At 70.0% G+C, this 55,368-nt stretch carries 60 protein-coding genes and 1 pseudogene (2 of these 61 only partly in view); 31 read left to right on the top strand and 30 right to left on the bottom strand.

All coding sequences use genetic code 11. The features are described from left to right. Positions 1-32, bottom strand: the 5' end (the start) of a protein-coding gene (locus ACFVT5_RS02170; RefSeq protein ID WP_389880450.1) for a DUF6716 putative glycosyltransferase. It extends 1,324 nt beyond the left edge of the window; only the first 32 of its 1,356 coding nucleotides appear in the window; it begins with the start codon at positions 30-32; its stop codon lies beyond the left edge, outside the window. A gap of 198 nt (positions 33-230) precedes the next feature. On the opposite strand from ACFVT5_RS02170, the gene ACFVT5_RS02165 reads away from it, so the two are divergent. From ACFVT5_RS02165 to ACFVT5_RS02150, 4 genes are all read left to right on the top strand, one after another. After that, on the top strand, positions 231-1,208 hold the full coding sequence (locus ACFVT5_RS02165; protein ID WP_389880448.1) for a glycosyltransferase family 2 protein: 978 nt from the start codon (positions 231-233) through the stop codon (positions 1,206-1,208). Beyond that, a complete protein-coding gene (locus tag ACFVT5_RS02160; protein WP_389880446.1) occupies positions 1,205-2,557 on the top strand; it encodes a polysialyltransferase family glycosyltransferase in 1,353 nt (450 codons plus the stop codon). The genes ACFVT5_RS02165 and ACFVT5_RS02160 overlap by 4 nt, the downstream gene beginning before the upstream one ends. A gap of 354 nt (positions 2,558-2,911) precedes the next feature. Beyond that, the gene (locus tag ACFVT5_RS02155; RefSeq protein ID WP_389880981.1) at positions 2,912-4,075 is read left to right on the top strand and encodes an acyltransferase family protein; all 1,164 of its coding nucleotides are present in this window, start codon (positions 2,912-2,914) and stop codon (positions 4,073-4,075) included. Positions 4,076-4,144: 69 nt separating this feature from the next. After that, a complete protein-coding gene (locus tag ACFVT5_RS02150; RefSeq protein ID WP_389880444.1) occupies positions 4,145-5,170 on the top strand; it encodes a hypothetical protein in 1,026 nt (341 codons plus the stop codon). A 75-nt stretch (positions 5,171-5,245) separates the two neighbouring features. Here ACFVT5_RS02150 and ACFVT5_RS02145 read toward each other — a convergent pair whose 3' ends face one another. After that, on the bottom strand, positions 5,246-5,470 hold the full coding sequence (locus ACFVT5_RS02145; protein ID WP_389880442.1) for a hypothetical protein: 225 nt from the start codon (positions 5,468-5,470) through the stop codon (positions 5,246-5,248). Between the two features lie 150 nt (positions 5,471-5,620). On the opposite strand from ACFVT5_RS02145, the gene ACFVT5_RS02140 reads away from it, so the two are divergent. Beyond that, entirely contained in the window at positions 5,621-6,076 is a 456-nt protein-coding gene (locus ACFVT5_RS02140) for a MarR family winged helix-turn-helix transcriptional regulator (protein WP_389880440.1), read from the top strand. Between the two features lie 18 nt (positions 6,077-6,094). On the opposite strand, the gene leuE is transcribed toward ACFVT5_RS02140, so the two are convergent. Together leuE and ACFVT5_RS02130 are read right to left on the bottom strand one after the other, a co-directional pair. Further along, positions 6,095-6,748: a leucine efflux protein LeuE gene (gene leuE / locus ACFVT5_RS02135; protein ID WP_389880438.1), complete on the bottom strand. Its 654-nt coding sequence runs from the start codon at positions 6,746-6,748 to the stop codon at positions 6,095-6,097. A 79-nt stretch (positions 6,749-6,827) separates the two neighbouring features. After that, positions 6,828-8,408, bottom strand: a complete 1,581-nt coding sequence (locus ACFVT5_RS02130) for a methylmalonyl-CoA mutase (RefSeq protein WP_389880436.1) — start codon at positions 8,406-8,408, stop codon at positions 6,828-6,830. A 155-nt stretch (positions 8,409-8,563) separates the two neighbouring features. Here ACFVT5_RS02130 and ACFVT5_RS02125 point away from each other — a divergent pair, with 155 nt between their 5' ends. Further along, a complete protein-coding gene (locus ACFVT5_RS02125; RefSeq protein WP_389880434.1) occupies positions 8,564-9,490 on the top strand; it encodes a L,D-transpeptidase family protein in 927 nt (308 codons plus the stop codon). Positions 9,491-9,806: 316 nt separating this feature from the next. Here ACFVT5_RS02125 and ACFVT5_RS02120 read toward each other — a convergent pair whose 3' ends face one another. The 7 genes from ACFVT5_RS02120 to ACFVT5_RS02090 form a co-directional block, all read right to left on the bottom strand. Next, entirely contained in the window at positions 9,807-10,907 is a 1,101-nt protein-coding gene (locus tag ACFVT5_RS02120) for a hypothetical protein (protein ID WP_389880432.1), read from the bottom strand. Then, entirely contained in the window at positions 10,907-11,584 is a 678-nt protein-coding gene (locus tag ACFVT5_RS02115) for an RNA polymerase sigma factor (protein WP_389880430.1), read from the bottom strand. Before ACFVT5_RS02115 ends, ACFVT5_RS02120 begins: the two co-directional genes overlap by 1 nt. A 360-nt stretch (positions 11,585-11,944) precedes the next feature. Beyond that, complete coding sequence (locus ACFVT5_RS02110) at positions 11,945-12,571, bottom strand: hypothetical protein (RefSeq protein ID WP_389880428.1); 627 nt, start codon at positions 12,569-12,571, stop codon at positions 11,945-11,947. A gap of 84 nt (positions 12,572-12,655) precedes the next feature. Continuing rightward, a complete protein-coding gene (locus ACFVT5_RS02105) occupies positions 12,656-13,372 on the bottom strand; it encodes a hypothetical protein (protein ID WP_389880426.1) in 717 nt (238 codons plus the stop codon). Between the two features lie 81 nt (positions 13,373-13,453). Then, positions 13,454-13,963: a hypothetical protein gene (locus tag ACFVT5_RS02100; protein ID WP_389880424.1), complete on the bottom strand. Its 510-nt coding sequence runs from the start codon at positions 13,961-13,963 to the stop codon at positions 13,454-13,456. A 97-nt stretch (positions 13,964-14,060) separates the two neighbouring features. Further along, on the bottom strand, positions 14,061-14,822 hold the full coding sequence (locus tag ACFVT5_RS02095) for a DUF4328 domain-containing protein (RefSeq protein ID WP_389880422.1): 762 nt from the start codon (positions 14,820-14,822) through the stop codon (positions 14,061-14,063). Between the two features lie 87 nt (positions 14,823-14,909). Then, positions 14,910-16,478: a glycoside hydrolase family 20 protein gene (locus ACFVT5_RS02090; protein ID WP_389880419.1), complete on the bottom strand. Its 1,569-nt coding sequence runs from the start codon at positions 16,476-16,478 to the stop codon at positions 14,910-14,912. Positions 16,479-16,816: 338 nt separating this feature from the next. Here ACFVT5_RS02090 and ACFVT5_RS02085 point away from each other — a divergent pair, with 338 nt between their 5' ends. The 6 genes from ACFVT5_RS02085 (at position 16,817) to ACFVT5_RS02060 (ending at position 21,730) form a co-directional block, all read left to right on the top strand. Beyond that, positions 16,817-17,488 (top strand): 2-oxo-4-hydroxy-4-carboxy-5-ureidoimidazoline decarboxylase, encoded by a 672-nt coding sequence (locus tag ACFVT5_RS02085; protein WP_389880417.1) that lies wholly within the window; start codon positions 16,817-16,819, stop codon positions 17,486-17,488. Positions 17,489-17,657: 169 nt separating this feature from the next. Beyond that, positions 17,658-18,038 carry a succinate dehydrogenase, cytochrome b556 subunit gene (gene sdhC, locus ACFVT5_RS02080; RefSeq protein ID WP_389880415.1) on the top strand — a complete coding sequence of 127 codons (381 nt, stop codon included), beginning with the start codon at positions 17,658-17,660 and terminating at the stop codon, positions 18,036-18,038. A gap of 5 nt (positions 18,039-18,043) precedes the next feature. After that, positions 18,044-18,532, top strand: a complete 489-nt coding sequence (locus ACFVT5_RS02075; protein ID WP_389880413.1) for a succinate dehydrogenase hydrophobic membrane anchor subunit — start codon at positions 18,044-18,046, stop codon at positions 18,530-18,532. 23 nt (positions 18,533-18,555) lie between these two features. Then, the gene (gene sdhA / locus ACFVT5_RS02070; protein WP_389880411.1) at positions 18,556-20,310 is read left to right on the top strand and encodes a succinate dehydrogenase flavoprotein subunit; all 1,755 of its coding nucleotides are present in this window, start codon (positions 18,556-18,558) and stop codon (positions 20,308-20,310) included. After that, the gene (locus ACFVT5_RS02065; protein ID WP_389880408.1) at positions 20,310-21,068 is read left to right on the top strand and encodes a succinate dehydrogenase iron-sulfur subunit; all 759 of its coding nucleotides are present in this window, start codon (positions 20,310-20,312) and stop codon (positions 21,066-21,068) included. Before sdhA ends, ACFVT5_RS02065 begins: the two co-directional genes overlap by 1 nt. Before the next feature lie 110 nt (positions 21,069-21,178). Further along, positions 21,179-21,730 carry a hypothetical protein gene (locus tag ACFVT5_RS02060; protein ID WP_389880406.1) on the top strand — a complete coding sequence of 184 codons (552 nt, stop codon included), beginning with the start codon at positions 21,179-21,181 and terminating at the stop codon, positions 21,728-21,730. Positions 21,731-21,768: 38 nt separating this feature from the next. Here the strand turns inward: ACFVT5_RS02060 and ACFVT5_RS02055 are convergent, their stop codons facing one another. Continuing rightward, positions 21,769-22,383, bottom strand: coding sequence for a hypothetical protein (locus tag ACFVT5_RS02055; RefSeq protein ID WP_389880404.1), 615 nt, complete (start codon positions 22,381-22,383; stop codon positions 21,769-21,771). A gap of 153 nt (positions 22,384-22,536) precedes the next feature. Then, positions 22,537-23,310 carry a DUF4253 domain-containing protein gene (locus tag ACFVT5_RS02050; RefSeq protein ID WP_389880402.1) on the bottom strand — a complete coding sequence of 258 codons (774 nt, stop codon included), beginning with the start codon at positions 23,308-23,310 and terminating at the stop codon, positions 22,537-22,539. A 277-nt stretch (positions 23,311-23,587) separates the two neighbouring features. Between ACFVT5_RS02050 and ACFVT5_RS02045 the strand changes: the two genes are divergently transcribed. Continuing rightward, on the top strand, positions 23,588-24,487 hold the full coding sequence (locus ACFVT5_RS02045; RefSeq protein ID WP_389880400.1) for an SDR family NAD(P)-dependent oxidoreductase: 900 nt from the start codon (positions 23,588-23,590) through the stop codon (positions 24,485-24,487). A gap of 469 nt (positions 24,488-24,956) precedes the next feature. Here ACFVT5_RS02045 and ACFVT5_RS02040 read toward each other — a convergent pair whose 3' ends face one another. After that, positions 24,957-25,511 carry a GNAT family N-acetyltransferase gene (locus ACFVT5_RS02040; RefSeq protein ID WP_389880398.1) on the bottom strand — a complete coding sequence of 185 codons (555 nt, stop codon included), beginning with the start codon at positions 25,509-25,511 and terminating at the stop codon, positions 24,957-24,959. 68 nt (positions 25,512-25,579) lie between these two features. Next, positions 25,580-26,053 (bottom strand): hypothetical protein, encoded by a 474-nt coding sequence (locus tag ACFVT5_RS02035; RefSeq protein WP_389880396.1) that lies wholly within the window; start codon positions 26,051-26,053, stop codon positions 25,580-25,582. A gap of 70 nt (positions 26,054-26,123) precedes the next feature. On the opposite strand from ACFVT5_RS02035, the gene ACFVT5_RS02030 reads away from it, so the two are divergent. The 3 genes from ACFVT5_RS02030 to ACFVT5_RS02020 all read left to right on the top strand — a co-directional run bounded on the left by ACFVT5_RS02030 (position 26,124) and on the right by ACFVT5_RS02020 (position 29,028). Beyond that, entirely contained in the window at positions 26,124-27,347 is a 1,224-nt protein-coding gene (locus tag ACFVT5_RS02030) for a helix-turn-helix domain-containing protein (RefSeq protein WP_389880394.1), read from the top strand. A gap of 649 nt (positions 27,348-27,996) precedes the next feature. Further along, on the top strand, positions 27,997-28,401 hold the full coding sequence (locus ACFVT5_RS02025) for an ATP-binding protein (protein WP_389880392.1): 405 nt from the start codon (positions 27,997-27,999) through the stop codon (positions 28,399-28,401). A gap of 291 nt (positions 28,402-28,692) precedes the next feature. Beyond that, entirely contained in the window at positions 28,693-29,028 is a 336-nt protein-coding gene (locus ACFVT5_RS02020; RefSeq protein WP_389880390.1) for a hypothetical protein, read from the top strand. Positions 29,029-29,053: 25 nt separating this feature from the next. On the opposite strand, the gene ACFVT5_RS02015 is transcribed toward ACFVT5_RS02020, so the two are convergent. Then, a complete protein-coding gene (locus tag ACFVT5_RS02015) occupies positions 29,054-29,488 on the bottom strand; it encodes a hypothetical protein (protein WP_389880388.1) in 435 nt (144 codons plus the stop codon). 247 nt (positions 29,489-29,735) lie between these two features. On the opposite strand from ACFVT5_RS02015, the gene ACFVT5_RS02010 reads away from it, so the two are divergent. Further along, on the top strand, positions 29,736-30,071 hold the full coding sequence (locus ACFVT5_RS02010; RefSeq protein WP_389880386.1) for a hypothetical protein: 336 nt from the start codon (positions 29,736-29,738) through the stop codon (positions 30,069-30,071). Positions 30,072-30,140: 69 nt separating this feature from the next. Here the strand turns inward: ACFVT5_RS02010 and ACFVT5_RS02005 are convergent, their stop codons facing one another. Then, complete coding sequence (locus ACFVT5_RS02005) at positions 30,141-30,689, bottom strand: HEAT repeat domain-containing protein (RefSeq protein ID WP_389880384.1); 549 nt, start codon at positions 30,687-30,689, stop codon at positions 30,141-30,143. Positions 30,690-30,883: 194 nt separating this feature from the next. Further along, positions 30,884-31,345 (bottom strand): putative toxin, encoded by a 462-nt coding sequence (locus ACFVT5_RS02000; protein WP_389880979.1) that lies wholly within the window; start codon positions 31,343-31,345, stop codon positions 30,884-30,886. Between the two features lie 95 nt (positions 31,346-31,440). Here ACFVT5_RS02000 and ACFVT5_RS01995 point away from each other — a divergent pair. The 5 genes and pseudogenes from ACFVT5_RS01995 to ACFVT5_RS01975 form a co-directional block, all read left to right on the top strand. Then, positions 31,441-31,626 (top strand): annotated as a pseudogene (locus ACFVT5_RS01995) (hypothetical protein); the annotation flags it as partial. Positions 31,627-31,731: 105 nt separating this feature from the next. Beyond that, a complete protein-coding gene (locus tag ACFVT5_RS01990; protein ID WP_389880382.1) occupies positions 31,732-32,175 on the top strand; it encodes a VOC family protein in 444 nt (147 codons plus the stop codon). Between the two features lie 81 nt (positions 32,176-32,256). Beyond that, the gene (locus ACFVT5_RS01985; RefSeq protein ID WP_389880380.1) at positions 32,257-32,697 is read left to right on the top strand and encodes a hypothetical protein; all 441 of its coding nucleotides are present in this window, start codon (positions 32,257-32,259) and stop codon (positions 32,695-32,697) included. Positions 32,698-32,701: 4 nt separating this feature from the next. Beyond that, the gene (locus ACFVT5_RS01980) at positions 32,702-33,244 is read left to right on the top strand and encodes a thiol-disulfide oxidoreductase DCC family protein (protein ID WP_389880379.1); all 543 of its coding nucleotides are present in this window, start codon (positions 32,702-32,704) and stop codon (positions 33,242-33,244) included. A gap of 11 nt (positions 33,245-33,255) precedes the next feature. Further along, complete coding sequence (locus ACFVT5_RS01975) at positions 33,256-34,065, top strand: TetR family transcriptional regulator (protein ID WP_389880377.1); 810 nt, start codon at positions 33,256-33,258, stop codon at positions 34,063-34,065. Here the strand turns inward: ACFVT5_RS01975 and ACFVT5_RS01970 are convergent. Next, positions 34,022-34,612: a MarR family winged helix-turn-helix transcriptional regulator gene (locus ACFVT5_RS01970; protein ID WP_389880374.1), complete on the bottom strand. Its 591-nt coding sequence runs from the start codon at positions 34,610-34,612 to the stop codon at positions 34,022-34,024. The genes ACFVT5_RS01975 and ACFVT5_RS01970 overlap by 44 nt on opposite strands. An 89-nt stretch (positions 34,613-34,701) precedes the next feature. On the opposite strand from ACFVT5_RS01970, the gene ACFVT5_RS01965 reads away from it, so the two are divergent. Continuing rightward, positions 34,702-36,006, top strand: a complete 1,305-nt coding sequence (locus ACFVT5_RS01965) for an MFS transporter (RefSeq protein ID WP_389880373.1) — start codon at positions 34,702-34,704, stop codon at positions 36,004-36,006. On the opposite strand, the gene ACFVT5_RS01960 is transcribed toward ACFVT5_RS01965, so the two are convergent. Then, positions 35,942-38,407: an MMPL family transporter gene (locus ACFVT5_RS01960; protein ID WP_389880977.1), complete on the bottom strand. Its 2,466-nt coding sequence runs from the start codon at positions 38,405-38,407 to the stop codon at positions 35,942-35,944. The genes ACFVT5_RS01965 and ACFVT5_RS01960 overlap by 65 nt on opposite strands. 337 nt (positions 38,408-38,744) lie before the next feature. On the opposite strand from ACFVT5_RS01960, the gene ACFVT5_RS01955 reads away from it, so the two are divergent. Further along, positions 38,745-39,410 (top strand): response regulator transcription factor, encoded by a 666-nt coding sequence (locus ACFVT5_RS01955; RefSeq protein WP_389880975.1) that lies wholly within the window; start codon positions 38,745-38,747, stop codon positions 39,408-39,410. Further along, entirely contained in the window at positions 39,407-40,849 is a 1,443-nt protein-coding gene (locus ACFVT5_RS01950) for an ATP-binding protein (RefSeq protein WP_389880372.1), read from the top strand. The genes ACFVT5_RS01955 and ACFVT5_RS01950 overlap by 4 nt, the downstream gene beginning before the upstream one ends. Before the next feature lie 47 nt (positions 40,850-40,896). On the opposite strand, the gene ACFVT5_RS01945 is transcribed toward ACFVT5_RS01950, so the two are convergent. From ACFVT5_RS01945 to ACFVT5_RS01935, 3 genes are all read right to left on the bottom strand, one after another. Then, a complete protein-coding gene (locus tag ACFVT5_RS01945) occupies positions 40,897-41,307 on the bottom strand; it encodes an ATP-binding protein (protein ID WP_389880370.1) in 411 nt (136 codons plus the stop codon). A gap of 118 nt (positions 41,308-41,425) precedes the next feature. After that, positions 41,426-42,781: a metallophosphoesterase gene (locus ACFVT5_RS01940; protein ID WP_389880368.1), complete on the bottom strand. Its 1,356-nt coding sequence runs from the start codon at positions 42,779-42,781 to the stop codon at positions 41,426-41,428. A gap of 12 nt (positions 42,782-42,793) precedes the next feature. Then, complete coding sequence (locus tag ACFVT5_RS01935; RefSeq protein ID WP_389880367.1) at positions 42,794-43,087, bottom strand: SCO4848 family membrane protein; 294 nt, start codon at positions 43,085-43,087, stop codon at positions 42,794-42,796. Between the two features lie 118 nt (positions 43,088-43,205). Here ACFVT5_RS01935 and ACFVT5_RS01930 point away from each other — a divergent pair, with 118 nt between their 5' ends. Further along, a complete protein-coding gene (locus tag ACFVT5_RS01930) occupies positions 43,206-44,564 on the top strand; it encodes a D-alanyl-D-alanine carboxypeptidase family protein (RefSeq protein WP_389880365.1) in 1,359 nt (452 codons plus the stop codon). Here ACFVT5_RS01930 and ACFVT5_RS01925 read toward each other — a convergent pair. Genes ACFVT5_RS01925 through ACFVT5_RS01910 form a run of 4 tightly spaced genes read right to left on the bottom strand, consistent with a single transcriptional unit; the run spans position 44,512 to position 47,453 of the window. Then, complete coding sequence (locus ACFVT5_RS01925; RefSeq protein WP_389880363.1) at positions 44,512-45,408, bottom strand: YihY/virulence factor BrkB family protein; 897 nt, start codon at positions 45,406-45,408, stop codon at positions 44,512-44,514. The genes ACFVT5_RS01930 and ACFVT5_RS01925 overlap by 53 nt on opposite strands. Continuing rightward, a complete protein-coding gene (locus tag ACFVT5_RS01920) occupies positions 45,396-45,926 on the bottom strand; it encodes a GtrA family protein (protein WP_389880361.1) in 531 nt (176 codons plus the stop codon). Before ACFVT5_RS01920 ends, ACFVT5_RS01925 begins: the two co-directional genes overlap by 13 nt. Further along, complete coding sequence (locus ACFVT5_RS01915) at positions 45,923-46,936, bottom strand: decaprenyl-phosphate phosphoribosyltransferase (RefSeq protein ID WP_389880359.1); 1,014 nt, start codon at positions 46,934-46,936, stop codon at positions 45,923-45,925. The genes ACFVT5_RS01920 and ACFVT5_RS01915 overlap by 4 nt, the downstream gene beginning before the upstream one ends. Beyond that, positions 46,929-47,453 (bottom strand): phosphatase PAP2 family protein, encoded by a 525-nt coding sequence (locus tag ACFVT5_RS01910; RefSeq protein WP_389880357.1) that lies wholly within the window; start codon positions 47,451-47,453, stop codon positions 46,929-46,931. The genes ACFVT5_RS01915 and ACFVT5_RS01910 overlap by 8 nt, the downstream gene beginning before the upstream one ends. Before the next feature lie 201 nt (positions 47,454-47,654). On the opposite strand from ACFVT5_RS01910, the gene ACFVT5_RS01905 reads away from it, so the two are divergent. Together ACFVT5_RS01905 and ACFVT5_RS01900 are read left to right on the top strand one after the other, a co-directional pair. Beyond that, positions 47,655-49,133, top strand: a complete 1,479-nt coding sequence (locus ACFVT5_RS01905; RefSeq protein ID WP_389880355.1) for an FAD-binding protein — start codon at positions 47,655-47,657, stop codon at positions 49,131-49,133. Between the two features lie 84 nt (positions 49,134-49,217). Next, positions 49,218-49,973, top strand: coding sequence for a decaprenylphospho-beta-D-erythro-pentofuranosid-2-ulose 2-reductase (locus tag ACFVT5_RS01900; protein WP_389880354.1), 756 nt, complete (start codon positions 49,218-49,220; stop codon positions 49,971-49,973). 116 nt (positions 49,974-50,089) lie between these two features. Here the strand turns inward: ACFVT5_RS01900 and ACFVT5_RS01895 are convergent, their stop codons facing one another. Beyond that, on the bottom strand, positions 50,090-50,671 hold the full coding sequence (locus ACFVT5_RS01895; RefSeq protein ID WP_389880352.1) for a 2'-5' RNA ligase family protein: 582 nt from the start codon (positions 50,669-50,671) through the stop codon (positions 50,090-50,092). 94 nt (positions 50,672-50,765) lie between these two features. Continuing rightward, entirely contained in the window at positions 50,766-51,779 is a 1,014-nt protein-coding gene (gene trpS / locus ACFVT5_RS01890) for a tryptophan--tRNA ligase (RefSeq protein ID WP_389880350.1), read from the bottom strand. A gap of 110 nt (positions 51,780-51,889) precedes the next feature. On the opposite strand from trpS, the gene ACFVT5_RS01885 reads away from it, so the two are divergent. The 3 genes from ACFVT5_RS01885 (at position 51,890) to ACFVT5_RS01875 (ending at position 54,535) form a co-directional block, all read left to right on the top strand. Beyond that, positions 51,890-52,585: an RNA polymerase sigma factor gene (locus ACFVT5_RS01885; protein WP_389880348.1), complete on the top strand. Its 696-nt coding sequence runs from the start codon at positions 51,890-51,892 to the stop codon at positions 52,583-52,585. Then, on the top strand, positions 52,569-53,612 hold the full coding sequence (locus tag ACFVT5_RS01880) for a hypothetical protein (RefSeq protein ID WP_389880346.1): 1,044 nt from the start codon (positions 52,569-52,571) through the stop codon (positions 53,610-53,612). Before ACFVT5_RS01885 ends, ACFVT5_RS01880 begins: the two co-directional genes overlap by 17 nt. A 194-nt stretch (positions 53,613-53,806) precedes the next feature. After that, complete coding sequence (locus ACFVT5_RS01875) at positions 53,807-54,535, top strand: hypothetical protein (RefSeq protein WP_389880344.1); 729 nt, start codon at positions 53,807-53,809, stop codon at positions 54,533-54,535. A gap of 82 nt (positions 54,536-54,617) precedes the next feature. On the opposite strand, the gene glyA is transcribed toward ACFVT5_RS01875, so the two are convergent. After that, positions 54,618-55,368: the 3' portion of a serine hydroxymethyltransferase gene (glyA, locus tag ACFVT5_RS01870; protein WP_389880342.1), read on the bottom strand. It continues 521 nt past the right edge of the window; 751 of the gene's 1,272 nt are visible here — the last part of the coding sequence; its start codon lies off the right edge, out of view; it ends in the stop codon at positions 54,618-54,620.

Below are 55,368 nucleotides of genomic sequence, written 5' to 3'. Positions count from 1 at the left end.
ACGCGGGGGGACTTCCTCGTACTTACTGGCACGCGGAAGACGCTAGGAAGCCATTCCGTTGTCCTGCCCAACCCGAATACAACAAAGGGTTAACAGCGGGTCGACGAATGGGGATTCCGGCTCGGAATCACACAAGAATGCGCCCGGTTCACCATTCCGCCACGCTTCGTTCACCTGGTATCTCACCGCGGGTCAGGACGAATGCCGGAGCCGCATCTAACGTCGGCGAGGTGGTCAAGCTCTCCGTCATCGTGCCGTTCTACAACGTGCAGCAATACGCGCCCGACACCCTCAGGAGTCTGCGTGCCAACGCCCGCGACGACTTCGAATTCATCCTCGTCGACGACTGTTCGAAGGATGAGACCCCGGCCATCCTGGAGCGGGCGTCACGGGACCTCCCGGGCGCCGTCGTCCTGAGACACGAGCAGAACGGTGGCCTGGCGACCGCCCGCAACACGGGAATCGACGCGGCCCGCGGCGATTACCTCACGTTCCTCGACGGCGACGACTGGCTCGCCCCCGGGTACTACCCTCAACTCCTTTCCGCCATAGAGGACCTGGGGTGCGACTTCGTCCGCACCGACCATGTCCAGTGCACCGGACGGGCCCGCGCGGTACACCGCGTACCGCACGGCAGGCGCGGAGAGGTCATGCGGCCCCGCGACGCCATTCTGCCCGCCGACCGGACGACGTCGGTCGACTACGCGTACGCCTGGGCCGGTGTCTACCACCGCCGCCTGGTCGACAAGGGCCTGATCCATTTCACGGACGGGCTGCGCACCGCCGAGGACCGGCCGTGGATCTGGCGGCTGCACCGCGAGGCGGAGTCCTTCGCGGCCGTCGGTCTGCTCGGTGTCTTCTACCGGCGCGGTGTCGCGTCGTCGCTCACCCAGATCGGTGACGTACGGCAGCTCGATTTCATTCGCGCGTTCGACGAGGTCATCCAGGAAACCTCCGAGGACCCCGACGCCGAGAAACTGCTGCCCAAGGCCGTGCGCACGTACTGCGCCATCATTTCCCATCATCTGGGATCCATCGAAAGGTTCGAACCCGCCGTGGCGCGCAGACTGAAGACCCTGAGCGCGGGGGCGCTGAAGCGGATGCCGCAGCCCTTCCTGGACGAGGCGCTGGACTCCATGGACCTCCAGCGCGCCACCCGGCTGCGCCGGCTGCGCCGGCGTCCCGCCCCGGCGGGGGTGGCCGCGTGACCACCCGGATCTTCCTCGCGTCGACGCTGTACGGCGCGGCGACGCTCGCCGCCGCCCTGGACGCCGACCTCTTCGGCCCGGCCGACCGGACCGTGCTGCTCGTCGCGAACAACGCGGCGACCCCGGAGACCTCCCCGGCCCTGGACGAGATGCCGGGCTTCGAGCGGCTGCGGGGCCGCTTCGACGAGGTCCTGTCGTGGAACGAGACCATCGCCCCGTTCCACCCCGGCGGCTGGGGCGCCCGCCAGGAGGACATCCCGCTCTGGGAGCGGTATCTGCGGCTCACCTGGCGGCTCGGTGACGACGACGTCGCGCTGGTGGTCGAGTCGATCCAGGTCAATCCGGCGATGACCGTGGCGCAGATCTTCACCGGCGCCCCGATCGAGGTCTACGCCGACGGCCTGATGAGCTACGGCCCCACCCGCAACAAGCTCGACCCGCTGGTCGGCACCCGGGTGCGGCGGCTGCTGCACCTGGATCTCGTACCGGGCCTGACGCCGCTGCTGCTCACGGAGTTCGGCGTACCGCCGGAGGTGGTCCCGACGGATGCCTTCCTGAAGGTCCTCGGCGAACTCGGCGACGATGTCTCGGCCACCGAACTGCCGGACCTGGACTCCCCCGACCTGGAGGCCCCGGCACTGCTGCTCGGCCAGTACCTCTCGGCGCTGGAGATCCTCACCGCCGAGCAGGAGGAGAACCTGCATCTGCGGATGCTGCGCGGCGCGGTCGAACTCGGCCATCGGCGGATCGTGTTCAAGCCGCACCCGACGGCACCGGTCGGCTGGTCGAAGGGGCTTGAGGCGGAGGCCGCCAAGCTGGGCGTCACCCTGACCGTCCTGGACTCGCCGGTCCTCGCCGAGGTGCTGTACCAGCGGATGCGGCCCGCGCTGGTCGTCGGCTGCTTCTCCACGGCGCTGCTCACCGCGTCCGCGCTGTACGGGCTGCCGGTGGCGCGGGTCGGCACGGACACCCTCCTTGACCGCCTGTCGCCGTACCAGAACAGCAACCGGATCCCGGTGACGCTGGTGGACGTGCTGCTGCCGGAGCTGACGGACCGCGAGGCGGTCGAGGCACAGCGGATCGGGCAGCCCGCCGAAGAGCTGAACGGTCTGGTGACGGCGGTCGGTTTCGCGATGCAGCCGAAGGTCTACCCGAACCGGCGGGCCGATGCCGAGAAGTATCTGACGACCCGTCTGAACGACCGCACCTGGCGGTACTTCAAGCGCCGCAGGCTCACCTCGCTCGGCCTGCCGGGCGCGGTGCCCGCGCAGTTGTCGTTCCTGCCGCGCAACGCGACCGTACGCCGGGTCGCCCGCAAGGCCCGCAGTCTGAAGCGCGCGCTGAGCTGACCGGCCGGCGGGCCGGACTGACCGGGGGGTGGGAGCCGAGCGCGGCTCCCACCCCCCGGTCGTCGTCCATCGTCAGGAATCCAAAGCGTCGTCCAGGTGAACGTGTCACTGCCGTCCGGCAAATGGTGGCGTTCTCGAACTGGAGTTTCCTGTGGGCGGTCATAAGGTGTGCTGAAAATGGCCGCGCGCCCGGCATTCGGAACATCCTCGGAATGGCTTCGACAGGACTTCGATAGGGCTTCGACACGGCCCGTAATAAATCGATCAAGGTCGAAACAGCTACACACAGGGGTTGACACCGTGACCGACACGCTGCGGACCGACACCCGGCGGACACCGGTCACCGCTCTTGACGTGAACGGCGCTTCCGGCCGCTCCCGCCCGAAACGATCCGGCGGCGGCCGGCTGCGGGCCCTGGACGGACTGCGTCTGATCGCCGCGCTGATGGTGGCGCTGTACCACTACGGGGGCCGGGGCGGCGACGTCGCACGGGCGTGGGGGTCGTCGCCGAAGGAGCAGTTCCCGACGCTGCACCCGTGGTTCGCCTACGGCTGCCTCGGCGTACAGATCTTCTTCGTGATCAGCGGCTTCGTGATCTGCATGAGCGGCTGGGGCCGCCCGCTGCGCTCGTTCTTCGCCTCACGGGCCTCGCGTCTGCTGCCGTCGTACTGGGCCGCGATCATCATCGTGACGGCGGTGTTCGCGCTGCCCGTCGTCGCGTACAAGGCGGTGTCACCGAGCGACGCGCTGGTGAATCTGACGATGCTTCAGCAGCCACTGGGCGCGAACCGGGTCCTCGGCGTCTGCTGGACCCTGTGGGTGGAGATCCGCTTCTACGCGCTCTTCGCGCTCTGTGTGGTGCTGCCCGGGGCGACCCGGCGCCGGGTGGTGCTGTTCTGCGCGGTGTGGACGATGGCGGCGGCACTGGCCCAGGCATCGGGCGAACCGTTCCTGAAGCTGGTCCTGATGCCCGAGTACGCGCCCTTCTTCATCGGCGGCATCGGCCTGTACCTGCTGCACCGCAACCGCCGGGACGCTACCGCCTGGGGCATCGTCGGCGTGAGCTGGCTGATCGGGCAGCACTACGCGGTGGCGGGCCTGTGGCACGAGCCGGACACACGCTCCTTCTCGTACCGCTCCTCCGCCGTGATCATCCTGATCGTGACGATGGGCTTCGTCCTGGTCGGAGCCATAGCGCTGGGCAAGTTCCAGTGGGCGAACTGGCGCTGGCTGACGCTGGCGGGCGCCCTGACCTACCCCTTCTACCTGGTCCACGAACACCTCGGCTGGGTGGTGATCGGGGCGCTGCACCGGACCCTGGGCATCCCGGCGTACGCGACGCTGCCGCTGACGATTCTGGCGATGCTGGTGCTGGCGTGGTTGTTGTACCGGTATGTGGAGGGGTGGCTGACGCCGCTGATACGGAGGTTGTTGTCGTCGGGGGTGTCCGGGGCGTCGGGCGTGGGGGCGTCCGGCGGGGCGAAGGTGCCGGGCGGCGGCGGGGACGCCGGGCGCTGAACCGGACAGCGGTGCGGTCCGTCGTGGTGGTGGGAGGAGCTTCCGGGAACCGAGAGGACGGAGAGCGCCATGTCACCGGACCGTACGGGTGAGAAAGAGAAGCGGAAGCTGCGGGAGCCCCGGGAGCGAGAGGGGGAGCGGCGGAACGACGGGCCGTTGCCCCGGCGGAAGGAGCAGGTGAATCCGGCCTGGGAGCGGGAGCGGGAACGGCTGGAGAAGGACCCGGACGCCGCCGCGAAGAAGAGGGCGCAACAGCGGGAGAAGATGCAGGAACTCCGGAGAAACCGCCGCGACGCCGAGGCGGGGCGGAAGGAGCAGCAGCAGCATCAGGAGAGGGAGCCCGCGACCGCTGACACACCGTCTCTGTGGCCGGAGATAGCGGCGTTGGAGGTGTACGAGAACTATCGGCAGCGGATGGCGGGGTGGCCCGAGATGCCGCCGGTGGGGTTGCGGGTGGCGTTGCATCCGGAGACGGTCGGGCACGGGCAACAGGAAGCGACCGTGGTGCGGCTTGAAGCACCGCAGCCGGCGCATGGCCCGTCGGGCAGCTCGGTGCCGCCGTTCCTGGCCGATCCTTCGCTCGACCTGACCGATGGCCACCTACAGCACCGGGCGGTCGCCGCAGGGGTCAGGGCCCAGGACTACGGCGCGGCGATGCGGATGCAGAACGGACTTTTGGAGGCGTTCCGTGCCGAGGAGTTCGGCCAGGACGTAGCTCAGCCGTCGCCGTATGCGGGCCCGAGTGCCGACGCCCATTCCTCGGACGCCGGCTGGGCGTACCGGTCGCCGGAGCCGATGTTCGACGGAGTGGACGTGGACGCGTTGCTGGCGACGACTTCCGTGAACTACGGCGCCTTCGACACGGCGGGCCTCTCGTCCGGTCCCGGTCCCGCTCCCGTGAACCCTGCCGCGCCCTACCTCGCCGGAGGCATGTACGGGGCGGACGCGCTGCCGCAGGGGATGCAGGGACTGACGGTGACAGCACCCTCGTACTCCCGGGACCCCAACGCCACGTTCCGCCGACCCACACCGGCGGCCCAGTTGGCGTGGACGACCTCTCCCCAAGGCAGGTCCCCCCAGCGCCCCGCCCGCTGACCGGACCACAAGGGTCGGGCCGCCGGGGAGAGATGAGACTCCCCCGGCGGCCCGGCTACAACTCCGGCCGCGCGCTCAGTCCTTGGAAACCGTGGCTTCGGAGACCGGGGCTTCGGCGGCGGTGTCCTCGGTCCGGGACGACTGCCGCTGAACGACCTCCAGGACCTCCCCCAGCGCCGCCTCGGCTTCCAGGACCAGGTTGGCCAACTCGTCGATGCGGCGGGTCAGTTCCTCGTTGACGGCTTCGTCGGCGAGGTGATCGGCCAGGTCGTGTGTGCCGTGCTGCGTCTCGTCGGTCACTGTTCCCCCTTGTCGGACGTGGGAGCAGCGTAGTCCCGATCCGACTCGACACCGCTCCCCGACCTCCCGAGACCGGCATCCGCGAAGACCGACCCAAAGACGACCGGCACGGCTTGACCTCAAGTTCGGTTGAGATTCTAGGTTCGCGGTATGGACTACTCACACGATGACGCCGGCCTCGTACAACAGCCCATCGGCTACTGGGCCTGGGCGGCGCACGACGCGGTTGTCACGTACATTCGCGCGCGCCTCTCCGAGGTCGGGCTTTCGCAGCCGCAGTGGTGGGTGCTGAGCCAGTTGGTCACCTCGCCCGGCGGCCGGGACCGCGCCGAACTGGCCGACTTCCTCCAGGGCTACCTCAAGGTCGGCACCCTGACGATGCTGGACGAGATCGACACCCTGATCGCCAGGGACCTGGTTGCGGAGGACAACGGCCTGCTGACCCTCACCCCGGAGGGCACCGCCCTCCAGGCCAAGGCCGCGATACACCAGACCGACGTACGGGAGACCATCCACGCGGACATCCCCGACGAGGAGTACGTACGCACCCTCAAGGTCCTGCAACGGATGATCCACAACGTGAGCGGCACCGCCTGGCACCACTGAGAAGCCACGCGGGAGGCGTCAGACCCCCGCCGTCGACAGCTTGGCCGCGAACCCCAGGAACAGGACCCCCGCCGCCGTGGTGGCCGTCGCCGACAGGGCCTTGCGGCGATGGAAGGCGGCGGCCAGCCGCGTGCCGCCGAATATCAGCGCCGTCAGATACAGCACGCTCGCGAGCTGGGCGAAGACACCGAGCACCACGAACGACAGCGCGGGATACGCGTACCCCGGATCCACGAACTGGACGAAGAAGGCGACGAAGAACAGGATCGCCTTCGGGTTGAGCAGACTGATCACGAAGGCCCGCCGGAACGGCCGCTCCCCGGCGGCATCGGCGGACCGCCCGGCGGCCTCGGCGAGCCGTTCACGCCGGGTGCGCCACATGCCCCACCCGGCGCGCAGCATCCCGAACGCGAGCCAGGTCAGATACCCGGCACCCGCGTACTTCACGATCCCGAACAGCAGGTCGTTGGCCTTGAGAAGCGATGCCACCCCGGCCGCCGACAACGTCATCAGCACGGCGTCGCCGCACCACACCCCGGCAGCGGCCTGATACCCCCGACGCACCCCGAGCCGAGCGGCGACCGAGAGCACGTACAGCGAGTTCGGCCCCGGCAGCAGAACGATCAGCACCAGGCCCACGAGATACGTCGGAAGATCGATGACACCCCACATGAGACGGAGTGTCGCACGAAGCTACGACATCCCGTCCAGCCCCTGTGGAACACACCCTCAACACGTCCTCAACACGCCCTCAGAACACATCGCTCGGTACGTACGCCCCCCACACCTCACGGAGCGCGTCGCACACCTCCCCCACCGTCGCCCGCGCCCGCAAGGCACTTCGCATCGGGTACAGGACATTGTCCGTGCCGGTCGCCGTGCGGCGCAGGGTCGTCAAGGCCGCTTCCACCTCGCCGCGGTCCCGTTCGGCGCGTAGTTTCGCGAGGCGTTCGATCTGCTGGGTCTCGATCGCGGGGTCGACCCGGAGGGGCTCGTACGGCTCCTCGGCGTCGAGGGTGTAGCGGTTGACGCCGACGACGACCCGTTCGCCGGAGTCGGTCTCCTGGGCGATCCGGTACGCGCTCCGCTCGATCTCGCCCTTCTGGAAGCCGTGTTCGATCGCGGCGACCGCGCCGCCCAGGTCCTCGACCCGTGCCATCAGCGCGAGCGCCGCCGCCTCCACGTCGTCCGTCATGCGCTCGACCACATAGGACCCGGCGAACGGGTCGACGGTGGCGGTGACATCCGTCTCGTACGCGAGGACCTGCTGGGTGCGCAGGGCGAGCCGGGCCGCCTTGTCCGTGGGCAGCGCGATCGCCTCGTCGAAGGAGTTGGTGTGCAGGGACTGCGTACCGCCGAGCACCGCCCCGAGGCCCTGGACGGCGACCCGCACCAGGTTCACCTCGGGCTGCTGCGCGGTGAGCTGGACACCCGCGGTCTGGGTGTGGAAGCGCAGCATCTGCGACTTGGGATTCCTCGCGCCGAACTCGTCCCGCATCACCCGCGCCCAGATCCGCCGGGCGGCACGGAACTTGGCGACCTCTTCGAGCAGTGTCGTGCGCGCCACGAAGAAGAACGACAGGCGGGGCGCGAAGTCGTCCACGTCCATCCCGGCCTCGACCGCGGTCCGCACATACGCGATGCCGTCCGCGAGAGTGAACGCGATCTCCTGTACGGGCGTCGCCCCGGCCTCCGCCATGTGGTAGCCGGAGATCGAGATGGTGTTCCAGCGGGGGATCTCGGCCTGGCAGTACCGGAAGATGTCGGCGGTCAGCCGCAGCGACGGCTTGGGCGGGAAAATGTAGGTCCCGCGCGCGATGTACTCCTTCAGGACGTCGTTCTGGACGGTGCCGGTGAGCCGGTCGGCGGGGACACCCTGCTCCTCGGCGACGAGTTGGTACAGGAGCAGCAGCAGCGCGGCGGGCGCGTTGATCGTCATCGAGGTGGACACCTGGTCGAGCGGGATGCCGTCGAACAGCACCCGCATGTCGTCGACCGAGTCGATCGCCACACCGACCTTGCCGACCTCGCCCGACGCGATCGGCGCATCGCTGTCGTGGCCCATCTGGGTGGGCAGGTCGAAGGCGACGGACAGACCCGTGGTGCCGTGCGCGATGAGCTGCCGATAGCGGGCGTTGGACTCGGCGGCGGTACCGAACCCGGCGTACTGCCGCATCGTCCAGGGCCGTCCGGTGTACATCGTGGGGTACACACCGCGCGTGAAGGGGTACGCGCCCGGTTCCCCGAGGCGCTCGGCCGGGTCCCAGCCGGTCAGCGCGTCCGGCCCGTACACCGGCTCGACGGGCAGTCCGGACTCCGACTCGCGCGCCATGGCCCGCCACCTCCGCTCGTGTCGTTCCTGTGAAGATGCTGCCTCTTGCTGACAGCATGCGTCGCGCCGGAACATTCCGCCGTAGTTCGCAACCGTGTGGGCCCGGGAAACATCTCCAGTGGCACACGACGGCGTGCGGACTGACGGGGGCAGCGATGAGGACGGGCGTCATAGACAGATCGGGGACAGCGCGCGCGAGGTACGGCGCGCGCGGAGTGCGCGGGTGGCGCGTGGGTGTCGCGGTGGCGGCGGTCACGGCCGTGGTGAGTGGCTGTACGGCGCAGGCCGTCGGCACGGACAGCAAGGGAGTCCCGACACCGGGGACCCCGGCCGCGAGCGGCACGGGATCCGACCAGAAGTCGGCCGGCCCGAAGCCGGACAAGAAGACGGACAAGAAGCCCGGTGCCAAGCCGGCCGGCACGTCGGCGACCCCGTCGGCCTCGGCCCCGCCCAAGGTGCTGCTGCGCCTGGGCGACAGCGGCGCGCGCGTACGGGACCTCCAGGCACGGCTACGCGCGGTGGCGTGGCTCTTCGACGGCCCCACCGGGCGGTACGACGCCTCCACGGTGAAGGCCGTCAAGGGGTTCCAGGGCAAGCGCGACCTGCCCGAGACCGGGTCGATGGACACGGTCACCTGGGAGCGGCTGCTCGACATGACGGAGAAGCCGACCCGCGACGAGCTGTACGCGAACGGCGGTCAGCCCGCTGCCGCGCCGGACCCGCGCTGCCTCAAGGGCCGGGTCCTGTGCATCAGCAAGAACAGCCGCACCCTGACGTGGATGGTCGACGGCGACGCGGTCTCCACGATGGACGTCCGCTTCGGCTCGCAGTACACACCGACCCGCGAGGGCACGTTCACGGTGTACTGGAAGTCCCGCGACCACGTCTCGACGCTCTACCACACGCCCATGCCGTACGCGATGTTCTTCAGCGGCGGCCAGGCGGTGCACTACTCGTCGGACTTCGCGGCCCGTGGCTACACCGGCGCGTCGCACGGCTGCGTGAACGTGAAGGACAAGGAGAAGCTCGCGTCCCTGTTCGCTCAGGTGGAGACCGGCGACAAGGTCGTCATCTACTGGTGACCCCGGTGGTGATCCGTGGGTGAGGTTAGTGGCGCGGGCGGGACCGGGGGAACGTGTCCCGCCCGCGCCTGTGGCGCGGAGCCGAAGGTACGGGGGGAACCCCGGCTCGCGCACGGCCGATGACCAGTCGGCTCACTTCATACTGCGCCCCGCCGTCGAAAAACGTCACACCTGACCGAAAAGAAGCCCATCCGGGAGAGAAAACCGGAGGTGAGGGCGGGTCACCCGGAAGCGCACTCATCTGGCGGGTGATCGAAGTGGCCGGTAAAAGCCCCTGCCTCGCGGTGCCGGCAACTCAGACACCGGACGAAGCCGTTCAGCGGTCGGACGAAGAAGACGCCTCGACCGAAGAGGACGCCTCCGCCGAAGGAGACACCTCGACCGTAGGACTCGCCTCGGGAGAACTCACCGGCGACGGCGCGAACGAGGGGAGTTCCTCAGGCCCCGGATCCTCCCAGACCCCTTCCCCGTCCCCGGACCCCCGGTCACCGTCCCCGTCGCCCCCCTGATCGTCCCCGCCGTTGTCCTCGCCGCCCTTGTCGCTCCCGCCCTTGTTGCCGTTGCCGCCCTTGGCGCCGTCACCAGCCTTGTGGTCAAGGACCTTGTCGCAGAACCGGTCGACCCGCTCGGCGCCCTTGGCGAACTGCTCCAACCGCCGCTGCCGCGCCGCGTCCAAGGTGCCGGCCCGGTGATCACGGCAGGCGGCGACGGCCTGCGCCCACCACGTCTCACGGGACTCGGAGTCACCGCCGCCGGGCGCGCCGCCCGGCGAGACCGGCTCACGGGCGGGCCCGTCGGCAGGCCCAGAGGATGTCGGCGAAGGGTCGGGGGTCGCGTCGGTGCCGGCGGATGCGGACGGGCTCGGCGCCACGGAACTCAGCGGCCGGTCGGGGCTTGCGGGCGGCCCGGAGACGGACGCGGCGGGCGCGGGATGCTCCTGGCCGCCGAACGGCGAGGGCAGCACACCGGTACCGGCCGCGACGGCGACCCCGCCGAGCATGCACCCGGCAAGCGCGGCGGCGAGACCGAACCGTACGGGACGCGCCCACCGCGCGGGTTCGGGCCGCCCGAGCAGTACGGGCTCGTCCCCGGCGCCGGGGCCCCCGGCGCCGGACGCGCGCGTCGCGTCCGTTATGACACCGTTGTCCTCGATCATGCCGGAGCGGCCGTGCCGGGCCGCGCGGAAGGCGGCCAGGGCGTTCGCCTCACCGGGAAGTTCAGCGGACACCGCGCCGGGCGCGCGCGGCACGGGGTGCCACGACCACCGGGAACTCCCCGCCGCGGCGAGCGCGTCGAGAGTTTGCGCAAGGCGTTCCGCACGGTAGCGAGCGTGATCATCGACGGCTTTCAGGGGCTCACCGCGCAGCAGACGTTCCGCCGCGTCGCGGTCCAGCCACTCGTATCGCTCGTCGGGCATCACATGTCCTTCTGCGTCCGCGTTCGCGAATGCGTCACACCCGCTGACGCTCCCGCACGCCCGCGCGGTTCTCGCTGCGGGGGGACACCGCCGAGGACACCCGCACCGTCGGGATCCTCTTCGTCCGGTTCGTCCCCGAGGAGTTCGGCGAGCCGTTTCAGTCCGCGGTGCGCGGCGGTACGGACCGCTCCGGGGCGTTTGCCGAGGGTCTGGGCGGCGCTCTTGGCGTCGAGCCCGACGACGACGCGCAGGACGACCGCCTCGGCCTGGTCCTGCGGGAGTTGTGCGATGAGGGAGAGGGTGTCGCTGGTCGCGAGGGCCTCGATCGCCTCGCCCGCCGTGTCCGAGGTGGCGGGTTTGCCGGTGAGTTCGGTCTCGTCGGCGCCTATCGCGGGGCGTCGGCCCCGCATCCGTATGTGGTCGAGTGCGCGGTTGCGGGCTATCCGGGCCGCCCAGCCGCGGAAGCGGTCGGCGTCGCCGCTGAACCGGTCCAGGTCACGCGCTATCTGGAGCCATGCCTCGGAGGTCACGTCCTCGGCGTCCGGGTCGCCGACCAGTGTCCGCACGTACCCGAGCAGCCGCGGGTGCACAGCGCGGTACACAGTACGGAACCCGGTGTCGTCCCCGTTCTGTGCCGCAAGCACCGCGGCGGTCAGCTCCGCGTCATCCCCCAGCACTACGCCCCTCTTCGCGCCTCTCACAGCGCCGTGGCTGCACAGTCCCGGCGCGATTGGCACGCTACGGCCTGAATTAGGTCCGCGTCCATGTTTGTACAACGGACAACCAGCACCCGTGTGAGTGGGGTGTGACACAAAACGCGTGCAGGGCGCAGTACTAGGTACGGGCCGCCGCGCGGCCCGTGTCGTGCGGCGGCCGGGGCCTCTCCTGTGGGGGGTGGCGGCCCCGGTCGTTGCCACGGACCTCCGCCGCACACGCTCGCCGGGCCCGTCCCGCCCCGGCCACCCTCGCGATTCGGCCAACTTTCCCGGCCCCGCCGCACACCCACTCCCCGGACACCCATCCCTCGCACCCGCCCGTCACGCGTCGGGCCGGAACGGGTCGTTTCCGGATTCCAGGAAGAAGGGGGTCGTCGTCGGGTCGGGCGGTGTCGGGCCTTCGAGGTGGATTTCGCCTCGGCCGAGCGCCAGGAGGAAGGCGGGCAGCGGGCCTGGCCGGGTGTGCCAGTCCCCGAACGCGTCGTCGCAGAACACGATGTCCCAGGTATCCGGTTCGGTCTCGTCGGTGCGCCAGAAGAAGAGTTCCCCGAAGTAGCCCTCGCCCCAGGGCAGCAGTCCGCCGATGTCCGGATGCAGGGGGTACGGGCAGGTCCCGGCGGTGCGGATGTCCTGGATCCGGTAGGCGTAGTGGCCCAGGTACGCGGACTCGTCGTGGTCCAGGTCACCGGGCCTGATGAGGTGCAGCGCCCCTTGGAAGCTGCCGCGCGGCGTGTGTTCCGCCAGGTATTTGTACGTGGCGGGAAGGCGCAGGCCGACCGACCTCTCGACGGCATGCCAGTCGAACGCGTGGTGGCGCCGGGGAGTAATGCCGAAGAACCGGACGACGTCGTCGGGTCCGGTCGATTCGCCGTTCATGATCGCCTCGCGCGGTAGCCGGGGCTCGGGGTTGTATTCCGCGCGGGCGATCCGGGTCAAACGGCAGGACATTCACGGACAGTCGGCGCACCGGGCAAGAAACCACCCCCACCGAGGAGCCGGTACTCCCGTACCGCCGTACGCCCGCCGGTCCCGTCAGCCGCGGCCCCGGGCCCGGCGTGAGACGACCGCGCGCAGCACCCGGCGCCCCTCCGTCGACATCTCCAGGACCTGACGCAGCCCGCCGGTGCCGCGTTCGGCGAGGAGTTCCAGGATGGCGATCTGGCGGCGCAGTTCGGCGGCGACCAGCGGGGACATGCCCTCGGTGCGACCCTCGCGGCGGGCCGTCACGGACGCCGGTTCCGTGCCCGGGATGTCCAGGATCCGGTGAATCTGAAGGGCGGCCACCGAGCAGGCGTCGGCCCATGCCCGCAGGCTCCCCGCCAGGGGCCCGGTGTCGTCGGCGCCGGGCAGCCGGTCCGGAGCGGCGTCGAGCATCCGCCGTACGAGCGCGGGCGCGTCGCCGTCACCGAACACCGCGTCACCGTCTCCGGCACCGAACATCGCGTCACCGTCACCGTCGCCGTCACCGAACACCGCGTCACCCTCGCCGGAGACCGGACCCGAAACCGAAACCGACACCGGACCCGAAACCGAAACCGGAATCGGAACCCCGGCACCGAGAGCCGCCCGTACCTTCGCCAGGCGCCCGCCCCACTCGTCCCCCTCGGCGACGCTCCCCCACAGGGGCCGCAACACCTCGTCGCCGTCCTCGCCACCGCCGAGCAGCGGGACACACCGGTCGAGGCAGGCCAGGCCGCTCACCGCCAGGGCTCTCGCATCGGCTTGAGCGATCAGTTCCACCAGGCTCATCACGCCTCCCCACCGGGGCGCCTCCGCATGGTGCCCGCACTGTCCTTCTCTGCGTGCGATGCCCCGTCGGCGTCACAGCCGTCAGAGCTTGACGACGCCGAGCCGGTCCAGGAAGCGGAAGAACAGGTGCTCGGCGGAGGGTTCGGCCGGGGCGGTCAGCACGTCGACCAGCGGTCCGGCCGTCACGGTGCCGCCCGCCTCGGCCGCCCAGGCGACGGCCCGCTCGGCGGCGTCCACCGGGTCCAGGAAGTAGTCCTCCAGGGCGCGTTCGTCCCGCCCGAGGTGGACGGCCATCGCGGGCCGCGCCAGGCATGTGGTCCACGCCCCGCTCTCCGGCGCGGCGCCCTCCACGACCACACAGTCGCTGTCCATCACATACCCGAACAGCGCGGGCGCCCCGGTCTCCAGGGCCAGCGTCATCATGCCGCCGATGTCGCGGGCGCCGTCGTCGCCGCCGGTGCACTCCCACACCTGCCAGCCGTCCGCCCGCCGTTCAAGCAGGGTCAGCTCGTCGCGTACGGCCGCCAGCGCGTCCCGCTCGCCGAGCGACCGCTCGCCTCTGCCCACGACGTAGTAACCCCAGTAGCCCATGCCCGTATCCCCCGGTGCGCTCGACGGCTCTTGGCGGAGCCGAATACACCACAGCGGTACGGGAGTCCGCCACCCGAAAGACGAATCCGCACCAACCCTAAACAAGCAGGTAGGGGGCGCCCAGGGCATTCTTCGCGCGCTGCATCCGGGCGATCGTCAGCACCACGACGATGGCGAGGGCGGCGGTCGCGATGTTGAGGACGTCGAGCAGGGCCCATCCCACGGCGGCGTCCCGGATCGCTTCGACGGAGCCGTCGGGATCGGGCTCGGTGACCGCGAACTGCGCCACGGTCCCGGTCAGCCAGCAGGCCCACCAGAGGTTGACCGGTCCCGCCGCCAGGCGGGGCACCCCCTCGCCGGTCGTCCACGGGACGCTCGACCGCCAGATGTCGGCGATGATCCGGCGCGGGTACCAGAAGTTCACGACCGGCACCACCCAGCCCCAGAACACCCAGCCACCGGACAGCCGCTGCCCGTCGGGCGAGTAGATCTCGGCGTTGAACCGGACCCGGCGCATCCAGATGATGAACAGGATGCCGCACAGGATCAGTCCGAGCGCCTGGAGACCGGCCGCCGTCGCCGAGAGATTCGTACCGCGCCGGGCCGCCTCCGCGTCGGCCGCCGCGTACATCAGCCCGCCGGCGACGAGCGAGAACAGGTCCGCCGCGATACACGCGGCGAGCAGCACGACGACGGCGGACGTCAGCCCGTCCACGCTCACAGGGCGGGTGAGGTACGCGTCGGGAAAGGCCGGCGCGGGAGGCCCGGGTGCGGCGGCAGGCGTGGCGGCGTGGGCGCACTCCGGGCAGAGCCCGGTCCCGTCCACCGCGTCGCGTCTACGGCAATGGGTGCACAGCATGTTCGGTGATCCCCCCAGGATCGCCGCCCTCGGGCGGCCCAAATGACGGGCGCCCGTCAAGTGACGGGCGCCGCCGAACCCTACGGTCTAGCCCAGCCGGTCCGCCAGCTTGACGAAGTCACCCCAGGCGAGAGCCGGTCGGGCGGGGTCCCAGAGCTTCTGGGCCGTGGCCCGCAGCGGCATCCGGACACCGGCCGCCACCTGGTCCTGCGTCTGCGCGTTCGGGAAGTCGCCCCAGACCGCGAAGACGCCGCCGAGTATCTGCCCGTCGTACCGCGCGGGCACGGGCTGGGTACCGCGCAGCACGAGCGGGTTCCACTGCTCGTATATGCGCTGTCCGGTCGGATAGACGAAGGCGTTGGGCTGGCCGAGTACGTAGTAGAGGTACTCGTCGTTGTAGTTGATCAGCTTGCGGCCCGCGCTCAGATACTCGGTGGGCGGCCGGGCGCCGATCTCCTTGCCCGTCCAGTACGCGACGTCCAGATCGGCGGCGGCCTGCACGGTGCCGCCCCGGAAGAGGCCGTCGTTCCAGGCCCGCATCTCCCGCTGATGGGCGCGCACGGTGTCCGCCCGGTCGTTCAGCCACCCGGTGGTGAGGTCGGCGACACTCGCGTTCGCGCCGTACTTCTGCCGGGCGGCGGTGGCCAGTTGGGGATACGCGGCGGCCGGGTCCTTGGCCAACAGCGCCTGGTACTCGTCGCCGCCGAGGTTCCAGTACGGGCCGGGGAACAGGTCCGCGTACTCGTTGAGGAGTTCGTCGATGAGGGTCGCGGAGGCGGGCTTGGATATGTCGATCGCGCCCTTCGCCACCGCCCCGCTCGTGTTGCGCAGTTGCAGATCCGGGTGCGGGGCGAGCACCGCGCCGAGGTGTCCCGGGGAATCGATCTCGGGGACGACGTCGATGTGCCGGCTCGCGGCGACGGCGAGGATGCTCCGTACCTGGTCCTTCGTCAGATGGTCCTTGGAGACGACCTCGGGGTGCGAGGACGACTCGATACGGAAGCCCTGGTCGTCGGAGAAGTGCAGCCCGAGCTGGTTCATCTTCAGGTCCCCCAGCTCCCGGACCCGGTCCTCGATCCAGCCGGCCGTATACGGCTTGCGGGCGATGTCGAGCATGAACCCGCGCTGCGGCTTCGCGGGCCGGTCCTTCACCTCGCCCTCGGGCGCCTGCCCCGCCTCGCGCACCGCCTGCTTCAGGGTCCGCGTCCCGTAGAAGACGCCCTTGTCGGTGGGCCCCGCGATCCGCACCCGGCCGTCCTTGACGGTCATCGTGTACGACTCAGGCCCGTCGCCGGCGCCGGAGGTGAGCGCGAGTTCGACGTCCCCGGCACGCGCCGCGGTCTCCCCCGCGTACGCCAGTTTCAGCTCCCCGGCGATCAGTTTCCCCTCGTCGGCGAGCGCCGCGTCCCCGACGACGACCCGGCCCCCGGCTCCGGGCTTCCAGCCTGGCCCGCGCGCGGCCGTGAAGTCGCGGACGGCGGGGATCGTACGGGGCGCCTGCGACAGGGCGTACGAGCCGGAGGGTGACGGCGAGGACTGTGTGGGCGCCCTCGGCCCTGTCGCCGACGGCTGCTCGTGCGACGCGCCGTCGGAGCCGTCCGGCCACAGCGCGAACGCGATCCCGGCCACCGCAGCGGCCAACAGCGCACTTACCATGACGAGCACCGTCCGGCCCCGAGCCTCCCCCTGCTCCGGACCGTGGCCCCTGCCCCGCCTGCGGGCGAACCTGGGTATCACGTCACCACCTCCTGTCTCGCGAACCTATGATCGAACCTGCGGGCCCGCACTCCGGGACACCGTCCACCAGAGGTGATGAAACTCTCCCGTTCGGGTGAAATTCGCGCATCCGTCGGACAGTCCCTACCGGACATCGCTAGCGTGAGCGAGCGCGCTGCGCGTCCCCCGCACATCCGGACCCATTCAGCCCAGCGCCGCCCGCCCGTCACACGTCACTCTCACCGCACAAACACCTCGAACCCTCACCGCACAACACCTTGATCTCACAGCACCTTCACCCCACGTCACCCGCCGAGGAGCACACGCTGCCTTCGCACCGGTCCCCTCGACTTCCCGGCCGTGTCCCCCTGCCGTCCCAGAGCCGGACCCCCGCGCGCCACCCGGGACTCGCGCGGCTCAACGCCACCTCGCCCGAGAACGCGAACACCGCACTCCTCGCCTGCTGCGCCAGCCGCCGCTGGGCCCTCCGCCTCGCCGCCCACCGGCCCTATCCGGACCTGGACGCCCTGCTGGCCGCCGCCGACGAGGCCATGTACGACCTCGCGCCCGCCGATCTGACCGAGGCCCTGTCCCAGGAGTCCCGCGTCCTCCCGCAGGACCTCGCCTACTCGGCGGCGCACACCGCGCTGAGCGCCGCATACGCCGCGTACGAGAGCCGGTTCGGGCACGCGTTCGTGCTCTGTCTCGACGCGTTCGCACCCGGTGAGGCCCTGGACCAGGTCCTCACCGGAATCCGGTCACGGCTGGGCAACGACCCCGAGGAGGAGCGCGTCATCACCGCCGACGAACTGCGGCGGCTCGCCCGGGGCCGGCTCACCCGGCTCGTCCTCGCCGACGCGCCCGGCGCCATAGGCACCTCCGACACTCCCGGTGACCCCCGTAACCCTGCTGAATACCCCTCAATCAGCGGATTCCGGTCGCTCCGATAGCCCGTACGTGCCTGATTGATTGCCTGTTTGATCACACCGCCCGGCCCGGCGTGAACGTTCCGACATCACGTCGCTACGATGGCCGCGGCCGGTGGACCGTACCCGGCCGGGCCAGACCGACCTTCCCGAGCCGGCATGGCCCCAATCCCCGCTCCCGGAGGGTTCTTCCGTGCCGGCTGGAACGCTGTACCGCGGCCGGGAAGGAATGTGGTCCTGGGTGGCTCATCGAGTCACCGGTGTCCTCATCTTCTTCTTCCTGTTCGTCCATGTGCTGGACACCGCACTCGTCCGCGTCTCCCCCGAGGACTACGACAACGTCGTAGCCGTCTACAAGACGCCACTCGTCGCACTGCTTGAGTACGGCCTCGTCGCCGCCGTGCTGTTCCACGCGCTCAACGGCCTGCGGGTCATCGCCGTCGACTTCTGGTCGAAGGGCGCCCGCTACCAGAAGCAGATGCTCTGGACCGTCCTCGGTGTGTGGGTCGTGCTGATGGCCGGTGCGCTGTACCCCGTACTCGGCCACGCCGCTCGTGAACTGTTCGGGAGCTGACGCGGATGTCCACTGACTTTTCGAAGCCGAGTACCCCGGGCGTCGGCCCCGTCGAGAGCGCCCCGGTGTACGACGTCGACCACCCGGCCCCCCTCATCGAGGCCCCGCGTCAGCGCACCACCAGGACCCCCAAGTCGACCCGCGGCAACTTCGAGATGTACGGCTGGCTGTTCATGCGCCTGTCCGGCATCGTCCTCGTCGTGCTGGTCCTCGGCCATCTGCTGATCCAACTCGTCCTGGACGGCGGTGTCTCCAAGATCGGCTTCGCCTTCGTGGCGGGCCGCTGGGCCTCGCCGTGGTGGCAGGTCTGGGACCTCGCGATGCTGTGGCTCGCCATGCTGCACGGCGCCAACGGCCTGCGCACGGTCATCAACGACTACGCGGAGCGCCCGAACACACGCCTGTGGCTGAAGGGCCTGCTGTACACCGCCACGGTGTTCACCATCCTGCTGGGCACGCTGGTGATCTTCACCTTCGACCCGAACATCCGCTAGGCACGGGGCTGAGGCAACCACTCATGAAGATCCACAAGTACGACACCGTCATCGTCGGCGCGGGCGGCGCCGGTATGCGCGCCGCCATCGAGTCGACGAAGCGCAGCCGCACCGCCGTGCTGACCAAGCTCTACCCCACCCGCTCCCACACGGGCGCCGCGCAGGGCGGCATGGCCGCCGCGCTCGCCAACGTGGAGGAGGACAACTGGGAGTGGCACACCTTCGACACGATCAAGGGCGGTGACTACCTGGTCGACCAGGACGCCGCCGAGATCCTCGCGAAGGAGGCCATCGACTCCGTCCTCGACCTGGAGAAGATGGGCCTGCCGTTCAACCGCACCCCGGACGGCACCATCGACCAGCGCCGCTTCGGCGGCCACTCGCGCAACCACGGCGAGGCCCCGGTCCGCCGCTCCTGCTACGCGGCCGACCGCACCGGCCACATGATCCTCCAGACGCTGTACCAGAACTGCGTCAAGGAAGGCGTGGAGTTCTTCAACGAGTTCTACGTCCTGGACCAGCTGATCACCGAGGTCGACGGCGTCAAGAAGTCGGCGGGCGTGGTCGCGTACGAGCTGGCGACCGGTGAGATCCACATCTTCCAGGCGAAGTCCGTGATCTACGCGTCCGGCGGCACCGGCAAGTTCTTCAAGGTGACGTCGAACGCGCACACGCTCACCGGCGACGGCCAGGCGGCCGTGTACCGGCGCGGACTGCCGCTGGAGGACATGGAGTTCTTCCAGTTCCACCCGACCGGCATCTGGCGCATGGGCATCCTGCTGACGGAGGGCGCCCGCGGTGAGGGCGGCATCCTCCGCAACAAGGACGGCGAGCGCTTCATGGAGAAGTACGCGCCGGTCATGAAGGACCTGGCGTCCCGCGACGTCGTGTCGCGCTCCATCTACACGGAGATCCGCGAAGGCCGCGGCTGCGGACCCGAGGGCGACCACGTCTACCTGGACCTGACGCACCTCCCGCCGGAGCAGCTCGACGCCAAGCTGCCCGACATCACCGAGTTCGCGCGTACGTACCTGGGCATCGAGCCGTACACGGACCCGATCCCGATCCAGCCGACCGCGCACTACGCCATGGGCGGCATCCCGACCAACGTCCAGGGCGAGGTGCTCGCCGACAACGCGACGGTCGTGCCGGGCCTGTACGCGGCCGGTGAGGTCGCCTGCGTCTCGGTGCACGGCGCCAACCGCCTCGGCACCAACTCCCTCCTGGACATCAATGTGTTCGGGCGGCGTGCGGGCATCGCGGCGGCCGAGTACTCCGAGAAGGCCGACTGGGTCGAGCTGCCGGAGGACCCGGCGCGCCTCGTCATCGACCAGGTGGAGCACCTGCGGTCCTCGACGGGTACGGAGCGCGTGGCGGTGCTGCGAGGCGAACTCCAGGAGACGATGGACGCGAACGTGATGGTGTTCCGTACGGAGCAGACCATCAAGACGGCCGTCGACAAGATCGCCGAACTGCGCGCCCGCTACAAGAACGTGTCCGTGCAGGACAAGGGCAGGCGGTTCAACACGGACCTCCTGGAGGCCGTCGAGCTGGGCAACCTGCTCGACCTGGCCGAGGTCATGGCGGTCTCGGCGCTGGCCCGCAAGGAGTCGCGCGGCGGTCACTACCGCGAGGACTACCCGAACCGCGACGACGTCAACTTCATGCGCCACACCATGGCGTACCGCGAGGTCGGCGACGACGGCACCGAGTCCATCCGTCTCGACTACAAGCCGGTCGTCCAGACCCGCTACCAGCCGATGGAGCGTAAGTACTGATGGCAACTCCCGTACTGGACAAGGTCGAGGCGGAGGCCGCGGCCTCTCCCTACATCACGGTCACGTTCCGCGTCCGGCGGTTCAACCCGGAGGTCTCGGCGGAGTCGACGTGGGAAGACTTCCAGCTGGAGATCGACCCCAAGGAGCGGGTCCTCGACGGTCTCCACAAGATCAAGTGGGAGCTGGACGGGACGCTGACGTTCCGCCGCTCGTGCGCGCACGGCATCTGCGGTTCGGACGCGATGCGCATCAACGGCCGTAACCGGCTGGCGTGCAAGACGCTGATCAAGGACATCAACCCGGAGAAGCCGATCACGGTCGAGCCCATCAAGGGCCTGACGGTCCTGAAGGACCTGATCGTGGACATGGACCCGTTCTTCCAGGCGTACCGGGATGTCATGCCGTTCCTGGTCACGACGGGCAACGAGCCGACGCGCGAACGCCACCAGACCTCGGCCGAACGCGAACGCTTCGACGACACCACGAAGTGCATCCTCTGCGCGGCCTGCACCTCGTCCTGCCCGGTGTTCTGGAACGACGGCCAGTACTTCGGTCCGGCGGCGATCGTCAACGCGCACCGCTTCATCTTCGACTCACGTGACGAGGCCGGCGAACAGCGCCTGGAAATCCTCAACGACAAGGACGGTGTGTGGCGTTGCCGCACGACGTTCAACTGCACGGACGCGTGTCCGCGGGGTATCGAGGTCACGAAGGCGATCCAGGAAGTGAAGCGAGCACTGATCACGCGCCGCTTCTGAACCCTGCCTGTTTCGAGGGCCGTTCCTCCCGTACGGGGTTGGAGCGGCCCTCGGTCGTAGGGTTTCATGGTGCTGACCAGACCGACTGGACACGAAAAACGGGGGACGGGATGACGGAGCCGAATCCGTACGGGAACACGGGGGCGGGTGGCGCCGAGGGCGGCGGCGCCTACCAGTGGGGTCCGGGGGGAACGCCGGGCTACGGCTACCCGAACCAGACACCACCGCCGGGCTACGGCTACCCCAACGCCGCGCCGGGCTACGGCTTCCCGCCCCCCGTGGGCGCACCCTTGGTCCCGGCGGGCGGGGGCGGCGGGGCCCCGCTGCTCTCCCTCGGCGACATCACGGTGGTGGGCGACCAGATCATGACCCCCGCGGGCTCACTCCCCCTGCGGGGCGCGGTCTGGAACGCGACGGACATGTCCCACACCGAGGAACGCATCCCACCACACGCGATCGTCCTGGCCATCATCTTCTTCATCTTCTGCCTACTGGGCCTGCTGTTCCTCCTGATGAAGGAAAAGAAGACGACGGGCTATATCCAGGTCACGGTGACGAGCGGAGGCCGCCACCATTCGACGATGATTCCGGCGCATGGGCCGGGGGCGTTTCCGCAGGTTATGGGGCAGTTGAATTATGCGAGGTCGTTGAGCGGGATGTAGTAGCCGGTGGGCGGCGGTGTGCGACGCTGTGCGGCGGGTCAGGGGTCGTAGACGGCCAAGGACCGTGCCAGGTTTTCCAGGTCTTCGGCCGCGTGCATGATCCGGGCGACGTCCTCGGTGGCTGTCCAGATCACGACGTCGGCGCCGCACTCCTCGACCTGCCAGGCGTAGCGGACGCAGGCAAGGAGGTGGGGGGAGTCTTCTTGGGGGATGTAGCGGAAGACAGTCAGGCCCTCGCCGAGGTGCTCGGACTTGAACCGCTTGACGACCGGAGGTTCGACCGAGGACGGGTCGTCCGCGAGGGTCAGGGTGCGCAGGGTCTCCTCGCGCGGACCGGATGACGGGCCGATGGCCGCGCACACGGGGAGGGGCAGGTCGGTGGGGTGGTCCTGGTGGAGGAAGAGCCAGTGGTCCGTACCGGGCGGGCAGAATGCCTCGGCGCAGCGCTGGAGGGTACCGGCGACGAAGTCGACGCCGTTCAGGCCCGGGTCCAGTTCGCGGTCGGCCCACAGGTCTTCGGCTTCTCCGCGGCACCAGGCCCCGATGTCGTCCCATTCTTCGAACTGGCCGAGGTCACTGGAGCGAGGGGGAATCACAGCCCAGGGATAGGGATCGACGTACTCGATGTCGATCACAGCGAAGAAGGCACTCATCCACGCCTCCAGCGGAAGGTCGCCATCACGGCATCGAACCATTCAACGAGAGCATCGGCCAGCTCGTCCCTCGGGCCGCCGTGAACTTCAAGTTCACACACTGCTCCCCGGCCTCAGGTCGACTGTCGCCAAGCATCACTGGCCGCCCTGTCCTCAGTCCCACCAGAAGTACCAGAATTCGGCGCCCGCCTGAGCGCGGGCGACACCGGCGACGGTACCCATACCCGTCACCTGCTCCAAGTCGTAGCAGTAGGCGTACTGCTCCCTCGCCGTTCTCATACGAGCCTCGGGCGTGTGTGGTGGGTTCGAGACGCGGAGGCGTAGGGCATTGCTTCCCAGGTAGTAGATGTCCACGCCGTGGCGGTCGTTCCATTCGCGGAGGACGGTGGCGTGGTCCTCGTACGTCAGGCTTCCTCCGGCGTCGTCGATCCAGTTCGGGGTGAAGGGGCTGTCCAGCAGGAGAGGGAGCTGGAACTGGTCTTCCGCCTCGGCCAGACAGACCCATTCCGGCTGAGAGGAGAAGTTGCTCCGCCATGACGGTGGGGGAGGGTGGGGAGGGTTCTCCCCCTTCAACGAATCCTCGGCTTCCTGCGAGAACGTGAGCGCGGAGCCCTGGGAGTTCACCAAATCGGCGATACCGCGGCCGACACCGGCTCCCCTCGTACGCGCCGCTCTCTCCGTCTCCCCCAACTCCTCCCATTCCCATGCCGCCGGGCCCTCATGGCTCACGAAAGGGAACAGGCCGCTCTCCCCGTGCAGGGCGCGAAAGGCGGTCCAGAGGGCGCGCTGCTGTGACGGCTCCGGGCACATCACGCCCCACAGCGCCGCCCCCGACGGGGAGACCCGCGTCTCGACCCACGAGTTCACCACCCCGTACTCAAGGGCCACTCGTCGGATCAGCTCACGAACGGATACGGACACGGACACGGGGTCGAACCTATCCCCCGTCGACACCCGCGCTGGTCCCGGCCTCAGGTTCCGCAGGAGCCCGGTCTGTGCGTTCGACGATGATTCCGGCGCATGGGCCGGGGGCGTTTCCGCAGGTTATGGGGCAGTTGAATTATGCGAGGTCGCTGAGCGGGATGTGAGAATTCCGGTCAGAGGATTCCCACTCGCAGGATTCCCTTCGGAAGCGCGGTCAGGTTACGCGTCCGTCGGGGTTCGGCCTGCGGCGATGTCCGTGAAACCGTGTTTCGCTACCAGTATGACCACACAGCTCAGTACACAGACCTGGTTCATCACTGGTTCGTCCCGCGGCTTCGGTCGCAACCTCGCCATCGCGGCCCTGGAGGCCGGCGACAACGTCGTCGCCACGGCACGCAGGCCGGAGCAGCTGGCCGATCTCGTTAAGCGGTACGGGGAAGACCGCGTCCTCCCCGTGGCACTGGACGTCACCGACCGGTCGGCCGCCGTGGCCGGGCTGGCGACGGCGGCCGAACGGTTCGGCAGGGTCGACGTCGTGGTCAACAACGCCGGATACGCCAACCTCACAGCGGTCGAGAGCACGCCCGAAGACGACTTCCGCCGACAGTTCGACACCAACTTCTGGGGCGTCTACAACGTCTCGACGGCGGCCGTCCCGGTCCTCAGGGAGCAGAGGGGCGGCATGATCGTGCAGTTCTCCTCCATCGGCGGTCGCGTCGGCGGCAATCCCGGCCTCGGCTCCTATCAGGCCGCCAAGTTCGCGGTCGACGGCTTCACCCGGGCGCTGGCGGCCGAGACCGCGCCGTTCGGCATCCGGTACCTGGTCGTGGAGCCGGGCGGGTTCGCCACGGACTGGGCGGGCGCCTCGATGCGGATCCCGGAGGTCGCGCCCGAGTACGAGCCGTCGGTCGGCGAGATGGTACGCACGCTCAGCGGGCCCGTGTCCGCGGCGGGCGACCCGAAGCGCGCCGGCGAGATCCTGGTCCGGGTCGTCAAGCACCCGAACCCGCCATCGCACCTGATCCTCGGCGCCGGCGCCGTCCAGATGGCGCAGGACTACTCGCGGGGCCAGTTGGAGGAGGCGGGCGCCTGGGAGCGGGTGAGCCGATCGGCCGACTTCGGTGAGGACTATCCGGTCGACCTCGTGGACCCCGTACGGGGGGCGGGGGCACGGAATTGATACAGCTCATGGCCAAGGTGGCGCTCGTGACGGGCGACGGCAGCGGAAATAGGGGCGGCGACGGCTTCAACTCCTGTAGCACAGGATAAGAAAAGCCTCAGTGATACGGCCCCGGCAGCCCCACGCAGTCGAAAAGCAAGCTACTCATTGCTCCGTAGCTGCTTCGATTTCGACTCGGATGCCGTCAGTCATCGCTCGCCGAGCGGGCGTGACTCTTCCACCAGATCACGCCTCCGATCCCACACGCGACGAGGAGCAAAAGCACGACAGGGATGATCGACCCGACACCCATTTGCCCGAACACAGCGCCTCCTTGGCGGGATGCGTCCGCTTTCTTATCCTCGCGGGCCGCGCTGCACAGACCATGCATCAGGCATCCACACCCCGTCAATGGATCTTCAATTATTTGAGGTTCCCCTGAGCCCCGGTAAGCGGGATACCTCAACGGCACGAAAGTGGGAACAGCGCGTCAGCGCAAGGCGAGCAGCATCACGTCGTACAGGACAGCGCTCTCACCCATGCGTGTCTCGCCCACCTTGCGATACCCCCACGTGCGGTACGCGGCCGACGCCGCCTTGCTCTCGGGGTGGACGTTGAGCAGCACCCGTTCGGCTTCGACCCCGTCGAGCAGCGTCTCGTGCAGTCGACTTGCGACGCCCTGTCCCCGCCATCGTGCGCGCACCGCAAGTTCCATGAGCCCGAACGTGCGGCGTCCGTCCTCGCGGCGCAGGTCGTCCGGCACCGGCTCGGTGAGCTGATCCCACCATTCCGTGTTCGCGCTGAGCGGGTGGCCGTAGGAGATGCCGATCGGCTCGCCGCCCTCACCTCGGGCCAAGGCGCCCCGGAAGGCGGCTTTGCGGGTCTGCGAACCGAAGTGCCGGAAGGTGGCCGCGACGCCCCGCTCGCTCTCGTTGTACGGCGGCTCGGCGAACACCTCGGCGTAGACCAGCCGTATGGCATCCGCGGCCTGCTCGGCGGCCGGCCCGTCCAGGCCCTCGATCAAGATGGTTCCCTTCTGCCTCATGTGGTGCCCCCCTTGGGGTTCACCCTGAGGGGTGTCCCTTCACGTCAGGCGGTACTTTCGGGCGCCGACTATCTGGTGGCTCCGTCGGGCCACAGGATCGTTACGGGTACGCCCGTGCGGCGCGCGTAGGAGACGACGTCGGCCGTGCCACCGTATCCGCGCGCGGGGAGTCCGTCCCAGGCGGCCACCAGTTCGTCCACTCGGCCGACGAGGATTTCACTGCCTGCCTGGTGCGCCTCGGAGGTGGATTCCGTCAGCCCGGTCTCGTGCACTTCGGAGGACCGGGCGAGGAGGTCGTCGTAGTCGGGGTGGTGCCAGTCGGGGAGACCCGAGCGGTACTCGACCGCCGGTACGACGACTTCCAGCCGTCCGCCCGCGTCGAGGACGGCGTGGGCCCACCAGGAGTCGGGGCCGTCGGCGATGCAACTCACGCCGACCAGATCACGGGGGTCGTACGCGGCCAACTGCCGGGCGAGAAGCGCCCGTACCTGAACTTCGACGGTCTCGGGCAACCCTCGGTGCCCGGTGATACCGACGCGCATCGACTACCTCCCCGTTCGTCCTGGAGTGTCGGGGGTACCGTTCTGGTGTCGAGTCAGAACGGAGCCCATCATGCCCGCGACCCCTGACACCAACCCCCCTTCCCAGACGTTCGGTCAGCGAGTGCGGGCCGTGCGCGAACGGGTCGGGATGTCCAGGCCCGTGCTCGGCGGTCTGGTTGGGCGGTCCGCGGAGTGGGTCAAGGCTCTGGAAGGCGGGCGGCTGCATGTGCCACGGCTGCCGCTGCTGTTGCGCCTCGCCGATGTGCTCGGTGTCGAGGACTTGGCCGAACTCACGGGTGACGAGAGGTTGTCGGCGGCCACGTACACCAAGGCCGTTCACCCGGGGCTCCCTTCGGTCAGGGCCGCGCTGACCAGTTACCACTTCGACAGCGATGACGAGCCGGAGAGCGCGGACGCGTTGGCGGCGCGCGTACGGCAAGCGTGGCAGCTCTGGCACGGTATCGGAGACCACCGGGCCAACATCGCACTCGTACTGCCGGACCTCATCGCCGACTGCCAGCGCTCAGTGCGGGGTCTGGAAGGTACCGACCGGCGCCGGGCCCTTTCCGCACTCGCCGAGACCTACCACCTCGCGCAGCTCTTCCTCTCCTTCCAGCCCGCCCCCGAGTTGGTGATGCTCACCGGCGACCGTTCGATGGCAGCCGCCCAGGACGCGGACAGCCCCCGTTCGATCGCCGTGGCCGCCTGGTACATGAACCACGTTCTCCGGGACGCGGGAGAACGCCACGAGGCCCGCGTCGACCTGGCCATGCAGGCGGCCGAACTCCTCGACCCCGACCGGGGACCGGAGGATCTCGCCCGGTGGGGTCTGCTGCACCTGGCCGCCGCCCTGTCCTTCGCCAAGGTCGGCCGGCGCGGCGACGCCGAACGCTTCTGGGACCGCGCGGACGACGCCGCACGGCGCCTGGGCGACTACATCCACCCCTGGCTGATCTTCGGGCGCGGCATGGTCGACGCCTACGCCATCACCCTGAACGCCGACCTCGTCAGCCCCGGTCAAGCGGTCGACGCTGCCACCCACATGGACCTCGCCCCCATGCCCTCGGCGACCCGCCGCAGCTTCCACCTGGTGGAGTCGGCGCGGGCCTACCGGCTCCAGGGCGAGGACGTGGCGGTGGTGCACCTGCTGAGGAAGGCCCACGAGGCGTCCCCGGAGACGGTCCGCTTCAACACCTTCGCCCGCCCGGCGGTGGCCGAACTGGCGACCGGCCCCAACGCGATGATCCGTGACGACGCCCGAACTCTGGCGCAGCGCATGGGCGTTCCGGCCTGACAGGTACAACCCGGGGTACTAACCAGCGGGTACAACCTGTACCCCTCCACATACGGGGAGTGACTGTACCTCTCGTGATGTTGCGCCGCTCCTAACGTCGACGGCTCAAGGCACCCCGGCGACCGTGCGACCGGCCCCGGGGGCGTGGCCGACTTCAGGGAGTCGACGTGAGCGACAGTACGTGGCGGGCCCGGATCTCTGAATGGCTTGCCGGGGCACATCCGTTGCCGGTGACCGCGTACGCGGAATGGCAGCGGAGCGGTGTCGCGTTGCTTCCCGTCGGGCGATGCTTCGCAGCGGTTCGTTTACCCGGGGATCTGGTGCACGCCGCTGCCGGCGCGGATCGGATTCCTGCCGTACGGGCGGTGTTCGGTGCCGTGGTCGGGGGTCCCGTCATTCATGACGGGAACGCGGTCGCGGTCACGTATTTCGCCCTCATCCCCTGGCACGCCGGCCTCATCTGGGTGGAACGGCACGGCACTTCGTGCGTCGAGGTCGGTACGTATCTGGGTGTGCCGCGACCGGATCGCGCCAGGCCGCCTGGTCCGTACTGGGTCTTACCTCCCGCGTACGACGGGGACTTGTGTGCGCCGGCGTCGGTGCGCGTGCTCATCGGTATGGGGCGGGATCGTCCAGACGGGGTGAGCGCGTGAGCGTGGTCGAGTCTTTCTCGCCTCCCTGCGTCTCCGTGACGTTGCCCCGGCGGGCCGAATCCGCGGGCCACGCCCGGCGCTTGGTCGAGCGCACCCTCGCCGCGTGGGAACTGGCGACCCTCACCGACACCGCCGTACTCGTCGTCACCGAACTCGTCGCCAACGCCGCCGAGCACTCCCGGGGACCCACGATCCGCGTGACGCTGACCCGGCTCACCGAACGGCGCGTACGGGTCGGGGTCGCCGACAAGTCCCGTACCCCGCCCGCACTCCGGAACGCCGACCCCGAAGACGTCGAGGGCCGTGGCCTCACCCTCGTCGCGGCCACCTCGGACACATGGGGCACCGACACCCTCCCGTGGGGCAAACGCGTATGGGCGGAACTGGAGCCGCAGCCGTGAGCGAGCGAACCCGGCAGGTCCTCCAGGCGGTCACCGTCGCCGCCCTGTTGACCGCGATCGCGCTCGGCATCGGCCGTTGATCAACCCCTGGGCCGAGGGCAAATGCTGGCGCTGCGACCGCGATGGCGTACCCGTGCTGTGGCTAGGCCCCGTACAAACTCACCACGGCACCGCCCCCTTCACCGCCTGCGCACCATGCCTCACCCGCCTCGAAGAACACGTACGCGAACACCACGCCCAAGAAGACAACGCCCCCGCCACCTGAGTACCCGACACAAGGAGGAAACCCCGGTGCCCGCCTGCGCAGCCCCCACCCCCCTCTCCCCCACAACCATCGCCCACACCCTGACCCTCGCCGGCCCGGAAGCCGACAGCGACGAACTCCCCACGTACGTCACCTGCGAACTGGACCCCCATGACACCGCCCAGAACCACGCCGCCCACCTCCTCTTCCTCCCCGGCGACACGGAAGGAAAGGCGGTATGGCTCCTCTGGAACAGAGAACACACCCTCACCGAAATCAAGGACGCCTGCCTGGAATGCGACCAGGGCGAGGAGGACGAAATCTGCACCCTGTACGCCAACCACCCACACGGCCACGCCTGGCGCTCAACTCGCGGCTACTGAGCCAGAACTCCAGCTCCCGTCGCGATCAAGGAACAGGTCCAGAAAGAGAACTCCAAGTGCCAACAAAGAAGTACTCGACCTGCAAATCCGCCAATGAATCGGCCAGCCCGACTCCCTCCGTCATGGACAGGAGCTTGTGCACGATCCTCACGAAGCCATGGAGGTCAGAGGGAATCAGTCGATCAAGCCCTTCCAAGAAGATGGCGACCGGCGACTCGTCTTCCGCCGTAAGGAGATCCCATAGGCGATCGCCAAAGGCCGCCCAGCTGCCAGCCCCTAGGTCCGAAAATCCGAGCTGCGCCGTCAATTGCACCAGCACCGCCTCTTCCGGATTCTCCACTTCCAACGGAAGACGAACCCGAATCACGCGAAAACCAAGCCCTTCAACCAATCGCGCGATCAATTCAGGATCCTCGACGAGAAACGGCCTTGATTTCAGTTGCGGCAGCTCAGCCACCATGTCGACCCACAGCCTCGGGGGCCTCGGTGATTCAGCATCCACAGTTCGGCCCTCGAAGTTGCACGAAATCCATCCTTATAATGCCCGCTATACCAGACTTCACCCTTGGCGCCAAATATCAACCGCCCGTTAGCCGGCCTCGTGGAGCCCGGCGCGGTCGGCAGAATATCCGTTTCGACGTAATATCTCGGAGATACCGTCGGCAAGCCCTCGCCACCTGAGAACCCGACACAAGAAGGAAACCTCGGTGTCCGCCTGCGCAACCCCTACCCGACTCTCCCCCACGGCCATCGCCCACACCCTGACCCTCGCCGGCCCAGAAGCCGACAGCGACGAACTCCCCACGTACGTCACCTGCGAACTCGACCCCCACGACACCGCCCAGAACCACGCCGCCCACCTCGTCTTCCTCCCCGACGACACCGAAGGCAAAGCGGTATGGCTCCTCTGGAACGGAAAGCGCGCCCTCACCCAACTCAAAGGCCCCCGCCTGGAATGCGACCAGGGCGACGCCGAGGAGATCTGCACCCTCTACGTCGACCACCCACACGGCCACGCCTGGCGATCGACCCGGAACTACTGACCCGCACCGTCGTCGGCCAGCACCTCGGCGTGCTCATCTATCGCGTCGGCTCCTCAACAGTGAAGTGAGTCAATTTCCCATACGCTTCAATGCCTTCTTAGCCTGGTTCCGAACGTTCTCACTCGGATCATCAAGCAAGCCTTCAATTCGGTCACGTGCACCCGCAAACTTCATCTTCCCGAGCGCTTCAATTGCCGAAGGGGCAACAGTTTGATCATCAAGCAGACTCAACAGCACATCGGGGACTCGACTGTCCTTCACCTTGGGTAGACTAAGGACAATCTGACTGCGAGCATGACCGTACTGGCGGGAAAGCGAAAGCTCCACCAGTTCATCAGCGATTTCAGGGCCACTGAAGACGCCTAGTCCATTTCCAATGACCCACCGAATATGCTCCTCCCCAGGCCCAGAAGTGGCCGGGCGCATCGGATCCTCGACCGATGGCGGTACCTGAAATAGGTCCAAAAAGAGTGGCTGCGCTTCTTTCCTGGCAAAAGGAACTGAGAGCGTCCTAACGATATCCTCGAACAGCGGAAGATACGAGACTCGCGGGAGCCAGCGCATGAGCACGGGCACCGCAGCCTGATACTTAATCTTCTGCTGACGCAACTCACCCACACTCGCAACTGAAAATCCGCATCCGGCCAGGTCCGCCAAGACCCCGACGGCACTCTCCGCGTACAGTCGCTGCCGTTCGGCGCCGCGCGGGCTCCGATCCTTCGATTCCAGCGCAGCCGGACCATTGACGGCCGTGTCCTTCTCCTGGCGAGTTAGGCGCCGACCAGCCGTCGACGGTGGCTCGTTACGGTCCCTCATGGCAGGTTCCTGATTAGATTGATATCACCCGAATCCACCCGGGCCTGGAGAGGCCCAGAGAGCCGCGTATTTCCACGCACGTACAGATTCATGCCATATCCATTAGCCTGAGCATAATCGAGGTAGTCCTTGATCTGAGTGGAGAGATACTGGTACTTGACATTCTTAACTTCTCCAATCACACCCCGCATATGATCAAGCTCATCGGGGGTACGTCCACGACCGTTGATCGTTATTCTCTGAGTGTTCTTGACTATTCCCGAAGCCGCTTCTCCCTGTTGCCCGACAACACACGAATTCCTCCCGCCCCCACCGGCATTGTGGACAAGAACTGGAGTGAGCCCGGCCAGCACATAATACGTATGCAGTTCCGCAACCGTCAGGTTGTACACCGTTGCCTGTTGGGTCCAGCGGGTCAGAGCTGCTACCTGGACCCGGGTTCCTGAGCCCGTCTCCAGCCACTGGCCCGGCCGCAGGTCCGTGGCGTTGATCCACTTCCTGAGTTCCGGGACCCAGAAACGGGTGGCCGTCCGTCGCGGTGACCGTCACACTCTCGGCGTTCCTCCCCCTGCTGATCGGCACCCCGGACGTCAACGGGGACTCCGTACCGGACGTCTGGACGGTACGGGCCGACGGCTCCGTACGGTTCTACGCCGGCGGCAGGACCGTGCTGCCGGGTTCCGGTGTCGAGGTCGTCGGGGCCCGCAGCTACTGGAAGACCCGTATCGCGATCGGATAGCGCGGTCCGATAAGAGGACGAGGGGCGCCGTGCCCGCCTCATACGCCCCACCGACACCCCGCCCGGTCCCGGTTCCACGGGGTCGGGCGGGGCTAGTCTGACGGAATGTCAGATTCTTCGGATTCATCCCCTCACGGCCAGGACCCCGATGAGTTGCTCGGGTTCGACAACGTTCTCTTCCCCGTCGGAGATCTCGGCGAAGCCGTCGCTTTCTATGAGCGGGCCGGATTTCCGTTGGCGTTTCGGATCGATGAGGTCGGGATCGCGTTGGTGAAGGTGGGGGATGAGACCCCCGGTGTGCTGCTGCGGGTCGAGGAGGGGGTGACGCACCGGCCACCCCCCGAGCCCGCCGCCCGCGTCTGGCTGGAGGTGCGCGACGCCCGCGCCAAGGCCCGCTCGCTCGCCGCCGCCGGGGTGCCCCCGGTCGACCCCCCGTTCTCCGTCTCCACCGGCTGGGTCGTCGAGGTCGCCGACCCCTGGGGGAACGTCGTCGGGTTTACCGACTACAGCAAGCGGCCCGAGCTGGCCCGGACCACCACCTCACTCTGAACCTGTTGAACGTGTTCAAAAAACGCGCTACCTTCTCCTCGGTAGCGTTTTTGAACACGTTCAACCACAAGGGTGGGGACCATGGATCTGACAGTCGTCGCATACGTCGTCTACCTGGTGGTCAGCATCGGGCTGACCATCTGGGTGGCACGTACCCTCAGCCGTAACGGACGGATCTTCCTCGGTGACGTCCTGCACGGGAACGAGAAGCTGGCCGACGCCGTGAACCACCTCCTGGTGGTCGGCTTCTATCTGGTCAACCTCGGCTTCGTCGCCCTCTATCTCAGCGGCGACGACAACATCACCGACACCCGGGGCGTCTTCGAGGCCCTGTCCACCAAGCTCGGTGTCGTGCTGCTCGTGCTCGGTGTCCTGCACCTCGGCAATGTGTGGGTGCTCAGCAAGATGCGGCGCCGGGGCATCATGGAGCGCGAGCAGCGGCCACCGGTGCCGCCGCAGGGCTTCCTCGGCGGCCAGGACCAAGGCCGGGACTCCTGGGCCGCCCCGGCCGCCGGAGCGTGACCCCATGGCCGACGCGGTCACCGACCCCCTCGCCGTCCACCGGCTCACCGTCCTCTACGACGCCGACTGCCCCCTCTGCGCCCATGTACGCAAGTGGCTCGCCGGGCAACGCCAATTGGTGCCGCTCGACTTCGTCCCGGCCGGGTCGGACGCCGCACGGCAACGGTTTCCTGGGCTCGACCCCGCGTCGACCCTCGCCGATGTCACCGTCGTCGGCGACGGGGGGCAGGTCTACCGGGGTCCCGCCGCCTGGGTCGTCTGTCTGTGGGCGCTCGCCTCGTACCGGCCCCTCGCCCACCGGCTCAGCACCCCGGCCGGCGTCCGGCTCGCCAGGGGCGCCGTTGCCACCGCCTCCAAGTGGCGGGAGTCCGCCAAGTGGCGGGAGGCAAGTGGGCGCGGCTGGGGCGGCGGGACCTACCGGCGCGACGACGGCTGGCGGTACGACAGCGGCACCGGCTGGTCGTATCACGGAACCGGCACCGGAACCCCGACAGGAACCCGTACCGGACCAGGCACCTGCGCGGCCGACGGCTGCGCCACTGGCTAGGCTCTGACACCGTGCCGGCACCGAAGAACGACGACAAACCCGCCAAGAGCGAGCAGACCCGCACGCTCATCCTGGAGACCGCCCTGCGGCTCTTCCAGGAGCGTGGCTACGACAAGACGACCATGCGGGCCATCGCGCAGGAGGCGGGTGTCTCCGTAGGCAACGCGTACTACTACTTCGGGGGCAAGGAACACCTCATCCAGGGGTTCTACGACCGGATCGCCGCCGAACACCGGGCGGCGGTCCGGCCGCTGCTCGACCGGGAGACCGATCTGGAGGTCCGGCTCGCCGGGGTGCTCACCACCTGGGTCGATGTCGCGGCGCCGTACCACGAGTTCGCCGCGCAGTTCTTCAAGAACGCCGCCGATCCGGAGAGCCCGCTCAGCCCCTTCTCACCGGAGTCGGAGCACGCGCGCGAGTCCGCCATCGCGGTCCACCGCGAGGTACTCGCCGGGTCGAAGGCGAAGGTCCCGGCGGAACTGGCCGACGTACTCCCGGAGTTGATGTGGCTGTCCCAGATGGGCCTTGTGCTGTTCTGGGTGTTCGACCGGTCCGAGGGGCGGGCGCGGAGCAGGCGGCTCGCCGAGCGCGGGGCGCGGCTGACCACGCGGGGCGTCTCGCTCTCCCGGTTCCGGGTGCTGCGTCCGCTCGTACGCGAAGTGCACGAGTTGTTCACGGACTTCCTGCCGGGGATGACCCGGCCGCGCCCCCAGAGCAGTCCCGAGAGGCGTACCCAAAACAGTCCCGAGAGGGGTACCCGGAAGGGTCCCGAAGGGACTACCGCGGCTTCGCCTCCGGAGGATGTTCCGCCGCCCGCATGATCCGCCGCAGCAGGTCGGAGAGTTGACCGCGCTCTTCGGGTGAGAGGGTGCCGAGGAGTCGCTCCTCCTCGTGCCCCACGACATCCATCGCGCCGAGCCAGGTCGTCCGGCCCTCCTCCGTGACCTCTACGTCCACCCGGCGGCGGTCCGTCGTGGAGGGGGCGCGGCGTACGAAGCCCCGGCGTTCGAGCGCGTCCAGGCGGCCGGTCACCGAGGCCGGGGCGAGGTCCAGGTCGGCGGCGAGGTCGGACGGCGCCGCCTTGCCGCCCCGGGCCATCAGCTTGTGCAGCGTGTCGAACTCATGGCGTTCGAGGTCGAAGTCCGCCAACGACCGCTCACGGAACCGGCGCAGCCGTACGGTGATCTTCTGCATCCGGGTCACGGCGCCCTCGATGTCCGGATCGAGCCCCGGCAGGACCGGCAGCCACCGCGCCACATGGTCGTCGACCGAGTCCCGCCCGGACTCCGGCGCCGAGTCCCGCACGGACTCCCCCGCCGAGTCACAGTCCTCCGTCGGCGACACGCTCGCCCTCTCTTCGGCCTCCATACCGCCGCACCCTACCCGCCTCCCACGGATCCCTTCGGGTCCAGATATTTCGTTGACGAATACTTCGGCTCCGAAATACATTCTCCGCCATGCCCTCGCCGCTCTCGCACCCCCTCCTCCGCAACCCTTCCTTCCGCCTGCTCTTCGCCGGCCGCTCCCTCTCCCTCATCGGCGACGCCGTCATCCCCGCCGCGCTCGCCCTCGCCGTGCTGCGTGCCACCGGTTCCACCTCGGCGCTGGCGCTGGTCCTCGGCTGCGCGATGGTGCCCCGGCTGCTGCTGCTGCCGCTCGGCGGGGTGGTCGGGGACCGGTTCGACGCGCGGAAGGTGGCGCTCACCACCGATCTCGTACGGTGTGCGTCGCAGCTCTTCGTCGGTGCCCAACTGCTGTCCGGGAGCCCGGAGTTGTGGCATATCGCGATCGCCGAGATGGCCGCGGGCGCCGCGTCCGCGTTCGCGATGCCGACCCTGCCGCCGCTGATCACGGGCACCGTCCCCAAGGAGCAGCGGCAGGCGGCCAACGCGGCGCTCGGCGTGGTCCGCAGCGGTACGGCGGTCGGTGGCCCCGCGCTCGCCGGACTGCTGATCCTCACCGTTGGCCCCGGCTGGGCGTTCGTACTGGACGGGGCGTCGTTCGCGGTGAGCGCGGGCCTGCTGGCACTGATGCGGACGCCGCGCGTGCGGGTCGAACACCGGTCCCTGCGCGCCGATCTGGCCGAGGGCTGGCACGAGGTCCGCTCCCGTGACTGGTACTGGACGAGCCTGATCGCGCACGCCGCGTGGAACGGCGCCGCCGCCGTCCTGGCGACCCTCGGCCCCGCGCTCGCCGTGCACGGACTCGGCGGCGAGAAGACCTGGCTGCTGATCCTCCAGGCGGGCGCCGTCGGACTGCTGCTCGGCTCCCTGCTCGCGGGCCGCGCCCGCCCTCGGCGCCCGGTGCTCGTCGCCAACCTGGGCCTGGCCACGTACGCGCTGCCGCTCGCACTCCTCGCCGCCTCGGCCCCCGCGCCCGCCGTGATCGTCGCGTACGGGATCGCCCTGGCTGGACTCGGTTTCCTCAACCCCGTCTGGGAGACCACGGTCCAGGCGACGATCCCGTCCGGCGTACTGGCCCGCGTCACCTCGTACGACTGGCTGCTGTCGATGGCCGCGATGCCGCTCGGCTATGTCCTGGCCCCGCTCGCCGCGAGCGCCTGGGGCCCGGCCGCCCCGCTGTGGGCCGCCGCCGCCCTGGTCGCGACGGCCTGCGCGGGGACGGCGGCGGTGCCGGGGGTACGGGGGGCGGGGCAGGGTGTGTACGGGGACGCCCCCCTTGCGCGGGACGAGGCTGTCAGGTCACCGCGTCCGCTCCCTCCGGAGTCAGCTCCACGTCGTACACCAACGGGCCGTCCGTGACGCGGATATGGCGGGCTCGGGCCTCGAAGCCCCGGGCCGTCGCCGCGAGGAGGTAGCCGCCGGGGCCCGGCACCGCGAGGATGTACGAGCCGTCCGCGAGCGAGGTGACCCGGTCGAGCTGGCGTCCGCCCCGGGACATCAGGGTGAGGACGGCATCGGCGACGGGTTCGCCCTCGGTGGTGCGGATGAAGCCGTGGACCACCGAGGAGACGCCGTCGGCGGCGGTCACCGGCTCCCGCTGAGCCGGAATTTCCGCTTCCACAGCGGCCCCGGCCACACCCGCACCCACCTCCGGCGGCTCCACCGCCAGATGCGGCACCCGCTTCTCCAGCCAGTCCGGCAGCCACCAGTTGGACCGGCCCAGGAGATGCATCACCGCCGGCACCATCGCCGTCCGCAGGATGAACGCGTCCAGGGCGACCGCCGCCGCGAGCCCGATGCCCGCCATCGCGCCCTCCATGTCACCGCTCAGCACGAAGGCACTGAAGACACAAATCATGATCAGGGCGGCGCAGTTGATGACCCGGCTGGTCTCGGCGAGGCCCACGCGTACCGCTCGGGCGTTGTCCCGGGTGTGCACCCACTCCTCGTGCATCCGGCTGACCAGGAACACCTGGTAGTCCATCGACAGGCCGAACAGCAGGGACAGCATGATGACCGGCAGGAACGCGGTGATCGGGCCCTCCTTGCCGATGCCGAGCAGTTCGGTACCCCAGCCCCACTGGAAGATCGCGACCAGGACACCGAAGGACGCGGCGGCGGCGATCAGGTTCATCACGGCGGCGGTCAGCGGCACGACGAGCGAGCGGAACGCGATCAGCAGCAGGACGAAGCCGAGGCCGATGATCGCCGCGACGAAGTACGGCAGCCGGTCCGACGTCACCGAGGCGAAGTCCTTGGAGATGGCGGTCACCCCGCCGACGTGCGCCTCGACGCCTGCGGCCGGGATCACGTCGTCACGCAGTCGGTCGATCAACCGGTCGGTCTCCACGGACTGTGGCGACGTCGTCGGGACCACCTGGATCACCGAGACCCCGTTGGCGGGCGGTGCGGCGGCGACCTGCGCGACCCCGTCGGCGGCGCGGATCCGCTCGGTCAGGGCCGTCAGGTCCGCCGAGTCCGCGGTGTCCGTGACGACCTGGAGCGGCCCGTTGAAGCCGGGCCCGAAGCCCTCGGCGAGCAGGTCGTACGCCTGCCGGGTCGTCGTCGACTCCTGGTGGTTGCCCTGGTCGGTGGCGCCGAGGCGCAGCGACAGGACGGGCAGCGCGAGTACGGCCATCACGACGACGGCGCCCAGCGCCACCGACCTGGGCCTGCGCTGGACGTACGCCGACCAGCGCGCCGCGGGCCCGGCGGTCTCCTCCGGTACGGGGCCGGTCGCGGCCAGCTTGCGGCGCTGACGGCGGCTGAGCACCCGGGGTCCGAGGACGCCGAGCAGCGCGGGCAGCAGGGTGACCGCGGCGAGGACGCTGAGGACGACGGTCAGGGTGGTCGCGATGACGACACCGTCGAGGAAGCGCATGTTCATCACGAGCATCCCGGCGAGGGCGATACAGACCGTGCCGCCCGCGAAGAGCACCGCGCGCCCCGAGGTGTTCAGCGCCCGCACGGCCGCCTCCTCGGGTGCGAGTCCGCGCAGGATGCCGCGCCGGTGCCGGGTCACGATGAACAGGGCGTAGTCGATGCCGACGCCGAGGCCGATCAGGGAGCCGAGCAGCGGCGCGACCTCGGGCACGTTCACGCTGTGGCTGAGGAGCATCGTGGTGAGCATCGCGGTGCCGACCCCGAAGATCGCGACGACCAGGGGCAGCATCATCGCGAACAGGGAGCCGAAGGCGAGGAAGAGCACGATCGCGGCGGCGAGGATACCGACGATCTCGGCGGTGCCGGTCGGCGGCTCCTGGATCCGGGTGATCGCCTGTCCGCCCAACTCCACCTGGAGTCCGGCACGTTCGGCGCCCTGTGCGGTGTCGACCACGTCCTGGACGAGTTCCTTGGGTACCGCGTTCGCCTGTTCGGTGAAGGTGACCTGCGCGTAGGCGATATGCCCGTTCCCGCCGATCTGGGCGGCGCCCGCGGGACCGGCGGCATACGGGTCGGTGACCTCGCCGACGCCCTTCATCGCGGCGATCTCCTTGAGCGCCGGCTGGATACGGTCCCGTACCGCCGCGTCCCGTACCGAGCCGTCGGTGACCCGCCAGACCACGGTGTCCGTGTCTCCGGAGCGCTCCGGGAACGCCTTCGCCATCAGGTCGTACGCGCGCGTGGAGTCCGTATCGGGGAGGGAGAGGTTGTTCGCGTAGTCGGTGCCGGCGGAGGTTCCCGCCACGCCCAGGCCGAACAGCGCCCCCACCCACAGCACCAGGACCACCAGCCGGTGCCGATAGCACCAGCGTGCCAATGCCGTCACGTTTCTGCCCTTTCGTCGCCGCGTCGGTCCCCCGGGCCTCACTGCGGATCAGCATCGGGGGCGGCGCGTGTGCCTGGCGCGACGCGGCCATGACTCTCAGAGAACTCCAAGGACTCCCAGGGAACTCCAAGGACTCTCAAGGAACTCCAAGGCACGGGCCGGTCCCCCGGACAACGAGCGCACGGATACTGGGGTCATGGACGAGACCGGCCAGGACTTCGGCCAGGACCCGGGCCGCGAGCGCGCACCCGGGCACCGGAATGGACACGGGCACGGCCACGCGCACGGGTACTCGCACGGGCACTCGCACGGGTACGAGGGTGCGACCGTGCTGGTCGTCGAGGACGAGCCGAGCATCGCCGACGTGCTGTCGATCGCGCTGCGCTACCACGGCTTCGAGGTGCTTACCGCGGCGACCGTGCGGCAGGCGCGGCACCTCGCCGAGCGGTCCCGGCCGGACGCGGCGCTCCTCGACGTGATGCTGCCGGACGGCGACGGGCGGGTACTCGGGCGTGAACTGCGCGCCGCACGGCCCGAGTTGGCGGTGGTGTTCCTGACCGCGCGGGACGCGCCCGCCGAGATCGTCGGGGCGCTCGACTTCGGCGACGACTACATCACCAAGCCGTTCAACATCGACGAGGTGATCGCCCGGATCACGGCGGTGCTGCGCCGCACCCGGCCCGCCGACGTACTGCCCCGGCGGGCACCGCTGCGCCACGGCGATCTGGAACTCGACGAGACGACGTACACCGTGCGGCGCGCGGGCCGCACGGCGCAGCTCACCCCGACCGAGTACGCGCTGCTGCGGTTCCTGGTCCGCAACGCCGGTCAGATCGTGCCGAAGGAACAGTTGCTGCGGCATGTGTGGCAGTACGAGCACAGCGCCGAGTCGACCGTCGTGGAGACGTACATCAGCTATCTGCGGCGCAAACTGGACGCGCTCGGGCCGCCGTTGATCACGACCCGGCGCGGGGTCGGATACGGGCTGGCGTGACGTACCGCCACCGTGGCCTGCACACCCTGCGCGCCAAGCTCACCCTCGTCAATGTGGCGCTGCTCGCCCTCGGCATCATCGCGGCCACCGCCGTGAGCCTGATGGGCATGCGGCACTACCTCCTCCAGAACGTGGACGCCCAGCTGACGGCCTCGCGCGACTCGCTGCGCAACACCGGGCTCACCCTGAAGCAGATCGACAGCCTCAGCGAACTGGGCATCGCGCTCGACCGGCTCTCACCGTCCGGCAAGGACGCCGGGGGGCTGCCGCGCGCGGACACCGTGTTCGTGGCGGTACGGGACGGGGGCACGCCCGTCGCGGTCGGGGCCCTGGAGCCCACGCCACGGCAGCGCGCGCTCGCCGCCGCTGTACGGGACCCGGAGGCCCTCGCAGCGGCCGACACGCCCCACGACCTCGATCTGGACGGCGATCCGTACCGGGCGGTCGGCGTGCGGCTCACGGACGGGACGACGATCCTGATGGCCACGTCCACGGAGGCCGTGCACAAGGGGGTCGGCAAGGCGCTCAGGCTCGATCTCGCCCTGGGGACCGTGCTGTTGGCGCTGCTCGCGGTGCTCACCATGATCGGCGTGCATCATCGGCTGCGGCCCCTGGAGGACATGGTGGAGACCGCGTCCGCGATCGCCGAGGGGGATCTCACGCGGCGCGTGCCGTCGAGCCGGGATCCGGTGACGGAGGTGGAGCAACTGCGGCTCGCGCTCAACTCGATGCTGCACCAGGTCGAGTCGGCGTACCGGACACGGGAACGCAGCTCGGAGCAGTTGCGCCACTTCGTCGCGGACGCCTCGCACGAACTGCGCACGCCGCTCGCCGCGATCCGGGGCTACCTCCAGTTGTACGAGCGCGGGATGATGCGTGATCCGGACGAACGGGCCCGTGCCTGGGACCGGATGAACGCCGAGGCGGACCGGATGGGGCGCCTGGTGGACGAGTTGCTGACCCTGGCCCGCCTCGACCAGCAGCCCGAACTCCGGTTCCGCAACGTCGATGTGAGCCGGTTGGTACGGGACGCGGCGGAGGACCTGCGCGCGCAGCAGCCTCAGCGGCCGGTCACCGTCAAGGCGGACGGCGCGCTCCTGGTCCGCGCGGACGAATCGGGCCTGCGGCAGGTGTTGGGCAACCTCGTGGGCAATGTCCGCACCCACACGCCCGCCGACGCGGGGGTGGCCCTGGCGGTGGAACGGCTGGGCGGCGACGTCCACTTGACGGTCGCGGACGAGGGCCCCGGCCTCTCCCCGGAGGACGCGTGCCGGGTCTTCGACCGCTTCTTCCGTACGGGGGGTGGGGCCGGCAGCGGCCTGGGCATGGCGATCGTCCAGGGCGTGATCACGGCCCACTCGGGCCGGGTGACGCTGGAGACGGCGCCGGGAGAGGGGTTGACGGTGAGGGTGACGCTTCCGGCGGGACGGGAGGGCTGAACCGGTACGCCGGTGAGTCCCGCTGGACCCCGGTGACTCATGACCGGTCAGGTCGTCGTAGGGGGCTTGGGGAGCGTGGGCGGCTTGGGCGGTATCACGGCCCAGGTGGTGTGGGGACCGGTGCCCCAGGTCACGCAGAGGGATTCCAGCAGGTCGCACAGAGCCCGTGGCTCCGGGGCGGGGCGGTATTCGTCCGCGACTTCGACCAGGCACGAGCCGTCCGGCAGGACCGTTATCGCCACCTCGAACTCCCGCTCAAGGTCGGGCCCGTCCCGTACGACATCCGTGACCAGCTCGGACACGATCAGTACCAGGTCGTCCGTGTCGTCCGGCGGGACGCCCGACCCGGCGAGGTGCTCACGGGCCCGGCGCCGGGCCAACCCCACCGAAGCGGGATGACGCGGCAACCGGAACGAGGTGCGGCGCGGCACATTCGCCACCTCCCCCACACGAAGCATGAAGCACATGAAGCACACGCGTGATGCGTCTCTTGCGAGCCATGATGCAGCGCCGAAGCCCCGCGCGGTGTCCCCAACATGTCACGGACCCATGGTGATTCGGCCACGTGCCGGAAAATCACGCCTGTTTCGAGGCCAGCTCCACCACGGTGATGTCGGAGGGAGCGCCGACCCGGACCGGCGGCCCCCAGGCTCCGGCCCCCCGGGTCACGTACAGCTGCGTGTCCCCGTACCGTTCGAGCCCGGCCACCGTCGGATTCGCCAGTTCGGCGATGAGGCTGCCGGGCCAGAGCTGGCCGCCGTGGGTGTGGCCGGAGAGCTGGAGGTCGACGCCGTGCCGTACGGCGTCGTGGATCATGACGGGCTGGTGCGCGAGCAGCACACTGGCCCGCGCCGGATCCCGGTCACCGAGCGCCTTGGCGTAGTCGGGCCCCTGCCCCTCGCTCTCGGCGGACACGTCGTTGACGCCGGCGAGGTCGAAGCCGGGCAGTTCGGTCCTGGCGTTCTCCAGCGGGTGCAGCCCGAGGCTCCGTACCTCGTCCACCCACTCCTCGGCACCCGAGAAGTACTCGTGGTTACCGGTGACGAAGAACGCGCCGTGCCGTGCTTCGAGCCCGGCCAGCGGCGCGGCGGCGGGCCCCAGATTCGCGACGCTGCCGTCGACCAGGTCACCGACGACGGCGATGAGGTCGGGCCGCGTGCTGTTGATGGTGTCGACGACGCGTTGCGAGAACGACCGGCCCAGGATCGGTCCGAGATGGATGTCGCTGACGACGGCGATACGGAACCCGTGCGTGGAGCGCGGCAGTTTGGCGAGCGGGACTGTGACGCGTTTCACGCTCGGACCGCGCAGGACGCCGTAGCTGCCGTACCCGACGGTTCCGGCGGCGGCGACGACGGCCGCACCGGCGACGACCCGCGAGACGAACACCCGCCGGGACGGCCCGGGGCGTTCCGGAGCCTTGGAGGGGGCGTCGGCCGCGACGGGTGTGCCGGGTGCCGCTGCGTCGGGGGTCTGTGCTCCGGGTGCCGGTGTTCCGGGTGCCGGGTCGGCCCCGGACGTGGCGCCGACACCCGCGCAGACACCGACCGTCACCTCGGCCCGCGCCTCGTCCGGCTCCCCGACTCCCTGGTCCCGCCCCTGGCCCCGGTCCCGGCGGGCGAGCGCTCGCCGCAGTACCGGCCGTACCAACTCCCCCACCAACAGCGAGAGCAGCAGATACATCGACAGGGCCATCCACAGATAGCCCGGCCAGGCCAGCAGCTTCTGGAGCCAGAAGGGCGCGGTCCTGCCGCTCACCAGCGCCCCGACCATCAGCAGCGGACCGACCACGAACACGGCCGTACCGGCGCGCCGCGCCCCCGTACCGCGTGTGGTCGTGTCCCGTACCACCCGCCGCCACACGTACCACTGGAGACCGCCGAGCACCGCGAACGCGATGAGGCCGATCAGGATGCCCACGACGATGCCCACCGGACCGCCTTCCTACGAGGTCTCGTGCACACGGGCGTCGGGCGCGGGCGCCTCGGCGGGCGCCTCATGCGTGGACCGCAGTGCGCGCAGCCCACGGAACCCGATGGCACCGACGACCGTCCCCAGAGCAAAGGAGACGACGGCGAGGGTGAGATGGACCCAGAAGTATCCGGTGGGGTCGCCCGCGTCGTCGAAGGCGAGTCCGCTGCCGTCCTTCCACAGGTTCTTGACGAAAGTGATCCAGATGACCCAGCTCCACACCCCGAAGGCGAGCAGGAACCAGGAGACCGGACGGCTGAGCTTCATGCGTCCAGTATCGCGGCCGTCCGCAGACGCCCGCCGCCAGGGTGGGGCAGCGCGGACACAGGCGACCTCGCCGGAGACTTCGCACACAAGTGCCTGTACGTTCTCGTCCGTGCCTGCCATGACTGCTGCCCCCCAGACCACCGCCGCCAGGAACGCCGGCCGGATCGCCGCCCGGACCGCCGGAGGCGCCGGTGCGCGAGCGGTGACCGCGCTGCTGGTCGCCTCCGCCCTGTCCCTGTCGCTCACCGCCCCCGCGTACGCGGATCCCAAACCGGACAAGGACAAGGTCCAGCCCCCGAGCGGGATGTCGTCGGTCGGGGGTGTCCAGCTGAGCCGCCCCGGTACCCAGGCCAACCTCAAGGCGGGCGCGCCCGTGGTGCCGAAGGAGGTGACGGCGCGGTCCTGGATCGTCGCGGACGCCGAGTCCGGGCAGGTCCTCGCCGCGCACAACTCGCACTGGCGGCTGCCCCCGGCGTCCACCATGAAGATGCTGTTCGCGGACACGGTGCTGCCGAAGTTCCCCAAGACGCAGTCGCACAAGGTCGTGCCGACGGACCTCTCGGGCATCGGGGCGGGCTCCAGCCTGGTCGGCGTCAAGGAGAACCAGACGTACACGGTGCACGACCTGTGGCTCGGGGTGTTCCTGCGCTCCGGCAACGACGCGGTGCATGTGCTGTCCGCGATGAACGGCGGCGTCGACCAGACCGTCAAGGACATGCAGCAGCACGCCGAGGACCTTCAGGCGCTGGACACCACCGTGGTCACGCCCGACGGGTACGACGAGAAGGAGCAGGTGTCGTCCGCGTACGACCTGACCCTCATCGCGCGCTCCGGGCTCCAGAAGAAGGACTTCCGGGAGTACTGCTCGACGGTCCGCGCCCAGTTCCCGGGTGAGGCCGAGAAGGGCAAGAAGCGGCCGACGTTCGAGATCCAGAACACCAACCGGCTGCTCAGCGGCGACCCCGGGCTCACCCCGTACAAGGGCATCGCGGGCGTCAAGAACGGCAACACCACCAACGCGGGCGCCACCTTCACCGGGGTCGCCGAGCAGGACGGGCGGGTGCTGCTCGTCACCGTCATGAACCCGTCGTCCACCGAGCACGACGCCGTGTACAAGGAGACGGCGCGGCTGCTCGACTGGGGGTTCAAGTCGGCGGGCAAGGTCGACCCGGTCGGTGAGCTGGTGCCGCCGAAGGGCGCGAAGACCGGCGGTACGAGCACGGGCACCGACGCGGGCGCGAGCACCGGTCCGAGCGACGGCAGTGACCCGGGTGCCGGGTCCGAGGCACAGGCCGGCGGCAGGGGCGGCAACACGTCCGGCGACTCGGCCAAGGTGGCTTCCGAGGAGTCGTCCGGCGGTATGGGGATCGCGCTCGCCGTGATGGGCGGGGTCCTGGTGCTCCTCGCGGCCGGGGTGTTCCTGGTCAACCGGCGCTGGCCGCTCCCCGAGCTGGTCCGTCGCCGCCGGCGTCCGTGACCTTCCGCGTTGCCGTCCACGCGGCGCAGAACAGCAGCAGTTTCGCGGTGAAGTTGATCCACAGCAGCAGCGCGACGGGCACCCCGAAGGCCCCGTACATGCTGCGGGACGCGACGCCCTTGATGTAGCTGCCGAGCAGCAGCTTGAGGAGTTCGAACCCGGCGGCGCCCATCAGCGCGGCGATCACCAGATCGCGGCGGCGGGGGTGCACGCCGGGCAGCAGGGTCAGTACGTAGAGCAGCAGCAGGAAGTCGGCGAGTACGGCCACGGCGAAGGCCGCCGTCTGGAGCAGCGCCCCGCCCGCGCCCGCCTCGTCGATGCCGAGCTGCCGTGCGGTCCAGCCGACCGTGGTGGACGCGAGCGTGGACGCGATCAGCGAGGCGAGCAGGACGCCGCCGAGTCCGCCGAGCACCACGGCGTCCTTGGCCTTGCGCAGGACCGGGTTCTCCTCGGTGTCGGGCAGTTCCCACACGGCCCGCAGACAGTCCCGCATGGAGCCGATCCAGCCGATGCCCATGAACAGCAGCACGGCACCGGCGATGAGGCCGACCGTGGCGGCGTTGTTGACGAGCTGGCCGATGTCGAGCTGGTCGGAGATACCGGGCACCTGCTCGGCGATCCGGCTCTCCAGCTTCTGCTGGCCGGACGTGGACAGGGTGGCGGCGGCCACGGCGGCGGCGACGGTCAGCAGCGGGAACAGCGCGAGGAAGCTGATGAAGGTCATCGCGGCGGCGAGCCGCGACCACTTCACGCGGTCCAGGCGGTCGTAGGCGGCCCAGGCGTGCGTCGTCATCAGCCGCGTGACGTACGGGCCGATCACCGGGATCTTTTTCAGCCAGTCCATGATTCCTGTCTGCCCTGTACAGCGCGGCCCAAGGTTCCGGTCCCGGTTCTGGCTCCGGTTCCGGTACGCGGGGGCCGTGTCGGCCGGAAGACGAGGGTGCGGGTCCCCCAGAACCGCAGCGCGGTCGCCAGGGCCATGCCGACGCCTGCGCCGGACACCGTGTCGGCGGTCCTGGAGGTCAGCCCGAGCCCGTAGTGGGACGCGGCCAGGCACAGCAGCTGGACCAGGGCGCCCGCGAGGTTGACCGCGCAGAAGACCCCGTACTGGCGCAGCCGGGAGACCCCGTTCGGGCGCCGCCGGTAGGTGCCGAGGGCGTTGCCCGCGTAGGCGACCGTGCAGCCCGCGACGAAGGACAGGGACTTCGCGGAGAGCGGGTCGAGGTCGAAGGGGCCGCCGGGTCCGCGCAGCCAGAGGAACAGGCCCAGGTCGACGGCGTACGCGCACAGTCCGGTGACGGCGAAGCCGAGCAGTTCGGGACCGGCGGCCCGCAGCCGCGCCAACTGCCTCTCCGTGGTCAAAGGTTCACGACCGCGAGCCCGTACATCGCCACCCACAGCAGTCCGATGCAGGCGAGCGCGCGGTCGTGCAGGACCACGTCCTCGGGTTCGCCCGCGGTGCCCCGGTCGGCGAAGACGGCGTACCGCAGTACGGCCAGTGTGAAGGCGACCATGGAGAGCTGGCGCCAGGGCAGCAGGCCGCTGCCCGCCGTGCCGCTCTCCAGCGCCCACAGGCAGTACCCGAGGACGGCGACCCCGGCCGCGAGCTGCCAGACGAACCGCAGATAGCCGGTCGTGTACTCGGTGAGCAGCGCGCGCGTGGCGCCCGCCCGGCCCTCCATCTGGACGGCCTCCGAGTATCGCTTGGCGGCCACCATGAACAGCGCGCCGAACCCGGTGGTGATCAGGAACCAGCGCGACAGCGGGATGCCGAGCGCGATCCCGCCGATCATCGCGCGCATCACGAATCCGGTGGTGACGACGGCCAGATCCACGACGAGGACGTGTTTGAGGCTGAGGCAGTACGCGAGTTGCATCCCGACGTACGCGGTCAGCAGCGCGGCTGTCATCGGGGTGCAGAGCACGGCGGCGACGGCGGGCGCGAGCACGGCGAGCGTCCCGCCGACCGCGTACGCGACGGGTACGGACACCTGTCCGGCGGCGACCGGGCGGTGGCGTTTGACGGGGTGGGCGCGGTCGGCGTCGGCGTCCCGGGCGTCGTTGATCAGGTAGACGGCGGCGGCGCAGGCCGTGAACAGGGCAAAGATCAGGGCGAGTTGGCGGGCCGCGTGCCAGGAGAACAGCTCGCCCGCGGCGGCCGGGGCGGCGATCACCAGGACGTTCTTGACCCACTGGCGGGGGCGGGCGGTCCTGATCAGGCCGACAACCAGGGCGGCGGCCACGGCGTGGGCGCGGCGGAACGTCCCTGGGCGGCGCCTGCGGTCCGGCTCCGGGGGCGGTGGGGCGGGGCGTGGGGTGTCCCGGGTCAGCAGCGCGGTGGCCTCGGAGGGGCCGTCGGAGGCGTCAGGCATGGGCGGTGCCTCCCGTCAGTGCGCGTCGCATCCAGGGCGCCCCGAGCTTCGCGGTGACCGCGCCGAGTACCGCGCCGGCCACGACGTCCGTCGGGTAGTGCACGCCGACCACGAGCCGCGACACGCACATAGCGGCGGCGATCGGCGGTACGAGGTGGGCGCCGGCGGGGTGCAGGGCGCCGTAGGCGACGACGGCGGCGGCGGCCGATGTGGCGTGCGAGCTGGGGAAGGAGTGCCGGCCCGCGGTGCGGACCAGGGGCTCGACGCGGCCGGGCCTGGCCCGGCGTACCACGAGTTTCACGCCCATGCTCGCCAGATGCGCGGCGGCCGTGAGCACGGTGCCGCGCAGCCAGGCGCCGCGCCGCTCGGGGTCGGCGGCGGCTCCCGCGAGCCCCGCGGCGAGCCAGAGGGCGCCGTGTTCGCCGGTCCAGGACAGGGCTCGGGCCGCCCCCGCGACATGCGGGTCCGCGCCGCATTCGCGCAGTGCCGACAGCAGTCGGTGGTCCATGTCACGCATGAGATCCCTTGGGTCGATTGAGCCGATTAGTGATGCTTGGGTGTTTGGCGGCTATTGCCCCCTATACGCAACATCCTCCGATTGCGGGATTATGGGATGACACTCCCTCACTCACCCGTTTCAGTGAGGGACGACATGCGGAACCGTCAGGGATCCGGCGGCTCCGGCAAACCGCACATAGGCGGCGATACGGTCGCTGGCATGCCCACCGAGTCCCGCCCAGCGCCCGCCGACTCCCCCTCCGCGCCCGCCGACTCCCCTTCCGCGCCTGCCGACTCCCGTACCGCGCCCGCCGTTCCGCTCGAAGCCGCGGTGCCGGTCGCCTTCTCCGGTTGGGGCCGTACCGCGCCGACGGCGGCCCGGCTGCTGCGCCCGCGCTCGTACGAGGAGGCGGTCACCGCCGTCCGGGCCTGTGCGGCGGGCGGCCGGGGCGGGATCGCGCGGGGCCTGGGCCGGGCGTACGGGGACGCGGCGCAGAACGCGGGCGGCGGTGTCCTCGACATGACGGCGCTGGACCGCGTCCACGCGATCCACGCCGGCGAGACGGGCCACGGCGGGGCGGGGGCGACCGTCGTGTGCGACGCGGGGGTCAGCCTGCACCGGCTGATGGAAGTCCTGCTGCCGCTCGGCTGGTTCGTGCCGGTGACGCCCGGCACCCGGTATGTGACGGTCGGCGGCGCGATCGGCGCGGACATCCACGGCAAGAACCACCACGGGTCGGGCTCGTTCGCGCGGCACGTCGTCTCCTTCGACCTGCTCACGGCGGACGGCACGGTCCGTACCGTCGAGCGCGGCACCCCGCTCTTCGACGCCACGGCGGGCGGAATGGGCCTGACCGGGGTGATCCTCGGCGCGACGGTCCGCCTTCAGCCCGTCGAGACCTCGCTGATGTCCGTCGACACCGAACGGGCCGCCGATCTGGACGACTTGATGGCCCGCCTCACCGCGACCGATCACCGTTACCGCTACTCCGTCGCGTGGATCGATCTCCTCGCGCGCGGCAGGGCGATGGGCCGGTCCGTCCTCACGCGCGGAGACCACGCCCCGCTCGACGCGCTCCCGGCGCGGGCCCGCCGTAACCCCGTGGCCTTCCGGCCGCGCCGCCTCCCGGCGGCCCCGGACTTCCTGCCGAGCGGACTCCTCGGCCGCCGTTCCGTCGGCCTGTTCAACGAACTCTGGTTCCACAAGGCCCCGCGCACCCGCACCGGCCGTCTCCAGAGCATCCCGGCGTTCTTCCATCCCCTGGACGGCGTCCCGCACTGGAACCGCGTGTACGGGCGCGCGGGCTTCGTGCAGTACCAGTTCGTCGTCGGATACGGCCAGGAGGAGGCCCTGCACCGGATCGTGCGGCGGATCTCCGAGCGCCGGTGCCCGTCGTTCCTGGCGGTGCTCAAGCGGTTCGGCGACGGGGATCCCGGCTGGCTGTCGTTCCCGATGCCCGGCTGGACGCTGGCCCTGGACATCCCGGCGAATCTGCCGGGCCTCGGCACCTTCCTCGACGGACTGGACGACGAAGTGGCCGGGGCCGGCGGTCGGGTCTACCTCGCCAAGGACTCCCGGCTGCGACCCGAACTGCTCGCCAGGATGTATCCGCGGCTCGGCGACTTCCGCGCGCTGCGGGCGGAGTTGGACCCGAACGGGGTCTTCCGCTCGGACCTCTCCCGCCGCCTGGCCCTGTAGCCCCCTGTAGCCCTCACCCCCTTGGCCCCCTCGCAACTCTTTCGAACTCTTCGGCCTCCTCGAATCCCTCGGAGTGTGGTTCCCATGAAGGACGCATTCGGTACCCCCCAGTCCCTGCTCGTCCTCGGCGGTACGTCGGAGATCGCGCTGGCGACCGCGCGCCGCCTCATCGCCCGCCGGCTCCGCACGGTGTGGCTGGCGGGCCGCCCCTCGCCCGCTCTGGAGGCCGCGGCCGAGCATCTGCGCTCCCTGGGCGCCGAGGTCCGTACGGTCGCCTTCGACGCGCTCGACCCGGAGTCCCACGAGGAGGTGCTGGGCAAGGTGTTCGCCGATGGCGACCTCGACATGGTGCTGCTCGCCTTCGGACTCCTCGGCGACCAGGCACGCGACGAGAGCGACCCGGTCTCGGCGGTGCGGGTCGCGCAGACCAACTACACGGGCGCCGTCTCCGCGGGACTGGTCGCCGCGCGGGCCCTCCAGACCCAGGGCCACGGCTCCCTGGTGGTCCTGTCGTCGGTGGCGGGCGAGCGGGCGCGCCGCTCCAACTTCATCTACGGCTCCAGCAAGGCGGGCCTCGACGCCTTCGCCCAGGGCCTCGGCGACGCGCTGCACGGAACAGGCGTACACGTCATGGTCGTACGCCCCGGCTTCGTCCGCTCGAAGATGACGGCGGGCCTTGAGGAGGCACCGCTGGCGACGACTCCGGAGGCGGTGGCGACGGCCATCGAAACGGGCCTGAGGCGCCGCTCGGAGATGGTCTGGGTGCCGGGCACGCTCCGCGTGGTGATGTCGGCCCTGCGCCACGCCCCGCGATCGGTGTTCCGCCGCCTGCCGATGTGAGCCGGGGCGGCCTCCCGGGGGACCCTACTTTCAAAAGTGGCCAGATCATTGCGACGACGGCCGATCGCGCCATTTCCCGTACTCGACCCCGTACCGCCGGACCGGCCCCGCCCCGTTCAGAGAGCCGGCAGCCTGCCCTGCTCGACGGGTGCCGTCGCCTGCTGCGGCACCGTCGGCCCGCCGAAAGCGAACTCGCGCAGCTTGCGCCACACCCGGTCGGCGCCCTGCTCGTACAGCGCGAAGCCGGTGACCGGCCACTCGGCCTCGTACCCGGACAGCTCCTCGTACGCCCGGTCCATCGCCGCCTCATCGATGGCGTGCGCGACGGTGACATGCGGGTGGTACGGGAACTGGAGATCGCGCGCGACCGGACCCGACGCGTCCCGGACCCGCTTCTGGAGCCAGGTGCAGGCCGAGCCGCCCTCGACGACCTGGACATACACGACGGGCGACAGGGGCCGGAACGTACCCGTCCCGTACAGCCGCATCGGGAACGGCCGCCCTGCCGTGGCGACCCGCACGAGGTGCGTCTCGATCGCGGGAACCGCCGCCGCGTCCACCTCGGTCGGCGGCACGAGCGTCACATGCGTGGGGATGCCGTACGCGGCGGGGTCGCCGAAGCCCGCGCGCAGCTCCTGGAGCTGGCTGCCATGGGGCTCCGGGACCGCGATCGACACTCCGATCGTTACGGTCCCCACGTCGTCTCCCGTCTACGTGTGAGGGGCAGGGCTCTGACACGGTCCACGTCTGCGACCGTTACGACTGTACGACTCCGACCGGCGGCCGGACTGCTCAGTGTTTGGCTGGGAGAAATCCCACTTTGTCGTAGGCCCGTGCCAACGTCTCGGCCGCCACGGCCCGCGCCTTCTCCGCGCCCTTCGCGAGGATCGAGTCGAGGGTCTCGGGGTCGTCCAGATACTGCTGTGTGCGCTCCCGGAACGGGGTCACAAACTCCACCATGACCTCTGCGAGGTCAGTCTTCAGCGCACCGTAGCCCTTACCGGTGTATTTGTGCTCCAGTTCGGTGACACCCGCCCCCGTCAGGGTCGAGTAGATGGTGAGCAGATTGCTGACGCCGGGCTTCTCCACCGGGTCGTACCGCACGACCGTGTCCGTGTCCGTGACCGCGCTCTTGACCTTCTTCGCGGTGACCTTCGGGTCGTCGAGCAGATTGATCAGACCCTTCGGCGTCGACGCCGACTTGCTCATCTTGATCGACGGGTCCTGAAGGTCGTAGATCTTCGCCGTCTCCTTGAGGATGTACGGCGCCGGGACGGTGAAGGTCTCCCCGAACCGGCCGTTGAACCGCTCGGCCAGGTCACGTGTCAGCTCGATGTGCTGGCGCTGGTCCTCACCGACCGGCACCTCATGCGCCTGGTAGAGCAGGATGTCCGCGACCTGGAGGATCGGGTACGTGAACAGGCCGACGCTCGCGCGGTCGGCGCCCTGCTTGGCCGACTTGTCCTTGAACTGCGTCATCCGGGACGCCTCGCCGAACCCGGTGAGACAGTTCATCACCCAGGCGAGCTGCGCGTGCTCCGGCACATGGCTCTGCACGAACAGGGTGCAGCGCTCCGGATCGAGCCCCGCGGCGAGGAGCTGCGCGGCGGCGAGCCGGGTGTTGGCCCGCAGCTCCTTCGGGTCCTGCGGCAGCGTGATCGCGTGCAGGTCCACCACCATGTAGAACGCGTCGTGGGACTCCTGCAACGCCACCCACTGGCGGACCGCGCCGAGGTAGTTGCCGAGGTGGAACGAGCCTGCGGTGGGCTGGATTCCGGAGAGCACGCGGGGACGGTCTGAGGCCATGTCCACCATTCTCTCAGGTACCTACGACAGCTGGGGAACGGATCCACGACGGGTGCGAATCCGTCCGCGACGAGTGGGAACCGATCGGGGCCGGGCGGTGTATCAACGATGTGAGGACGCGGGAGGGGGACCGCATCGCCGTCGACGACAGCGCGGTGGACGAGGGCGCGGTGATCGCGCGGGTGCGCGCCGGGGAGCCGGAGGCGTATGCGCTGCTGGTCCGCGCCCACACCGCGCTGGCGCTGCGTGCCGCGCGGGCGCTCGGGGCGGGGGCGGACGCGGAGGACGTGGTGCAGCAGTCCTTCCTGAAGGCGTACTGCACCCTGGGCCGGTTCAGGGACGGTGCGGCTTTCCGGCCATGGCTGCTGAGCATCGTGGCCAATGAGACGAGGAACACAGTGCGGTCGGCGGCGCGGCGGCGCTCGGTCGTCGACCGCGAGGCGGCGCTGCGGGAGGCGGAGCCGCTGATACCGGAATCGGTGGATCCGGCGCACGCGGCGGTCGCCCGGGAGCGGCGCGCGGCCCTACTCGCGGCCCTGGACCGGCTGAGCGAGGACCACCGGCTGGTCGTGACGTACCGCTATCTGCTGGAGATGGACGAGGCGGAGACGGCCGAGGCCCTGTCCTGGCCCAGAGGCACGGTCAAGTCCCGCCTGAACAGAGCCCTGCGCAAACTGGCCGGCCTGCTGCCACCCGGCATGGACATACGGGAGCGAGCGGCAGAGAAGGCGGCAGAGGAAGCGGCAGGGGAAGGCGCGAGGGAAGGAGTGGCGGAGGGAGGTGAGAGGGATGAGCGACGCGGGTGACGGCGGGATCGGGGGCGAAGAGGTCGGAGGCGAAGAGGTCGCGGGCGACGGGGTCGGGGCCGATCGGGGGGTGCCGGAGCAGAGGTTGCCCGAGGGGCGGTCGGCGGAGGGACGGTCGGCGGAAGGGTCGGCGGCGGAGGGGTTGCCGGAGGAGTTGCGGGGGCTGGGGCGGGCCTTGGCGCGGGCCGATACCGAGGCCGGGACGGAGTCGATGGTCGAGCGGGTGCTGGAGCGGATACTCGCCGGGGATCTTCCGGCCCCGGTGGTACTGACCGAGCCTCCGGGGCCGTCCGGCCGGGCCCGGCGCTGGGCGCGGGGCGCGCGGCGCTGGGCGCGCGCGCGGCGGCGCGCGCTGGTGGCGGCCCTGTGCGGTCTGCTGACCGTCCTGGCCCTGACTCCTCCGGTACGGGCCGCGGTCGCGGACTGGTTCGGCTTCGGCGGAGTGCGGGTCCGGGTCGACCCGTCGTCCGCGCCCACGTCCGGCGCGGTGGTGCCGGGCTGCGGCCGGACGCTCACCCTCGCGGAGGCGGGGCGCCGCGCGGGCTTCGCGCCGGTGTTCCCGAAGGCCCTGGGCACCCCGGACGCGGTTCAGGTCACGGGCGAGCGCGGGGACCGTCCCCTGATCAGCCTGTGCTGGCGGGAGGCCGGCGGGACGATTCGGTTGGACGAGTTCCCGGCGCGGCTCGACACGACGTTCGTCAAGGTGACGTCCCAGCCGGTGGAGTGGCTCGAACTTCACCCGAGCGGTGGCGGCGACGAGGGCGATGGGGGCCCTGGTGGGTTCACCAACGACCTGGCGCTCTGGTTCGCGACGCCGCATCGGCTCACGTTCTGGATGTGGGACGGGCAGGGCGACCGCTGGACGCGTTCGGAGCGGGTCGCGGGACCCACGCTGCTGTGGGCGCACCCCGGCGAGGGAACACGCCCCAACGATGGGCTGACGCTGCGTCTGGAGGGGGTGCCGTCGAGTGGACGGGCCCTGGACATCGCGAGGTCGACACCCGGAGTTGACCGTCCCGGAAACTGACGGACCGTGGGCGGTCCGAAGTGAGCGGTCCGAAGTGGGAACCCGGAGGGCTCGGGCGGTGTACCAGAAGTGACGCGGTGCGGAGGGACCGTACCGGGGAGCGACTGGGGGTTCGGATGCGCGGGACAGACGGGGCGGGTGGAGCGGGGAAGTGGCGTGCGGCGAGGGCACGTTGGGGGACCTGGGTGGGTGCGGTGATCGCGACGGTGGCGGCGCTGGCCATGGTCGTGATCGGGGCGCCGACGGCGACGGCGGGCGGACCGACGAGCGTGCTGGTGGTCTCCCCGGAGAGCGCCAAGGCGAGGGCTTTCTACTACTCGGACGAGGAGTACGGCGAGTTGAGGACCCTTGTGGGCGAGCCGAAGAAGGGCGGTAAGGCGCCACTGGACGAGGTGAAGATGGGGAACGGCCGCCAGATCAATGTCACCTGGATGGTCCACGACATATCGCCGTGGCGCCTGGACCGGATCTTCCCTGACCAGCGCGGCACCGACACCGTCTGGATCCATACGGCGCAGCAGATGCCGGACCTCACCGACGGCACCTGGCACCAGGCCGAGCATCCGGCGGAACTGCGGGCGCTGCTCAAGAAGTTGGGCCTGATGGGCAAGACGTCACCGGAGGGCTCGGGCGGCATCTTCCCGGAGCCGGCCACGGCATCCGGCGAGACGGCCGCCCCGGAGGCGGCGCCGCCGGCCCCGGACGCGTCGGCGCCTCCCGCGTCCACGGCGAAGGCGTCCACGGGCACGTCCGAGAACTGGTGGTGGTCCCTGCCGGGTCTGGCGGCGGGAGCACTGCTGGCCCTGTTCCTCCGCCCGATAGCCCTGCGCGTGGCGGCCACGGGCCCGGTGGCCTCGTGGCGCCGACGCGGCGGGGACGGGGACCCCGAGCCCGGCCCGCGCCAGGAGCTGCGGGACCTGTGAGCCGAGTAGGTCGAGAGAGACGAGTGGGTCGCGGCCGGGGACGGCCACCGGGGCCTGCCCCGGTGGCCGGTCGGTCCGGTGGTCAGTCGGTCGGGAGGCCCGGGGCCGGGAAGACGGCCATCAGGTCGGCGACCTCGGTACGGAGCTTGGCGAGGGCGTCCTCGTCACCGGACCGGGCGGCGGCCACCCCGCGGTCGATCCACTCGGCGACCGTCGGCATATGGGTGGTGGTGAGGCCGCGTGAGGTGAGGGAGGGGGTGCCGATCCGGATGCCGGAGGGGTCGAAGGGCTTCCGGGGGTCGTAGGGCACGGTGTTGTAGTTGACGACGATCCCGGCCCGGTCGAGGGCCTTGGCGGCGATCTTGCCGGGGACGTCCTTGGGGGTGAGGTCGATCAGGATCAGATGGTTGTCCGTGCCGCCGGAGACCAGGTCGAAGCCACGGGCGAGCAGGGCCTCGGCGAGGGCGCGGGCGTTGGCGACGACGGCGTGGGCGTAGTCACGGAAGGAGGGCTGGGCCGCTTCGTGGAGGGCGACGGCGATGGCGGCGGTGGTCTGGTTGTGGGGGCCGCCCTGGAGCCCGGGGAAGACCGCCTTGTCGAGGGCCTTGGCGTGCTCCTCGCGGGACATCAGCATCGCGCCGCGCGGGCCCCGCAGGGTCTTGTGCGTGGTCGTGGAGATCACGTCGGCGTGCGGTACGGGTGACGGGTGGGCGCCTCCGGCGACCAGGCCGGCGATATGGGCGATGTCGGCGACGAGGACGGCGCCGGACTCGTGGGCGATCTCGGCGAAGGCGGCGAAGTCGATGGTGCGGGGCAGTGCGGTGCCGCCGCAG

Origin of the sequence: Streptomyces sp. NPDC058001 (assembly GCF_042886315.1) — a bacterium.
Lineage (GTDB): Bacteria > Actinomycetota > Actinomycetes > Streptomycetales > Streptomycetaceae > Streptomyces.
This window is presented reverse-complemented; position numbering and strand designations above follow the sequence as displayed.

Bases quoted from the DNA above. Each gene is read 5' to 3' on its own strand.
- ACFVT5_RS02075 (WP_389880413.1), top strand. From the start codon at position 18,044: ATGTCCACTGACTTTTCGAAGCCGAGTACCCCGGGCGTCGGCCCCGTC.
- ACFVT5_RS02065 (WP_389880408.1), top strand. From the start codon at position 20,310: ATGGCAACTCCCGTACTGGACAAGGTCGAGGCGGAGGCCGCGGCCTCT.
- ACFVT5_RS02055 (WP_389880404.1), bottom strand. From the start codon at position 22,383: ATGAGTGCCTTCTTCGCTGTGATCGACATCGAGTACGTCGATCCCTAT.
- sdhA (WP_389880411.1), top strand. From the start codon at position 18,556: ATGAAGATCCACAAGTACGACACCGTCATCGTCGGCGCGGGCGGCGCC.
- ACFVT5_RS01930 (WP_389880365.1), top strand. From the start codon at position 43,206: ATGACTGCTGCCCCCCAGACCACCGCCGCCAGGAACGCCGGCCGGATC.
- ACFVT5_RS02150 (WP_389880444.1), top strand. From the start codon at position 4,145: ATGTCACCGGACCGTACGGGTGAGAAAGAGAAGCGGAAGCTGCGGGAG.
- leuE (WP_389880438.1), bottom strand. From the start codon at position 6,748: ATGTGGGGTGTCATCGATCTTCCGACGTATCTCGTGGGCCTGGTGCTG.
- ACFVT5_RS02045 (WP_389880400.1), top strand. From the start codon at position 23,588: ATGACCACACAGCTCAGTACACAGACCTGGTTCATCACTGGTTCGTCC.
- ACFVT5_RS02090 (WP_389880419.1), bottom strand. From the start codon at position 16,478: ATGGTAAGTGCGCTGTTGGCCGCTGCGGTGGCCGGGATCGCGTTCGCG.
- ACFVT5_RS01915 (WP_389880359.1), bottom strand. From the start codon at position 46,936: ATGCCTGACGCCTCCGACGGCCCCTCCGAGGCCACCGCGCTGCTGACC.
- ACFVT5_RS01880 (WP_389880346.1), top strand. From the start codon at position 52,569: ATGAGCGACGCGGGTGACGGCGGGATCGGGGGCGAAGAGGTCGGAGGC.
- ACFVT5_RS01980 (WP_389880379.1), top strand. From the start codon at position 32,702: ATGGCCGACGCGGTCACCGACCCCCTCGCCGTCCACCGGCTCACCGTC.
- ACFVT5_RS02140 (WP_389880440.1), top strand. From the start codon at position 5,621: ATGGACTACTCACACGATGACGCCGGCCTCGTACAACAGCCCATCGGC.
- ACFVT5_RS02060 (WP_389880406.1), top strand. From the start codon at position 21,179: ATGACGGAGCCGAATCCGTACGGGAACACGGGGGCGGGTGGCGCCGAG.
- ACFVT5_RS01910 (WP_389880357.1), bottom strand. From the start codon at position 47,453: ATGCGTGACATGGACCACCGACTGCTGTCGGCACTGCGCGAATGCGGC.
- ACFVT5_RS02130 (WP_389880436.1), bottom strand. From the start codon at position 8,408: ATGGCGCGCGAGTCGGAGTCCGGACTGCCCGTCGAGCCGGTGTACGGG.
- ACFVT5_RS01970 (WP_389880374.1), bottom strand. From the start codon at position 34,612: ATGGAGGCCGAAGAGAGGGCGAGCGTGTCGCCGACGGAGGACTGTGAC.
- ACFVT5_RS01935 (WP_389880367.1), bottom strand. From the start codon at position 43,087: ATGAAGCTCAGCCGTCCGGTCTCCTGGTTCCTGCTCGCCTTCGGGGTG.
- ACFVT5_RS01900 (WP_389880354.1), top strand. From the start codon at position 49,218: ATGAAGGACGCATTCGGTACCCCCCAGTCCCTGCTCGTCCTCGGCGGT.
- ACFVT5_RS01990 (WP_389880382.1), top strand. From the start codon at position 31,732: ATGTCAGATTCTTCGGATTCATCCCCTCACGGCCAGGACCCCGATGAG.
- ACFVT5_RS02120 (WP_389880432.1), bottom strand. From the start codon at position 10,907: ATGCCCGACGAGCGATACGAGTGGCTGGACCGCGACGCGGCGGAACGT.
- ACFVT5_RS02030 (WP_389880394.1), top strand. From the start codon at position 26,124: ATGCCCGCGACCCCTGACACCAACCCCCCTTCCCAGACGTTCGGTCAG.
- ACFVT5_RS01965 (WP_389880373.1), top strand. From the start codon at position 34,702: ATGCCCTCGCCGCTCTCGCACCCCCTCCTCCGCAACCCTTCCTTCCGC.
- ACFVT5_RS02040 (WP_389880398.1), bottom strand. From the start codon at position 25,511: ATGAGGCAGAAGGGAACCATCTTGATCGAGGGCCTGGACGGGCCGGCC.
- trpS (WP_389880350.1), bottom strand. From the start codon at position 51,779: ATGGCCTCAGACCGTCCCCGCGTGCTCTCCGGAATCCAGCCCACCGCA.
- ACFVT5_RS01985 (WP_389880380.1), top strand. From the start codon at position 32,257: ATGGATCTGACAGTCGTCGCATACGTCGTCTACCTGGTGGTCAGCATC.
- ACFVT5_RS02095 (WP_389880422.1), bottom strand. From the start codon at position 14,822: ATGCTGTGCACCCATTGCCGTAGACGCGACGCGGTGGACGGGACCGGG.
- ACFVT5_RS01945 (WP_389880370.1), bottom strand. From the start codon at position 41,307: ATGCTTCGTGTGGGGGAGGTGGCGAATGTGCCGCGCCGCACCTCGTTC.
- ACFVT5_RS02100 (WP_389880424.1), bottom strand. From the start codon at position 13,963: ATGGGCTACTGGGGTTACTACGTCGTGGGCAGAGGCGAGCGGTCGCTC.
- ACFVT5_RS02015 (WP_389880388.1), bottom strand. From the start codon at position 29,488: ATGGTGGCTGAGCTGCCGCAACTGAAATCAAGGCCGTTTCTCGTCGAG.
- ACFVT5_RS01925 (WP_389880363.1), bottom strand. From the start codon at position 45,408: ATGGACTGGCTGAAAAAGATCCCGGTGATCGGCCCGTACGTCACGCGG.
- ACFVT5_RS02125 (WP_389880434.1), top strand. From the start codon at position 8,564: ATGAGGACGGGCGTCATAGACAGATCGGGGACAGCGCGCGCGAGGTAC.
- ACFVT5_RS01905 (WP_389880355.1), top strand. From the start codon at position 47,655: ATGCCCACCGAGTCCCGCCCAGCGCCCGCCGACTCCCCCTCCGCGCCC.
- ACFVT5_RS02105 (WP_389880426.1), bottom strand. From the start codon at position 13,372: ATGAGCCTGGTGGAACTGATCGCTCAAGCCGATGCGAGAGCCCTGGCG.
- ACFVT5_RS02035 (WP_389880396.1), bottom strand. From the start codon at position 26,053: ATGCGCGTCGGTATCACCGGGCACCGAGGGTTGCCCGAGACCGTCGAA.
- ACFVT5_RS02110 (WP_389880428.1), bottom strand. From the start codon at position 12,571: ATGTCCTGCCGTTTGACCCGGATCGCCCGCGCGGAATACAACCCCGAG.